Origin of the sequence: Mesorhizobium sp. M8A.F.Ca.ET.208.01.1.1 (assembly GCF_004791315.1) — a bacterium.
GTDB lineage: Bacteria > Pseudomonadota > Alphaproteobacteria > Rhizobiales > Rhizobiaceae > Mesorhizobium.
Map to the genome: position 1 here is coordinate 1 of NZ_SRUT01000013.1, position 57,671 is coordinate 57,671.

40 protein-coding genes and 10 pseudogenes (1 of these 50 running past the window's edge) are annotated in these 57,671 nt (G+C 58.0%); 23 read left to right on the forward strand and 27 right to left on the reverse strand.

What is annotated here, in order from left to right:
- The 3 genes from ehuD to EN851_RS31790 form a co-directional block, all read left to right on the forward strand.
- A partial coding sequence (gene ehuD, locus EN851_RS31780; protein WP_348630744.1) for an ectoine/hydroxyectoine ABC transporter permease subunit EhuD occupies positions 1-745 on the forward strand: 745 nt, incomplete at its 5' end.
- A 1-nt stretch (position 746) separates the two neighbouring features.
- Positions 747-1,559, forward strand: a complete 813-nt coding sequence (gene ehuA / locus EN851_RS31785) for an ectoine/hydroxyectoine ABC transporter ATP-binding protein EhuA (protein ID WP_135930787.1) — start codon at positions 747-749, stop codon at positions 1,557-1,559.
- Positions 1,560-2,035: 476 nt separating this feature from the next.
- A complete protein-coding gene (locus tag EN851_RS31790) occupies positions 2,036-2,446 on the forward strand; it encodes a transposase (RefSeq protein WP_281041108.1) in 411 nt (136 codons plus the stop codon).
- Positions 2,447-2,941: 495 nt separating this feature from the next.
- On the opposite strand, the gene EN851_RS31795 is transcribed toward EN851_RS31790, so the two are convergent.
- The 4 genes from EN851_RS31795 to EN851_RS31810 form a co-directional block, all read right to left on the reverse strand.
- Complete coding sequence (locus EN851_RS31795; protein WP_135930788.1) at positions 2,942-4,120, reverse strand: M24 family metallopeptidase; 1,179 nt, start codon at positions 4,118-4,120, stop codon at positions 2,942-2,944.
- Positions 4,121-4,261: 141 nt separating this feature from the next.
- Entirely contained in the window at positions 4,262-5,440 is a 1,179-nt protein-coding gene (locus EN851_RS31800) for a GlxA family transcriptional regulator (RefSeq protein ID WP_348630745.1), read from the reverse strand.
- Positions 5,441-5,583: 143 nt separating this feature from the next.
- Positions 5,584-6,981 (reverse strand): aspartate aminotransferase family protein, encoded by a 1,398-nt coding sequence (locus EN851_RS31805; protein ID WP_127316356.1) that lies wholly within the window; start codon positions 6,979-6,981, stop codon positions 5,584-5,586.
- 12 nt (positions 6,982-6,993) lie between these two features.
- Positions 6,994-8,472, reverse strand: coding sequence for an NAD-dependent succinate-semialdehyde dehydrogenase (locus EN851_RS31810; protein ID WP_127316355.1), 1,479 nt, complete (start codon positions 8,470-8,472; stop codon positions 6,994-6,996).
- A gap of 661 nt (positions 8,473-9,133) precedes the next feature.
- Here EN851_RS31810 and EN851_RS31815 point away from each other — a divergent pair.
- The 6 genes from EN851_RS31815 to EN851_RS31840 all read left to right on the forward strand — a co-directional run bounded on the left by EN851_RS31815 (position 9,134) and on the right by EN851_RS31840 (position 19,463).
- On the forward strand, positions 9,134-10,096 hold the full coding sequence (locus EN851_RS31815) for a CoA ester lyase (RefSeq protein WP_135930789.1): 963 nt from the start codon (positions 9,134-9,136) through the stop codon (positions 10,094-10,096).
- An 18-nt stretch (positions 10,097-10,114) separates the two neighbouring features.
- Positions 10,115-11,299: a malate--CoA ligase subunit beta gene (locus EN851_RS31820; RefSeq protein WP_128285655.1), complete on the forward strand. Its 1,185-nt coding sequence runs from the start codon at positions 10,115-10,117 to the stop codon at positions 11,297-11,299.
- An 11-nt stretch (positions 11,300-11,310) separates the two neighbouring features.
- Complete coding sequence (gene sucD / locus EN851_RS31825; RefSeq protein WP_135930790.1) at positions 11,311-12,210, forward strand: succinate--CoA ligase subunit alpha; 900 nt, start codon at positions 11,311-11,313, stop codon at positions 12,208-12,210.
- 746 nt (positions 12,211-12,956) lie between these two features.
- Positions 12,957-14,138 (forward strand): Xaa-Pro peptidase family protein, encoded by a 1,182-nt coding sequence (locus tag EN851_RS31830; protein ID WP_135930791.1) that lies wholly within the window; start codon positions 12,957-12,959, stop codon positions 14,136-14,138.
- Between the two features lie 1,186 nt (positions 14,139-15,324).
- On the forward strand, positions 15,325-17,799 hold the full coding sequence (locus EN851_RS31835) for an FAD-dependent oxidoreductase (protein WP_135930792.1): 2,475 nt from the start codon (positions 15,325-15,327) through the stop codon (positions 17,797-17,799).
- 206 nt (positions 17,800-18,005) lie between these two features.
- Positions 18,006-19,463 (forward strand): aspartate ammonia-lyase, encoded by a 1,458-nt coding sequence (locus EN851_RS31840; protein ID WP_135930793.1) that lies wholly within the window; start codon positions 18,006-18,008, stop codon positions 19,461-19,463.
- Positions 19,464-19,682: 219 nt separating this feature from the next.
- Here the strand turns inward: EN851_RS31840 and EN851_RS31845 are convergent.
- Positions 19,683-20,419, reverse strand: a pseudogene (locus EN851_RS31845) (amidophosphoribosyltransferase); the annotation flags it as partial.
- Between the two features lie 212 nt (positions 20,420-20,631).
- Here EN851_RS31845 and EN851_RS37420 point away from each other — a divergent pair.
- From EN851_RS37420 to EN851_RS31860, 3 genes and pseudogenes are all read left to right on the forward strand, one after another.
- Positions 20,632-20,742 (forward strand): hypothetical protein, encoded by a 111-nt coding sequence (locus tag EN851_RS37420; protein ID WP_245520859.1) that lies wholly within the window; start codon positions 20,632-20,634, stop codon positions 20,740-20,742.
- Between the two features lie 213 nt (positions 20,743-20,955).
- A pseudogene (locus tag EN851_RS31855) lies at positions 20,956-21,398 on the forward strand (trehalose-6-phosphate synthase); the annotation flags it as partial.
- A gap of 149 nt (positions 21,399-21,547) precedes the next feature.
- A pseudogene (locus EN851_RS31860) lies at positions 21,548-21,751 on the forward strand (hypothetical protein); the annotation flags it as partial.
- A gap of 435 nt (positions 21,752-22,186) precedes the next feature.
- Here EN851_RS31860 and EN851_RS31865 read toward each other — a convergent pair.
- The 13 genes and pseudogenes from EN851_RS31865 to EN851_RS31920 all read right to left on the reverse strand — a co-directional run.
- A pseudogene (locus EN851_RS31865) lies at positions 22,187-23,232 on the reverse strand (tyrosine-type recombinase/integrase).
- Positions 23,229-23,765, reverse strand: a complete 537-nt coding sequence (locus EN851_RS37425; protein ID WP_245520850.1) for a tyrosine-type recombinase/integrase — start codon at positions 23,763-23,765, stop codon at positions 23,229-23,231. Before EN851_RS37425 ends, EN851_RS31865 begins: the two are co-directional and overlap by 4 nt.
- Positions 23,765-24,067, reverse strand: coding sequence for a hypothetical protein (locus tag EN851_RS37430; RefSeq protein WP_245520851.1), 303 nt, complete (start codon positions 24,065-24,067; stop codon positions 23,765-23,767). Before EN851_RS37430 ends, EN851_RS37425 begins: the two co-directional genes overlap by 1 nt.
- A gap of 250 nt (positions 24,068-24,317) precedes the next feature.
- Positions 24,318-24,491 carry a transposase gene (locus EN851_RS31875; protein WP_135930794.1) on the reverse strand — a complete coding sequence of 58 codons (174 nt, stop codon included), beginning with the start codon at positions 24,489-24,491 and terminating at the stop codon, positions 24,318-24,320.
- A 264-nt stretch (positions 24,492-24,755) separates the two neighbouring features.
- Positions 24,756-25,224, reverse strand: a pseudogene (locus tag EN851_RS31880) ((2Fe-2S)-binding protein).
- Positions 25,225-25,528: 304 nt separating this feature from the next.
- Positions 25,529-26,791 (reverse strand): acetyl-CoA carboxylase biotin carboxylase subunit family protein, encoded by a 1,263-nt coding sequence (locus EN851_RS31885; protein WP_135930795.1) that lies wholly within the window; start codon positions 26,789-26,791, stop codon positions 25,529-25,531.
- Positions 26,792-27,404: 613 nt separating this feature from the next.
- The gene (locus EN851_RS31890; protein WP_135930796.1) at positions 27,405-28,631 is read right to left on the reverse strand and encodes an acetyl-CoA carboxylase biotin carboxylase subunit family protein; all 1,227 of its coding nucleotides are present in this window, start codon (positions 28,629-28,631) and stop codon (positions 27,405-27,407) included.
- Positions 28,632-28,694: 63 nt separating this feature from the next.
- Entirely contained in the window at positions 28,695-29,750 is a 1,056-nt protein-coding gene (locus tag EN851_RS31895) for a cysteine synthase family protein (RefSeq protein WP_135930797.1), read from the reverse strand.
- Complete coding sequence (locus EN851_RS31900) at positions 29,737-31,107, reverse strand: hypothetical protein (protein ID WP_135930798.1); 1,371 nt, start codon at positions 31,105-31,107, stop codon at positions 29,737-29,739. Before EN851_RS31900 ends, EN851_RS31895 begins: the two co-directional genes overlap by 14 nt.
- A 10-nt stretch (positions 31,108-31,117) precedes the next feature.
- Complete coding sequence (locus tag EN851_RS31905; RefSeq protein ID WP_135930799.1) at positions 31,118-31,576, reverse strand: ParB N-terminal domain-containing protein; 459 nt, start codon at positions 31,574-31,576, stop codon at positions 31,118-31,120.
- A 689-nt stretch (positions 31,577-32,265) separates the two neighbouring features.
- The gene (gene speB / locus EN851_RS31910; RefSeq protein ID WP_135930800.1) at positions 32,266-33,339 is read right to left on the reverse strand and encodes an agmatinase; all 1,074 of its coding nucleotides are present in this window, start codon (positions 33,337-33,339) and stop codon (positions 32,266-32,268) included.
- Positions 33,314-33,976, reverse strand: a complete 663-nt coding sequence (locus tag EN851_RS31915; protein ID WP_135930801.1) for a hypothetical protein — start codon at positions 33,974-33,976, stop codon at positions 33,314-33,316. The genes speB and EN851_RS31915 overlap by 26 nt, the downstream gene beginning before the upstream one ends.
- A 363-nt stretch (positions 33,977-34,339) precedes the next feature.
- Positions 34,340-35,217, reverse strand: a pseudogene (locus EN851_RS31920) (ATP-binding cassette domain-containing protein); the annotation flags it as partial.
- A gap of 247 nt (positions 35,218-35,464) precedes the next feature.
- Here EN851_RS31920 and EN851_RS31925 point away from each other — a divergent pair.
- Entirely contained in the window at positions 35,465-35,770 is a 306-nt protein-coding gene (locus EN851_RS31925; RefSeq protein ID WP_135930802.1) for a hypothetical protein, read from the forward strand.
- A gap of 534 nt (positions 35,771-36,304) precedes the next feature.
- Positions 36,305-36,472, forward strand: a complete 168-nt coding sequence (locus EN851_RS36555; protein WP_189521986.1) for a hypothetical protein — start codon at positions 36,305-36,307, stop codon at positions 36,470-36,472.
- Between the two features lie 241 nt (positions 36,473-36,713).
- Here the strand turns inward: EN851_RS36555 and EN851_RS31930 are convergent.
- Positions 36,714-37,701 (reverse strand): annotated as a pseudogene (locus EN851_RS31930) (IS110 family transposase).
- A gap of 197 nt (positions 37,702-37,898) precedes the next feature.
- Here EN851_RS31930 and EN851_RS31935 point away from each other — a divergent pair.
- The 5 genes and pseudogenes from EN851_RS31935 to EN851_RS37435 all read left to right on the forward strand — a co-directional run.
- Positions 37,899-38,107 (forward strand): annotated as a pseudogene (locus EN851_RS31935) (IS110 family transposase); the annotation flags it as partial.
- Between the two features lie 231 nt (positions 38,108-38,338).
- On the forward strand, positions 38,339-39,547 hold the full coding sequence (locus tag EN851_RS31940; RefSeq protein WP_245520860.1) for a site-specific integrase: 1,209 nt from the start codon (positions 38,339-38,341) through the stop codon (positions 39,545-39,547).
- Positions 39,544-40,911, forward strand: a complete 1,368-nt coding sequence (locus tag EN851_RS31945) for a tyrosine-type recombinase/integrase (protein WP_135930803.1) — start codon at positions 39,544-39,546, stop codon at positions 40,909-40,911. The genes EN851_RS31940 and EN851_RS31945 overlap by 4 nt, the downstream gene beginning before the upstream one ends.
- On the forward strand, positions 40,908-41,819 hold the full coding sequence (locus EN851_RS31950) for a tyrosine-type recombinase/integrase (RefSeq protein WP_210234945.1): 912 nt from the start codon (positions 40,908-40,910) through the stop codon (positions 41,817-41,819). The genes EN851_RS31945 and EN851_RS31950 overlap by 4 nt, the downstream gene beginning before the upstream one ends.
- Positions 41,816-42,537, forward strand: a pseudogene (locus EN851_RS37435) (IS110 family transposase); the annotation flags it as partial. The gene EN851_RS31950 and the pseudogene EN851_RS37435, both read left to right, overlap by 4 nt.
- Positions 42,538-42,807: 270 nt before the next feature.
- On the opposite strand, the gene EN851_RS36815 reads toward EN851_RS37435, so the two are convergent.
- Positions 42,808-43,164 carry a transposase gene (locus EN851_RS36815; protein WP_210234946.1) on the reverse strand — a complete coding sequence of 119 codons (357 nt, stop codon included), beginning with the start codon at positions 43,162-43,164 and terminating at the stop codon, positions 42,808-42,810.
- 646 nt (positions 43,165-43,810) lie between these two features.
- Here EN851_RS36815 and EN851_RS31970 point away from each other — a divergent pair.
- Positions 43,811-44,386 (forward strand): GNAT family protein, encoded by a 576-nt coding sequence (locus tag EN851_RS31970; RefSeq protein WP_135930806.1) that lies wholly within the window; start codon positions 43,811-43,813, stop codon positions 44,384-44,386.
- Positions 44,387-44,752: 366 nt separating this feature from the next.
- Here the strand turns inward: EN851_RS31970 and EN851_RS31975 are convergent.
- The 7 genes and pseudogenes from EN851_RS31975 to EN851_RS32005 form a co-directional block, all read right to left on the reverse strand.
- Positions 44,753-46,109 (reverse strand): annotated as a pseudogene (locus EN851_RS31975) (IS5 family transposase).
- Positions 46,110-46,460: 351 nt separating this feature from the next.
- Positions 46,461-47,387, reverse strand: a complete 927-nt coding sequence (locus EN851_RS31980) for a LysR family transcriptional regulator (protein WP_135930807.1) — start codon at positions 47,385-47,387, stop codon at positions 46,461-46,463.
- A gap of 159 nt (positions 47,388-47,546) precedes the next feature.
- Entirely contained in the window at positions 47,547-48,947 is a 1,401-nt protein-coding gene (locus EN851_RS31985; protein WP_189521978.1) for an FAD/NAD(P)-binding oxidoreductase, read from the reverse strand.
- Complete coding sequence (locus EN851_RS31990) at positions 48,934-49,233, reverse strand: (2Fe-2S)-binding protein (RefSeq protein WP_135930809.1); 300 nt, start codon at positions 49,231-49,233, stop codon at positions 48,934-48,936. The genes EN851_RS31985 and EN851_RS31990 overlap by 14 nt, the downstream gene beginning before the upstream one ends.
- Positions 49,230-50,399, reverse strand: a complete 1,170-nt coding sequence (locus tag EN851_RS31995; protein WP_135930810.1) for an FAD-dependent oxidoreductase — start codon at positions 50,397-50,399, stop codon at positions 49,230-49,232. Before EN851_RS31995 ends, EN851_RS31990 begins: the two co-directional genes overlap by 4 nt.
- Positions 50,347-52,104 (reverse strand): hydantoinase B/oxoprolinase family protein, encoded by a 1,758-nt coding sequence (locus EN851_RS32000; RefSeq protein ID WP_135930811.1) that lies wholly within the window; start codon positions 52,102-52,104, stop codon positions 50,347-50,349. The genes EN851_RS31995 and EN851_RS32000 overlap by 53 nt, the downstream gene beginning before the upstream one ends.
- A gap of 4 nt (positions 52,105-52,108) precedes the next feature.
- On the reverse strand, positions 52,109-54,157 hold the full coding sequence (locus EN851_RS32005; protein WP_135930812.1) for a hydantoinase/oxoprolinase family protein: 2,049 nt from the start codon (positions 54,155-54,157) through the stop codon (positions 52,109-52,111).
- Positions 54,158-54,409: 252 nt separating this feature from the next.
- Here EN851_RS32005 and EN851_RS32010 point away from each other — a divergent pair, with 252 nt between their 5' ends.
- The 3 genes in view from EN851_RS32010 to EN851_RS32020 are tightly spaced (at most 47 nt apart) and all read left to right on the forward strand, a layout consistent with a single transcriptional unit that may run on beyond the window.
- Positions 54,410-55,417 (forward strand): sugar ABC transporter substrate-binding protein, encoded by a 1,008-nt coding sequence (locus EN851_RS32010; protein ID WP_135930813.1) that lies wholly within the window; start codon positions 54,410-54,412, stop codon positions 55,415-55,417.
- Positions 55,418-55,426: 9 nt separating this feature from the next.
- Positions 55,427-56,938, forward strand: a complete 1,512-nt coding sequence (locus tag EN851_RS32015; protein ID WP_135930814.1) for a sugar ABC transporter ATP-binding protein — start codon at positions 55,427-55,429, stop codon at positions 56,936-56,938.
- 47 nt (positions 56,939-56,985) lie between these two features.
- A protein-coding gene (locus EN851_RS32020) for an ABC transporter permease (RefSeq protein WP_189521979.1) crosses the window boundary here: on the forward strand, positions 56,986-57,671 show its 5' portion. 253 nt of this gene lie beyond the right edge of the window; 686 of the gene's 939 nt are visible here — the first part of the coding sequence; it begins with the start codon at positions 56,986-56,988; its stop codon lies off the right edge, out of view.

Sequence of the window (57,671 nt, forward strand, 5' to 3'; positions counted from 1 at the left end):
ACATCCTTGCCAGGTTCCTCATAACCCCGATGATGCGCTGGGCGGAACGCTTGGTTGCCCGGAGGCTTGGAAGGGCATGACATTCAACTGGCGCTGGGACTTTACGTGGGAGATCCTGCCACAGTTGTTGTGGGCTACCCTCAACACGTTGATTGCGGCCGGGATCGGGTATTCAATTGCTCTGGTCGGTGGCCTGCTGCTCGCTCTTGCACAACGCACAAAGTGGCCCGCACTGACAATTGTCGCCAGGGAGCTGATTGAATTCATCCGGTCCACGCCCTTGGTCCTGCAGATTTTCTTTGTTTTCTACGTCGGACCCCAGTTCGGGATTTTCCTGTCGCCCTGGATATCCGGCATTTTTGCGATCGGTCTGCACTATTCGGCCTATCTCTCAGAGGTTTACCGCGCAGGGCTCAATTCCGTGGCTCCCGGGCAATGGGAGGTGTGCCGTGCGCTGAACATGTCCCCCCGCGTCACATATGTACGCATCATCATCCCGCAGGCGCTTGCGCCTGCGGTGCCAGGCCTCGGCAACTACCTAGTGGGCATCCTCAAGGACACGCCCATGCTGTCGGTAATTGGTGTCATGGAGCTAATGCACACGGCCAACGCGTTAGGGTCCGAGAACTACAGGTATCTGGAACCTTTTACATTGGTTGGCCTGATTTTCCTCTTGATCTCGCTTCCGACGGCCGGACTCGTCAGGATGTTCGAACGACGGCTGCGGCTGAGACTAGGACTGTAAAATGAGCAATACCGACTATCCCCTTGAACTGCCGGAGCATGACCGCCCCATGGTCCGGTTCATGAACGTCAGCAAGAGCTACGGAAGGCTCAACGTCATCAGCCACCTCGATTTTGACGTGGCCGAAGGAGAGATGGTTACCATTATAGGACCCTCAGGGTCCGGGAAGACCACGGTGTTGCGAGCCCTTATGACACTCGAAACTATCAATGGCGGCGTGATATACGTCGACGGCAAGCCGCTGACACACATGCCCCGCGATGGGGTCCTTGTGCCGGCAGACGAGCGATACCAGCGGAAGATTCGCTCCTCGATCGGGATGTGTTTCCAGCACTTCAACCTGTTTCCGCATATGACCGCGATCCAGAACTGCATGGAAGGCCCAGTCCAGGTACTGGGGCTTTCGAGGAAAGAGGCGCTTGAGCGATCCGAAGAGCTCCTGAAAATGGTGGGTATGATCGACAAGCGCGACCAGCATCCTTCCCGTCTATCAGGGGGACAACAACAGCGCGTCGCCATAGCCCGCGCGTTGGCGATGCGGCCCAAGGTGATGCTTTTCGACGAAGTCACTTCCGCCCTCGACCCCGAAGTCATCGGCGAGGTGACACATGTCATTCGAAAGCTAGTCGCCGAGCACAATCTAACCATGATCATGGTCACCCATCAGATGGGCTTTGCTCGCGACATCTCTGACCGCGTGTGCTTCTTTTATGGCGGCTCGATAGAGGAGCAGGCGCCCCCGCAGACATTGTTTACCAGCCCACAGCGCGACCGCACCAAGCAGTTCCTTTCTGCCGTCAAGGAAGCGGTTTGAAAGGTCCGCATTGAGTCTTCGTCCCCAATTCCATGTGACCCGCTGAGGGACTACGGCCATGGAGCGTTCCGTTTAAGCCCGTCCCGACCGGTCAGCGACCTAGAGGCTTTGATGGATCGAGGCGCCGTTCCTCTCGTGGCCCGAAGTCTTGCTGGGCGATGGCCAGTCAGTCAAGCAACTGGCGCTTTGCGCGACATCCGTCGCGAAAGGACCGCTGCTGTCCAACTCCGCCCATTTTCTTGCTGGGCAAAAATTGTTCTCATGAAGGCCAGCATGCCTCCACTTCAGAGCTTGCTACGGCGGAGACGCCTTAAGGGTCTGACGTTCTAAGTGCATCCGATAGCCAGACCATCTTGTCGTAAGATGAATCCGATCGGCAAACTGAATTTGACATAGAACCTCAGAGCAGTGAACGTACCGGGGTTCAGTTCTTGCCTAGGTTCGCATTATCAAGACTAACCAGGACTGAAGCTTGAATGACAGCACCCCTCTCCAAGAGCCTGCGCGAGCGCATCGTATTTGCGATTGAAGCTGGCGAGAGCTGCCGGTCGGTCGCGGCTCGTTTTGGGATTGCAGTTTCTTCCGCCGTTAAATGGTCGCAGCGCTACCGAATGAGCGGTTCTATCGAGCCTCGCAAGATGGGTGGCCACCGAAAGCGCGTTCTGGAACCTCACCGGGATTTCATCCAGGAGCGAATTGACAAGGCGCCGCATTTGACACTGCATCAGTTGAAAGCAGAGCTTGAGGCACACGGTGTGAAAGTCTCACATGACACTGTTTGGCAATTCCTGCGCCGTGAGGGGCTAAGCTTCCAAAGGTGGACAGGCTCCGCGCCAATTTCGCGTGGCGACGCCAAAGCCGAGCCCGAGCAGACGCCGCATACTTGAGGGGTTATGCCGGGACCCGGTGCAGAGTCATTCTTGTCGGTGATGGGTGAGCTTGATAGCGCTTCAGGCTCTTTCATGCTGTATCGCTCGACGGAACACCGCTGTCGTCGTGGCGCTCCCATGAAGAACCCGGCACATAGCGCATCCCGGATTCGGAGGACAAGCCGCATCAAAACCTGGATCAAACGTCTAGCGTCGGTTGCCAGAACCTGGGCGTCGCCCTTCCCACGTTGATCGAACCCGCCGCTACGCCAGTCGTTCGCGCGCGGGCACGCTGCAAGAACCTGAACGTACGCCAAAGGCCGGTACCGGCAGCCGCGACGGCTTCGACGGCAATACCGAAGCGGGCCTCTGCCTCATGCCGCTGAACCGGCTTCTTCGAACACTGATTTCGAAGGCCGGCGCATCGCTCTTTTTGCTCGACGGTTGCCGAATTGCGATGGAGTTGGCGCCGTTCGATCATCGGCGTTCCAGCGCGGGATCCATCATTGCCGTTCAGTGTTTGACATAGATCTCTCGCGGGAAGCTGGTCAGAGTCTCGCAGCCGTCAGCGGTGACGAGGATGGTTTCGCTCACTTCGATCCCCCAGCCGTCCATCCACATGCCGAGGATCGAATGAAGGACATTGCCTGGCTTCAGGATTGTCTTATCCCCTTGGCGCAGGCTAATCGTGTGCTCGCCCCAGTCTGGCGGATAGGCCGCGCCGATCGAATAGCCAATGCGGGATTCCTTCTTCAGGCCGTAGCTCTGGATGACCTTGCGCCAGCTCGCCTCGATGTCCTCCGCCAAGACGCCAGGCCTGATGGTCGAAAGCACGGCCTCCATGCCTTCGAGCACGGCCTTGCCGGTGTCGCCGACCTTGGCTGGCATGGCGCCCAGCTGAAGCGTCCGCGCCAGACCGGCGGCATAGCGACGAACAACGCCGGCCAGCTCGAGCGCGACGGTTTCGTTGTGGCCAAAGCGACGATCGCTCCACATGATATGCGGCGCCGATGCATTTTCGCCCCCCAGTATTGTCGGTGGCAGGGCGGTGATGTCGCCGGCGAAATCCGGCGATCCAGCTACCTGAGCGGCTTGGATTTTGGCGATGGCGTCGCACTCGCGAACGCCTGGCGCTATCACCTCATATGCCGCGGTGACCGCCGCCTCGGCAAGACGCGAGGCTTTGCGTAGGTAGCCGATCTCGGCTTCCGATTTGACGCTGCGGATCCAGTTCACCATCAGGTCGGCGTCGTGGAACACTGCGTTTGGCAGGCCCGCTGTCAGGCGCGCATGCGCCTTTGGCGAATAGTAGTAGGCCTCAAGCTCGATGCCGATATTGCCGCGCCCCCAGTCCTTCCTGTCGATCCAGGCGGCAATCCAGTCCATCGGATGACGGTCGGTGCGCTGGACATGATCTTCGGGAAAACCGACGACGTTCTCCGGCTTCATCCAGGCCGTCAGCAACCCGCCGGCGGCATCCATGGCGCGACCGATCCAGACCGGCTCCTCGTCGGCGAGCGGGACCAGGACCATCTGCGGCGTGTAAAACGACCAGCCGTCATAGCCGGTGATGTAATGCTGGTTGGCGACGTCGTTGACGATGAGAAGATCGAGGTTGCGGCGCGCCATTTCCGCGCGAATAGCGGAAAGCCTGCTGCGGTATTCGTCGGGGTGGAATGGCAATGGTATCATGTTGAGAAAATCCTCTTCTATCGCGCCCGGGTCGACCCAGAGCGAGCCCGGTTTTCGAACCTGACAATCGACACGAGCTCATCGACGTGAGCCCATCACCAACACCAGCGCCATAACCGATCTTCACAGAACAACGCTCTGCTAGTGGCAGTTAGGCACTCGTTCGTAACTTAGCCTCCGGTCGATTTTTCTGATTCTATTTTCTTCCGGCGCGCTCGACCGCGTTTTTTTTCGTTGGTGAACTGGCAGTCGTGATTGATGCGGCGCGCACCCGTAGGCGTCTCGGTACGCTTTTGAGAAGTGCGATGCGGAGATGAAGCCGCAAGCCATCGCTATCTCGACGACCGGCAGGCGGGAACTGATGAGCAGCAGATGCGCCCGTTCCAGGCGAAGATCCAAGTAATAACGGCTTGGAGAACATCCCAGTTCTCTCCTAAACAGCCGCTCGATTTGACGTCGGGAAAGACCGGCTGATCCCACAAGTTCGTCCAATAGCAGTGGCTCCGTAAGGTTTGCCTCCATCTCCTCAATTATCTTGATGACCGCCCGATGATTTAGTTGCACTCGTGAATGGAGTGGCAAACGTTGGCGGTCACCCGCTGAACGGGTCCTGCACGCGATAGCTTTTTCACAAATACGATTGACCACTATCGTCCCATGGTGACCGTCAATCAAATCTAGGAACATGTCGAAGGGAGCGTCTCCCCCGGCGCAGGTGTACAGGTCTCCATCCCGCTCAAAGGCGGTTTGAGTGGCTGACACACCCAGAAAGCGCTCAGAGAATATAGGAAATTGTTCCCAGTGAACCGCGCAACGCCGCCCTTCTGCAACACCGGCACGAGCAAGCGCAATCGTTCCGCTACTTATGCCTACGAGACAACTGCGGTGGTTTCTGCACTCTCGTAACCAGGCTTCAAGCTGTTTGTGCGCGCTAGGAGCACTACGGCCGCCGACGACGACGACGGTCGGTGCTGAGATTGATCGACGAGTTCTTTCACGTTCGAACGACAACGACGATGCAGCGCATACCAACAACCCGCAACTTGAGACCACAGGCCCCCCGTCGTCCGAAACGACCTGCCAGCTATACACGTCCCGCCCCAACACTTCGTTGGCGAGCCTTAGCGCCTCTACTGCCGACGAGAACGCCTGGAGCGAAAAGGCAGGGAGGAGGTAAAAGCAAAAATTTCGGCAGGTCGACTGCGAGTCTAGCATCCCGGGAGTTCCTTTTCTGCTAGCCTGATCTCTCGTTCGTGAAACGGCCATGTGCAAAACTGCGCGACCGGCTTTGGCATTTGGATTGGCGCTGAGCCACCACATTCGGGTGCCGAGGATTCTCCCGCTAAGTGTCCATTGATCTTCGCTAGCGTCGCCACCGGTGAACCGCTCAGGAGGCTGAACCTGCCTAAGGCAGACATCAGGGCGTCTGGCGCCGCAGGTTCGGCTGTCGCCCGCCTCAGACGCTAAGCTCCCTCTCTCGTGAGCTCATCCATAACGAAGCGCACTGCACTCTCAGCGATGCCAATGATCTCTTCCACTTCAGACTTGGTTGTCACCAAAGGCGGAGCGAAGCCGAGGATGTCACCATGCGGCATGGCGCGGACGATCAGGCCGCGGTCGCGTGCTGCCTTCGAAATGCGTGCACCGACCTTCAGCGACGGATCGAAACGTTTCTTCTTGCCGCGATCGGCAACGAATTCGATTGCAGCCATTAGACCGACGCCGCGCACTTCGCCGACGATCGGCAACTGCGCGAACTTCTCCTGCAACTGCGCCTGGAAGAACGCGCCGACGTCACGGGCATTGCCGGGAAGGTCTTCTTTCTCGACGATGTCGAGGACCGCGTTGGCCGCGGCAGCCCCGATCGGATGGCCTGAATATGTATATCCGTGCGAGAATGCCCCGACCTTGTCTGCCCCGTCCTCCAGGACCTTGTAGACTTTTTCACCGACAATTGCCGCGGAAAGCGGGAAATAGGCCGAAGTCAGACCTTTTGCGATCGTGATGAGGTCTGGCTCCATGCCGTAGTGCTGCGAGCCGAACATGGAGCCAGTACGGCCAAAGCCGGTTATAACTTCATCAGCAATGAGCAGCACGTCGTGCTTCCTGAGCACGGCCTGGATTGCTTGCCAGTACCCTTCCGGCGGAGGCGTGATGCCGCCGGTGCCGAGCACCGGCTCGCCGATGAAGCCCCCCACGTTGTCTGGCCCCAGCCGCTCGATCAGCTGATCAAGTTCCTCGCCGCGCCGCGCTGAAAATTCCAGTTCGGTCTCGCCCGGGGTTGCACCCCAGTAATGATGCGGAACACCGGTGTGAACAATCTGCGGAAGCGGCAGGTCCATGTGGTCGTGATAAAAGCTCATACCGGTCATCGAGCCGGACACGACGCTGCAGCCGTGATAGCCGCGTTCACGCGAGATGATCTTCTTCTTGGTCGGCTTACCGCGGAGATTATTATAATACCAGACGAGCTTGGCCTGCGTCTCGTTGGCGTCCGAGCCGGACATGCCGTAGAACACCTTGCTCATCTTGCCCGGCGCCATCTTCACGAGGCGATCGGAAAGGATTGCGAGCTCGTCGGTCGTGTGGGCGGCGTAGGAATGATAGTAGGCCAGACGGAAAGCCTGGCGGGAAATCGCTTCGGCGACCTCGGTGCGGCCGTAACCGACATTGACGCAATAAAGGCCGGCGAATCCGTCGATCAGCTGGTTGCCATGCGCATCTTGAATGCGGATGCCTTTGCCTGTCTCAACGATGGTCGGCTCGCCGAGCTTGCCGGTGGCAAAATCCTTGAGCTGTGTGAAAGGATGCAGGACAGCATTTCTATCCTTCTCGCTGATGTCCTTGATGTTGATACTCATGCGTCTGTCCCTTCAGTTTGCCGTATTACCGATGCACACGTATTTGGCTTCCAGATATTCGGCGAGACCATGCCTTGAGCCCTCGCGGCCGAGCCCGGATTGTTTCCATCCGCCAAAGGGTATGGGAGCGCCGGTGAATTTCGGGGTGTTAACGGCGACCATGCCGTATTCCAACTGATCGGTTAGCCGCATGGCGCGATTCAGATCTCTTGTGTAAACGTAAGCCGCAAGGCCCATTTCCGAGTTGTTGGCTCGTGCAAGCACTTCCGCCTCCTCATCGAACGGAAGGACTGCCGCCACCGGCCCAAAGGTCTCTTCCTTCGCCACCAGCATGTCGTCCGTGACATCGGCGAGAACAGTCGGGGTAACGAAGTTGCCCCCGAGAAGACTATCCTGTCCGCCAACAACGATGCGAGCCCCGGAACAAAGAGCTTCGGACACCTGCCGTCTGCACTTTTCGGCGACGGATGGTCTGGTCATTGGGCCAATATCGACGCCGGGTTCGAATCCGTGTCCGACTTTCAGTTTACCGGTGGCCTTCGCGAATTCTTCCACGAAGCGCTCATAGTTGCCTCGTTGAACATAGATCCTATTGGCTGCCAGGCAGTCCTGACCGGATGTGGCAAATTTGGCTGCTATGCATCCAGCTACGGCTGTCTCCATGGGGGCATCATCGAAAATTATAAAAGGAGCATTGCCGCCCAGCTCAAGCGAAGCCTTCTTCACGGTTTTTGCCGACTGCTCGAGCAGGATCCGACCGACCTCCGTCGAGCCCGTGAAGGAGAATGCCCGCACATCTCTATGATCCAATAGCCGTTTTGCGAGTGGGGCAGCCTCTCCCGTGATCACCTGAAACACGCCAGCCGGGATTCCTGCCTCCTCGGCAAGGCGGGCAAGCGCCAGAGCGGACAAGGGCGTTTCCGGGGCTGGCTTCACAATCATCGTGCAGCCCGCAGCCAAGGCGGCTCCTGCTTTCCTGGTGATCATCGCCGACGGAAAGTTCCAAGGCGTGATAGCGACCGTCACTCCGACCGGCTGCATCTGCACGGAGAGCCGGCTGCCCGCAAGATGGCTCGGAATGGTCTCGCCATATGCTCGCTCACCCTCTGCCGCAAACCAGTCAAGAAAGCTGGCGGCATATAAAATTTCACCGTGCGCCTCGGTTAATGGTTTGCCTTGTTCAGCGGTCATGATGGTGGAAAGGTCTTCCGCATTCTCGCGAATACCGGCGGCCCATCTCCGCAGACATGCGCCCCGTTCCCAAGGAAGAACATTGCGCCAATGTTCAAACGCAGTCCTCGCGAAGCTGACCGCGTCATCTACATCAGACACCTCACAGGCAGCCACGTGAGCCAAGTCCTGGCCAGTAGCCGGGTCAACCACCAAGATCGTCTCAGCCTTGGAGAGCCAAGCTCCATTCACATAGGCGCACTTTTGAAGGAGGTCCTGCCTTTTGAGCTCCTTTAACGCGGCAGTTGCTGTACCTTTCATTACTAACCTCACAATCGACCGTTCATTTCCGGCAAAATAGCCCGTGCAACTGCGGCGATTTGCAGCGCGATCGAGGCCCACCAAGGCGTTCTCCTGCGAATAACGGCATGCGACTGATGTTTCTCGCCGTTTGATCTCTGTCGGCTTATGGGCAAGGTTCAGCAAGGAAAGATGACATTGTCACCTGTGGCCATCCACGATCACACTCAGCCTCGAGGGGTGGCGAACGGTAAGTTGCAGTCGGCCACGCTAAGCGGACTTATTGCGGGGCTGACACTTCGGCTTCGCAGTATACGTCAGGATTGTAATGGACTTCGAAAGGTGGGGAAGTGTGATTGTAAGACCGGTGACCTGGTGGGGAGATCTTGTGCTTAGATCGCCACTGCGGTTTGTGCAAACAGATTGGGGCAAATCCCAAAAATCACACTAAATCGAAAATCTTCTTGCCGAAGATATTTCTGCTGCGCTCCCAATGGGTGGCAACCGCTTCCCAGGCGACGAAAGAACCAGGGAAGAGGATTTGCTGCGCGAGCGGCCGCAAATATGCAGATCTTGTGCGGCATCACCGGCTGGGCAGCACAACCCCAGCGTCCAAGGCGTGCTAGCCTGTGAAGAACACAAAAGGACTTGAAAAGCAACAGCCCGATGCTGGGAGCCCACGATGAGCCACACGATCAACCACCTGAAGAAACTGAGGCTGCAGCGCAGCGAGTTGACCGTTCCCGGCTCCAGTCCGGAGATGATCGACAAGGCGGCGAACAGCGCCGCCGACTTCGTATTCCTCGACATCGAGGATGCGGTCGCCCCGCCTGACAAGGAACGCGCCCGCAAAAACATCATCCAGGCGCTCAACGACATCGACTGGCGCGCCAAGGGCAAGACCGTCTCGGTGCGCATCAACGGCCTCGATACCCATTACATGTATCGCGACGTGGTCGACGTCATGGAACAGGCCGGCGACCGCCTGGACACCATCCTGGTGCCGAAGGTGGGCGTTCCAGCGGATCTCTACATGGTCGAGGCCATGGTCAACCAGATCGAGATGGCTAAAGGTTTCAAGACCCGTGTCGGTCTAGAAGCGCTGATCGAGACCGCGCTCGGCATGGCCAATGTCGAGGCGATCGCCGCCACGCCGGGCCGGCTGGAAGCCATGCATTTCGGCGTTGCCGACTATGCCGCCAGCAACAAGGCGCGCACCGTCAACATCGGCGGCCTCAACCCCGATTATCCCGGTGACCAGTGGCATTTCGCTTTGTCGCGCATGACGGTCGCCTGCCGCGCCTACGGCCTGCGCGCCATTGACGGACCGTTCGGCGATTTCTCCGATCCCGAAGGCTACAAGGGAGCCGCAAGGCGCGCCGCAGCACTTGGCATCGAAGGCAAATGGGCGATCCATCCCTCGCAGATCGCGCTCGCCAACGACGTCTTCTCGCCACCGGAAAAAGAGGTCACCCGCGCCAGGCGCATCCTCGAAGTGCTGAAAGAGGCCGAGGCGCAGGGCAAGGGAGCGGCAGCCCTCGACGGCAAGATGATCGACGCCGCGTCGGAGCGCATGGCCAGGAACGTATTGGCGGTTAACGAGGCGATCGAGCGCGCCGGCCAGGCGCATATGGCGGCGCAGTAAAAATACCGGGAGGACATGATGGACATCCACGAATACCAGGCCAAGGAACTGCTTGCCCGTCATGGCGTGCATGTGCCGCGCGGCGGGCTGGCCTACAGTCCGGAGCAGGCAACATACCGTGCCAGCGAGATCGGCGGCGGCAAATGGGTGGTCAAGGCGCAGATTCATTCCGGTGCGCGCGGCAAGGCCGGCGGCATCCGCATATGCTCGTCCGACCAGGAAGTGTCCGATGCGGCCGAGGCGATGCTGGGCAGGAAGCTGGTGACGCATCAGACGGGGCCGCGCGGCAAGTTGGTGTCGCGGCTCTATGTCGAAGAGACCGTCGACATTGGCCAGGAAATCTATCTCGCCTTTGTTCTCGACCGTAAAGCCGAGCGGGTGATGATCGTCGCGTCTGCGTCCGGCGGCATGGAGATCGAAGAGATCGCCGAAAAGCAGCCAGATTCAATCATTCGCGCGACGGTCGACCCTGGCGCGGGAATGCAGCACTATCAGGCGCGCGAGATCGCCTTCGGGCTTGGTCTCGAAAACAACCTAATTGGCAAGGCGACTGAAACCCTGCTTGGTTGCTACCGCGTGTTTCGCGACTACGACGCCTCGATGCTAGAGATCAATCCGCTGGTCGTCACGCGTGACGGTAATCTGATGGCACTGGACGCCAAGATGTCGTTCGATGAGAACGCGCTGTTTCGTCGTCCCCAAATTTCCGAACTGCGCGACAAGTCGCAGGAGGATCCGCGCGAAACCTTTGCCAGCGACCGTGGCCTGTCCTATGTCGGCCTCGACGGCAATATCGGCTGCATCATCAATGGCGCCGGTCTCGCCATGGCGACAATGGACATGATCAAGATCGCCGGCGGCGAACCGGCCAACTTCCTCGACATCGGCGGCGGCGCCTCGCCCGAGCGGGTGGCGAAATCGTTCCGCGCCGTCCTTGGGGACAAGAATGTCAAGACCATCCTGGTCAACATCTTCGCCGGCATCAACCGCTGCGACTGGGTCGCCGAGGGCGTTGTCAAGGCAATCCGCGAAGTCGGCGTCAACGTGCCGTTGGTGGTGCGGTTGGCAGGCACCAAGGTCGAGGAAGGGCGCCGCATCCTGGCCGATTCCGGCGAGTCGGTGATCGTCGCCGAAACGCTTGCCGAAGCCGCCGAAAAGGCCGTCGCCGCCTGGCGCGCGGCCACAATGAAAAAAACAGGCTGAGGGGACGAAAGATGGCAATTCTGCTCAACCGGGACACTCGCGCAATCGTGCAGGGATTTACCGGCAAGATCGGCAGTTTTCACGCTGAAGACATGAAGCGTTACGGCACTAATGTGGTCGGCGGCGTTACACCCGGCAAGGGCGGCCAGACACATCTTGGCCTGCCGGTGTTCAACACCGTCAAGGGCGCGGTGCGCGAAACCGGAGCCGATGCGAGCATCGTCTTCGTGCCGCCGCCCTTCGCAGCCGACTCGATCATGGAGGCGGCGGACGCCGGCATCAAGTTCTGCGTCTGCATCACCGACGGCATTCCTTCTCAGGACATGATGCGGGTGAAGCGATACATGCGGCGCTACCGCTTCGAGGATCGCATGCGGCTGATCGGGCCGAACTGCGCCGGCATCATCACGCCCGGCCAGGCGCTGATGGGCATCATGCCCGGCAGCATCTATCTTCCCGGCCGCGTCGGCATCGTCGGCCGCTCCGGAACGCTGGGCTACGAGGCGGCCTCGCAGATGAAGGCGCTGGGCATCGGCGTGTCGACCAGCGTCGGCATCGGCGGCGACCCGATCAACGGCTCGTCCTTCAAGGACATCCTGGAACTGTTCGAGCAGGACGACGATACCGACGCCGTGGTGATGATCGGCGAGATCGGCGGCCCACAGGAAGCCGAAGCCGCGCTCTGGGCGCGCGACAATATGCGGAAGCCCTTGATCGCCTACATTGCCGGTCTCTCCGCGCCGAAGGGCCGCCGCATGGGCCATGCCGGCGCAATCATCTCCGCCTTCGGCGAGTCTGCTCAAGAGAAGGTCGAGATCTTGAAGGAAGCCGGCGTCACTATCGTGCCGACGCCAGCTTCCTTCGGCGAGATCGTTGCCGGCGTGATGGCGGATCGGACGAAGGCAGCATAGCGCAACATACCGGTCAATTTGAGGACCGCGTAAAAGGAGCCGCTTCGTCGCTTTGTGTCCAAGACGACGAAGCTTGCAAAGTAGCGCGACTTTCGGCGGCGCTTCGGACAAATGATGTCGCGGCCCGCGTCTTGCGAAAGCCAAGTTGCGGGGCGCCCTTAGCAGATTGAACAGTGGATAAATGAAACCACGTAGTTGTGGGTCGGCACGTCACCGCTACCTGTCATGCCAAGCGGGCTCTGGCATGGAGTGGCGTAGTAGCTCGGTCTTGGGCTGCTAAAATCGGGGATTGTCTCCGCCGCCAACGCCCCGCAGCGGGCATGCGCAACACCGCTTTGCCTAGACGGTTTCACGACGCCCTTCGGGCAGGATATTTGCACGGCCGTGGGCCGTCCCAGGTGGTCCATCTGATCTGAATGACGCCAGCCTGCCTGTACTGCAGCGTTCTCCAGAAGAGCCCCGCCCTCGGCGTGGCTTCCGTGGATCAAGCGGCGGGTCACGGTTCCACCGTTGTCCGGCTATTTGGCTTCAATAAAAGGCCGCAGCCCACCCCGGAGATGCGCCGAGCCCTTTCACAAGGGGAGGTGAAGCTGCGCATGGAGCGCCAATAACGCAGGTTTTCTGCGATTGGACGAAGAGGTCCGCGCGAAGCAGGCCTCTGAAGCATGCTAGGTTGGGAACCAGCACGGATTGGGCATGAATGCTTGGTCCGGTCAGCCAACCTAGGTGCAGAGGACGACTTACAAATGGACTTTGAGAAACCCTTTCAGCCGGCGGAGTATCGACGCCGTATCCAAGACGTGAAGAGACGGATGGAGGAAGCAGGAGTCGACCTGCTAATCTGCCAAGACCCCGCAAATATGTGCTGGCTGACCGGCTATGACGCCTGGTCCTTCTATACGCCACAAGTGGTTCTATTGCACCTAAAATCGGACACGCCGATTTGGATAGGGCGGCTGGTCGACGTGAACGGCGCTCGTGCCACGACGGACTTGCCTGCTGACAACATTATCAATTTTTCCGACGACCGACTTCATCATGTGGAGCTGCATCCCTACGACGAAGTTAGCGAAATCATAAAATCCCGCGGTTGGGGATCTGATCGCATAGGGGTTGAGCTCGATGCGCATTTTTATACAGCGCGTGCGCATCAGCACCTTGTCAACGGCCTTCCAAATGCAAAGTTCTCTGACAGCCGCGGCCTCGTTAATTGGGCCCGACTCGTCAAATCCGACGCCGAACTTGTCTACATGAGGGAAGCGGGTCGGATTGTCAGCCACACCATGCGCCAGGCGATCAATAATCTGAAGCCAGGAGTTCCTGAATACGAAATCGTCGCTCAGATTTATGCTGATCAGACAAGAGGCGTTGATGGGAAGTACGGTGATTATACAAGCCTCTGTCCATTGATACAGGTTGACGAGAAGACGAACGCTCCACACCTCACATGGTCGGACAAGCCCCTGCCCAAGTCGGGGCTGGTTCTCCTGGAGATTGGAGCGGCCAGGCGCCATTATCACGCGCCTCTGACGCGTACGGTCTACATGGGAAAGCCACCTAAGGAGGCCCAACACCTCGCCAATGCCATCATCGAAGGTGGCGACGCTGTTCTAGAAATGGCAAAGCCGGGTGTAATCGTCGACGAACTGAACACCGTTTGGCTGAGCGTTCTGAACCGCCACGGGTACGTCAAAAAAGGCCGTTCCGGCTACTCAATCGGCATGAATTTTCCGCCAGACTGGGGCGAGCGTACTGTGAGCATTCGCGCCGGCGAAAAGACCGTGCTCCAGGCTGGCATGTGCTTCCATTTCCAATCAGGAGTGAGGCCTCCTGCCTTCGGAGCCGCAATCTCGGAGTCGTTTGTTGTTACCGAAAAGGGTGGCGAGCGGCTAGCCGACGTCGCACGAGAGTTGATAGTCGTAGACTAGCTGAAAGCTTTTAGGCAGCCGGATTGGGAAGGTGGCCGAAGTGCTTCGCTTCCCAATCCGTTAACTTTTCATCTTACCCCGAATAGCGCTGAGTCTACCTGTCGGGCAACTATCAGTATTCCGGCCACTCATAGCCCATTCAATGCCACAGATCTTTCGCAATCGACGCGAGATCGTGCCCACGGAAGGGTGTAGCTGTGGACTTGGTCGCCGCGCGCTCTGGCATGCAGCCGGCGTATCAGCCCACAGCCGGCAGGCCCATAAGCGGATCATGGCTCATCTGGCCTAACAAGCTCCTTCATCGCCATGAGCAGGAGCAGCGCACCTGCAAGGCGGACTATGGCATCTCCTTGGAGAAGAAGCCGCCGACCATTGTCTTCCGCTTGATCTAGCCGGTGAGCCGATCGTTGGTACTATGCAGCTTCGCGCGGCAGCCGTGATGGCGCTGAGGACTTCACCGGATCTGGTCAGCAGCGGCCGCTATTGGTCGTTCCCGCCAACCTCCCGCACGACCGCGGTCAGCGTCTTTAAGAGGGAAGTAGGAGCCCTCCGCAGCTTGGGATGCGCAAGCTCGAGGGTGCCGACGCGCGTCTCACAGTCGCGCTCGGGACAGCCGTGGCACTGGGCAAGCGCGGGTTCTTTTCGCCGGGGGGCGGACGGTGAGGGCGGCGTTCGCCTTCAGCTTCCTCGGCCGCTCGGCGGCAAAGGCGACCACGTCGCGCAGAATATGGGGGTTGGGGTCTTCTCTCCGGGCATGCCCAGGTTCATCATTTTGTTGGGTGTCGATGGTTTCCTCAAGCAGTTTGTGTCGGCAACCTGCTCGCTTGTCACAGCGCTATCGAGGGCGGTCATGGGCCGCTATTTGAGAGATGGCGAAGTTTACCATCTGGGCGCTCGGACACACTTTGCAAGTGTTCGCAATCGGACCAACCTTGACTTCATCAGCGCCGCCCTTTCTCTGCGCGCAATAATTCAGCGCCCAACCGAAGAATACGCAGAACGACGCCGCTTTTGCGGCCCAATTAGCGCGATCTACGCGAGCCTCGCCCCTTAGTCTGCTGGAAAGTGACTGACGCATGATCATAAGGCCGGAAGCGCGGAAGCGGCCAGCATAAGCTCAAGATGGCCGAACTCGTCGAAACACCTTGCCGCTGCCAGTTCCGAGTGAAACCGAACAAGGATACATATGATTACGAATCCGCCTTTCCGTCCTCGTGAAACACCGACTCGCCACCACGAGATCCTCATAGTTGGTGGAGGGATCGCGGGAGCAAGTGTTGCTTTTCACCTTGCAAGGAACGGTAAGAAGGACGTCGCACTCTTGGAGCGCAACAGTCTTACGTCCGGTACAACTTGGCACGCTGCGGGTTTGATCATGCAGACGCGTGGGACACACGCATTGACGGAGATCGCAAAATACAATGCTGAACTTTACTCCGCGCTGGAGGCCGAGACTGGCCAAGCCACCGGATTCAAGCGAAATGGCACACTTGGGGTAGCCAGAACCAAGGAACGCCTCTACGAAACTGCACGCAACGCCTCGATCGCCAAAAGTTTTGGCCTTGAGGCCAACATGATCTCGCCGAGCGAGGCGAAAAAGCTCTATCCAGCGCTCAATGCGTCAATCATCGAAGGCGCAGTCTTTATCCCTGGGGACGGCCAAACCAATCCTGTCGACACATGCATGGCGTTAGCTCTTGGCGCCAAAAAGAACGGGGTAAAAATCGTCGAAAACGCGGAAGTCACCGACCTCTGGCGCACAGCAGACGGGCACTACCAAGTTCGGACTAACGACGGAGTTGTTGAAGCTGAAATTCTCGTGCTTGCGTGTGGGCTTTGGACCAGAGAACTTGCGTCGAAGTTAGGTGCACGAATTCCGATATACGCGGCAGAGCACTTTTATGTAGTGACCGAAGCCATGGATTTTGTGACGCCCACCTTGCCAGTGCTACGCGACACCGATGGGCATGTGTATCTGAAGGAAGATACAGGAAAGCTCTTGGTTGGGGCCTTCGAGCCTTGGGGAAAACCTTTACCGATGGGGAAGCTTCCGAAGGAAACGGCGTACATCGAGCTTCCTGAAGACTGGGATCACTTTGAGCTACCGATGACCAAAGCGATAGAGATTGTTCCTGATCTTGCGAACTGCGGCATTGCAAAGTTTTTCAATGGTCCTGAAAGTTTCACCCCTGACCTTCTGTTCATGATTGGTGAAGTTCCTGGATCGAAAAATCTTTTCGTTTCGACAGGTTATAATTCAGAGGGCATTGAATACGGCGCGGGAGCCGGACGAGCTCTGGCAGAGTGGATCATTGCCGGTGAGCCTCAGATGGATATCAGCTTCGTGGATGTCGCCCGGTTCCATCCCTTCCAGATCAATAAACGATATTTGCACGATCGCACAGCCGAAGTGTTGGGTCTTCACTATAAGATGCACTGGCCGGCTTACCAGCCTGAGACATCCCGAGGTGTCCGCAAAAGCGCTCTTCACGACCGGTGGGCGAGGCTTGGAGCTAGCTTTGGCGAAGGAATGGGATGGGAGCGTCCCATGTGGTTTGCGGGGGAGGGGGAATCAATTAAAAACGTCTACTCCTACGACGAGCCGAACTGGTTCAAATACACGAGTCAGGAGTGCAAGGCTGCCCGCAACAATGCGATCTTGTTGGACCAAAGCTCTTTCGGTAAACACTTGGTTCAGGGTCGCGATGCCTGCCATTTCCTTCAGTGGCTTTGCGCCGGCAACGTGGATGTACCTGTGGGAAAGCTGGTATACACCCACATGCTCAATGAAAAGGGCGGGATAGAGACAGACATCACTGTAAACCGATTGTCGCAGACAGAGTTCCTAATCATCTCGTCAGCGACCGTCCATCCCCGGGATAAGACCTGGATAACAAAACACATTACTGACGAATGGAATGTCACGGTCACCGACCTCACGTCTGGGTACGCGGTCCTGTCATTGCAAGGCCCGCGATCGCGCGAGATCCTATCGCAGGTAACCGACACAGATCTGGCGAATTCGGCGTTCCCATTCGCTACCAGCCAGGAAATCGATATCGGATATGCTCGTGTGATAGCCAACAGGCTGACTTATGTCGGCGAACTTGGCTGGGAGCTTCATATTCCAACCGAGATGGCACAGCACGTGTTTGATGTTGTTTGGGAGGCCGGCCAGGCGTACGGCCTCAAGGCTGCAGGGTACCACGCGCTTGAACATCTGCGGTCCGAGCGCGCCTACCGAGAATACCAGCTCGATCTAACGCCAGTCGATACGCTGCTTGAGGCGGGGTTGGGGTTTACGGTGGACTGGAATAAAGAAGGCGGATTTATAGGAAAAGAGGCGTTGACGTCCCAAAAAAATGCCGGACCGCTTAAAAAACGGCTGGTATCATTCAAGCTTCGCGATCCGAAGCCTGTCCTCTTTCATGAAGAACTTATCCGCTGTGACGGGAGGATTGTCGGATATATTTCGTCCGGTGTGAAGAGCTTTACGATCGGAACGTCAATCGGAATGGGATATGTAAACCACCCCGCTGGTGTAACGAAGGACTTGATTGAAAACAGTCGATGGGAAATCGAGATCGCCGGCAAACTCTACGAATGCGACGCGTCGCTCCGGGCGTTTTTCGATCCAAACGGCGATCGGGCTAAGCAATAGATCGTGCGCGCCACCATGGAGGCGGAGCGAGCTGGTTCACTTCTGTCCCCCGGACGATCCGCTCCGCAACTACTTCGAAGCCCGGAGGCCCATTTTCCTTGTGGCCCTTTGGACCGCTCGCCCGCAGCCCCCTATGACGAGGCTTCGATGAGCTCCGAGTTGAAGGCTCAACTGAGATGCACCTCCGAGCCAATTGTGCCAGCGCAATGACTGAGGTAATCGTGGTGACGAAGGCTCCACAAATAGAGCGCATCGAGAAAGATCCGCTTGGCCCTGTAAGCATCCCTGCCGATGCCTATTATGGCCCGCAGACGGCCCGGGGCATCGCTAACTTCCCGATTTCAGGTATCCGGATCAGTCATTTTCCGAACTTCATCAGGTCGCTTGCCTACGTGAAAATGGCAGCGGCACGCGCCAACGCGGCGCTCGGCGATCTGGACAAGCAAAAGGCCGATGTCATCTGCCAAGTCTGTGCAGAAATCGCGGCAGGTAGGCATCTTGGCGAGTTCCCGCTCGATGTGTTTCAGGGCGGCGCCGGCACTTCGACCAACATGAACGTCAACGAGGTCATCGCCAACCGCGGCTTGGAGATCATGGGACTGCCACGCGGACAATATGACCAACTGCATCCCAATAACGACGTCAACTTCGCTCAATCAACAAACGATATTTATCCGACAGCGATCCGTCTTGCGATCCTTCTTTCACGCGGGGCATTGCAGCGAGCTTTGGGGCAACTCGCGAGTGAGCTGGAGGGCAAGGCGGAAACTTTTTCGGACGTGATCAAACTGGGCCGCACGCAGTTGCAAGACGCAGTTCCGATGACGCTTGGCCAGGAGTTTCAGGCTTTCGCGACGACGCTGCGGGAAGATGTGGCCCGTCTCGGTGAGATTGGCGCTTTCTTCCATGAAATCAATCTCGGTGGCACGGCGATTGGCACCGGCATCAATACGAACCCCAGATATCAGGCGGCAGCTGTCGCCGAGTTGCGCGCGATTTCCGGCCTGCCCGTCGTCCCGGCCGGAAATCTGATCGAAGCCTGCTGGGATACCGGTGCCTTCGTGCTCTTCTCGGGAATGCTGAAGCGGACGGCCACGAAACTCTCGAAGATATGCAACGATCTGCGGCTGCTTTCCAGCGGCCCGCGTGGCGGCTTGAACGAAATCAATTTGCCAGCGCTTCAGCCTGGCTCCTCGATCATGCCCGGAAAGGTCAATCCTGTAGTGCCGGAGGTGGTCAATCAGGTCGCCTTCCAGATCATCGGTTATGATCTCACGATCACACTCGCCTCCGAAGCGGGACAGCTGCAGCTGAACGTCATGGAGCCGGTGATCGCCTACAACATACTGCACTCGCTTGAGCTTCTGACCAATGCCGTCGATGTTCTGCGCACCAAGTGCGTCGCGGGCATTACTGCCAATGCCGAGACTTGCCGCAGACATCTCGAAGCCAGCACCGCCGGGGCAACAGCTCTGACGCCCGCGATCGGGTATGATCGGGCGGCGGAGCTTGCAAAGCTAGTCTTGTCCTCCGGTAAAACGATCCACGAAGTTCTTGCCGAGCAACCGGACCTTTCGGAGGAGCTCATCGCACAGGCCGCCGATCCGCACCTTTTGACCCGCCCCACCGGCTTCACAACCGCGGGCCGAAGATTGATCGACTGATCTGCGCAGCGGCGCTGTGCTCGGACACCGACGCTGCGTCTGTCGGCGAGCCGTGTTCGAACATCCACGGACCAGGATCGCTGAGAGGTGGTGCGGTCTTCGGGCTAAAGGTGGATCTAAGGACTCTTCCGCAGTAAGCCCGCAGAAGGGTTCCGGCCGAGTTCAACGTTACCAAGCGTTCATACCGACCACGAAGCCGCTCCAACTGGCTAGACAGATTCACCGTCCGCCTGCGGCGAAAGCCGACAGAGCCCGGACGTTGTCAGCGCTTTTTGGTCGAGCAGGCGGGTCGGATACTCGGCAGTGAAGCAGGCGTCGCAGAATTGAGGCTGTTTGTTCTCGCGGGCCCGTTTCGCCGAGGGCTCGATAAAGCCCATCGATCGAGAGGAAGCCGACACGGATGAATTTGGCCATTTCCTCGATCGACATGCGCGACGCTAAAAGTTTCGCCGTCTCGGGCGTGTCGACGCCGTAGAAGCATGAGGAGCGTGTCGACGGCGAAGCGACGCGCATATGCACTTCCTTGGCGCCGGCATCGCGCAGCAACTGCACGATCTTCTGGCTGGTTGTGCCTCGCACTACGGAATCGTAGACCAGCACGATGCGCTTATCCTCGATCGTCCGGCGGTTGGCATTGTGCTTCAGCTTACGTCCATGTGGCAGATGGAATCGGTCGGCTGGACGAAGGTGCGGCCGACATAGTGGTTGCGGATGATGCCGAGCTCGGAGGGCAGGCCGGTGGCTTGGGCGAACCCGATCGCTGCCGGCGTGCCGCCGTCAGGCACAGGCACTACGATATCGGCATCGACCGGGATTCTCGATGGCGAGCTCGGCGCCAATCTTCTTTCGCACTTCATAGACGTTGCGGCCCTCGACCGACGAATCCGGACGGAGAAATAGACATACTCGAATGCAGAACCGCGGTTTCTGCGTTTCGACGGGAACAGGCTCTCCATGCGGATTCCGACGTGAAGCCGGCCGCCATTCCGATCAAAGGCCGGCCACCATTCCGATTTGAAGTCGGCCACCATTCCAATCAAAAGTCGGCCAGTTTTCGGGATTGAACATTAGCTCCTAGGTCAGCAACTTTGGCGTCAAATGCCCCGCGATGAACGGGGAGATTTTGATGCCGGCAAAGAGAAGGCTGACCATGAGACAGTTACGACAAATGCTGCGGCTTGCCGGAAGCGGGATGAGCTCCCGCGAGATTGCCGTCGTGTTGGGAATAGCGCGCAGTACGGTGCAGGATAATCGCAGCGCGCAGCCGCGGTTGGATTGACCTGGCCCTTGCCGGGCGAACTGACCGACGATGCGCTCGAGAACAAACTCTTCACTCGCAACGGCGTCAAGCAGGGCACGCGACGACACGGAACCGAACTGGGCCGATCTTGGGGTCGAGCTCAAGAAGCCCGGCGTCACCTTGCTCATCCTGTGGGAGGAGTAGTATCGGCGGATACGGCTACGGTCGCTTCTGATCGACTATTCCGGCAAGGGGCGCGTTGATGGCGAACTCGGAACGATCGACTGGATGCCCGTGCACTACATCAACCGCTCCATTGGACGCAGGAACTCGCCGGTCTGTGCCGCATGGCACGCATCGGCCTTGTCACGTCGCTCCGCGACGGCATGAACCTTGTAGCTAAGGAATATGTTGCCGCACAGGATCCGCAGAATCCAGGTGTTCTCGTGCTGTCGCGTTTTGCCGCCGCCGCCAGAGAGCTGCGCGGAGCGGTCTTCGTCAATCCATACGATCCGGAGGCGATGGCGATTATCGAAGAAGCCCTGGATATGCACTTGGATGAGCGAATCGAACGTTGGCGTGCGATGATCGGCCAGCTCCGCGAACACGACGTTTATCGTTGGCGCGACGACTTTCTCGCTTGCCTGGATCAGCCGAGGTGTGCCGCCGTTCCTGGACTTGGCCTCACAGCGTGAGGCAGACTGCGATCAAGTGAATCAGGCAGCATTCCGGCCTCGCTGAGGGATGTCGAATGCTGACGCTGGAACGGCCACACAGCTACTGAGACAAGAGGAGAGTCCCGTTGGATGAGATTGCTTGTAGTCGCGAAACTTCAAAAAGGCGGATGCTGCCACTAGCGATTGTCGATCCGCCTGTGCAACTGGCGCCCTACGAGGTCGCGCTGATTTAGCATGAGCGTTGCCATCGCGACACGGAGCATCGCTGGCTACGCCACGAGATCGCCGCCGCCGCCGCGGGAACAGAGCTGACGCAAACATCACAACTGGGAAGGCAAATGACAAATGCTTCGCTTAGGAGAGAAGCGTGATCCAATCCAAAATCTGGCGCTATCGGCCGCGTCAAGTTTTCCACAGGCCTCTTGGCATTCGTAAGGTTCCTGCACCCATTCTGGTAGCGTGTCTTGACTGGGATCCCTTAGCATCCAAGTCCCTGGCGCAAATCGCGAGCTCTCTGCCGCAGACCGACGTCCTTCATAACCGTTTGTTGCGGGCAGGGCGTTCCGCACAGATCGTCATCGTCGATTGTCGCATCTGTGAACCGACTCGCCATAAGGATGGACGTGCGAAGCTCTCGCCCGAAGCCGTGAAAGGACTCCGGTTCTGGAAGAGAGCCTCGATCCACAGGCGGTTTTCTCCAACGGATACTCCGATTACCTGTTGCGGTCGCTGTCGGAGCAGGAGTTCTGGACAGACTTACCGCCTGCATCGCTCAGCTTGCGCAGTGTTCAATCCCGCCATTCTTCTCAGCCGATCCGCTCGTTCCAGAACTCACTCGGTCTGCTGGCGCAGCGGGTTGCAGCAGATCTGGACTTCAGCATGGCCAGCAGCTTGTCGGGAGCACGGAAGCGACCCGGCTTGAGCGACGGCGGCGCCATCGCGGCAAGTGCCTCGAGCTTCTCGGTCGGATCGGCCCGCAGATAGATCTCCGTGCTTTGCAGGCTGGCGTGACCGAGCCAAAGCGCACTTTGCGCACATCGCGGGTCGCCTGGAGCGTGTGCATGGCGCAGGTGTGGCGCAAGACATGCGGAGTGACGCGCTTGTCGGCGATGGACGGTTGCTTCAGCGCCGCGGTGGCCACGTGCTTGGCGAGGACATATTCGAATCCGGAGCGGGTCATCGCTCGTCCTGCGGCATTGAGGAAGAGCTCGGCATCGCCACTCGCCGGGCGGACCGCTAGCCAGGCCTTCAGCGCCGTCGTGGTTTCCTTCCACAAGGGCAGCACACGCTCGCGGCGTCCTTTGCCCATCACGTGGAGGCTGGCAACCGTCTGGCGGTCGATTTGGTCGATGCGGAGGCTGACGAGTTCGGAGACGCGCAACCCCGCGGCGAAGGCTAGATGCAGCATCGCTCGATCGCGGATGCCGGGCACCCGATGGGGGTCCGGCGCATCGAGCAGAGCCTGCATCTCGACGCGGGTGAGATGGCTGACGAGCGCCTCGTCGACCTTCTTCATTGGGATCGCCCGGACCCGGCGCGCCTGATCCAGACAGGACGGGAGCCGGTACTCGAGGAAGCGGAAGAGGGCTTTGATGGCGGCCAGACGGGCGTTGCGGGTGCGCGCCGAGTTGCCGTGTTCCTCCTCGATGTGCTCCAGGAAGGTCAGGAGGAGCGGTGGATCGAGCTGTTCGATCTCGATGCCGGACGGGGTGGTCCCCAGTCGGGCAGCCGCGAAGCACAGCAGCAGTTGAAAGCTGTAGGCGTAGGCCTCGCAAGTGTGCCGGCTCGCCCGCCGCTCGCGCGGCAGATGCTCTCGTAGGAAGGTGGCGAGATGAGGAGCCAGCGCGGTCATGTGCCGGCTCCTTGATGCAAGGCCTCGCCGGCCGCCGCGATCTGCCCCATCAGGATCGGCGTTGCCTGCAGATACCAGTACGTGTCGGTGACGTGGGCGTTGCCGAGGTAGGTGCTGAGCGCGACGACATGGCGGCCGACAGCATCGTGATCATGCCGGCATTGCTCAAGAGAGCGCACAGCGAAGGTGTGCCGCAGATCGTGAATGCGGGGTCCCGGTTGACCGGGTTCCCCTCTCAGGCCGGCCGATCGTGCAAGGCGGAGGAAGACGGCGATTACGGTATTATAGGATGGCGGCGTGCCTGTATTGGAGACGAACAATGCGCTATCCAAGGTTCCGACCCGTCGGCGCCCCGACAAATACCGGTCCAAGGCGTCCCACGTCGTGGGGTGGAGTGGCAGCATGCGGCTCTTTTGGAACTTGGTTTGCCGGATGATCAGGCCTCGGCGGCTACGTAATCGAGTTGAAGAGCGAGGGGCTTCGGAAATGCGCATTCCGGTGACGGCAAGCAAGCCGAAGAGGGTCTCGTACATCAGCGGTCTGATCGAGGCAGATGGCTTGAGGCAGGTCGCCGCACGCTCAGCGCGGCGATCTCGTCCGCCGTGTAGATGTGAGGAATCCGCCGCTCGAACAGGCCGCGGCCGCCCAGGGCGTCGGCGGCCGGGATCTCATGGCGCCGATCCTCGGCAGCGACTGCCTGCGCAAAACGGCGGACAGTCAGCAGCCGATTACGCCGTTGCTTTGGGGAGGGTGCGAGCGTCGCCCATTCGAGCACGCGAGCAACTTGAACGTACTCATCGCCATGAGCCTCGGCGAAAGCGGTGAAGCTCTTCAACCAATAGCGTTCTTACAGGACGCACCGAGCCGTCCCTGCCGGGACGTGGCTGAGATCATTCCGCGAAGCGGGAAGCAACTGCTTCGTTAAGCAGATTGCGCAACGAACATAGGAAGATCTCACCTGCGAAACTGATCCTGCGGCGATCTTTGCATCGACCGCGTAGACGACCCTGTACCCGGCATACGAACGAACGAGCATGGACAGAAAGGACGACTGCCTTGCACTCACCCCCTTGACGGCCGAGCGATTAGACGACCCGCTCCGCCGTCCGCTCGCCTTTCTCTGCCCCGATGGCCTCCGTCATCTCGGCTCCCAAAGCCTCCTGCACGACAGCCTGCAAAACTCTGCGGAAGCCGTCCTCATCCGACAACAGCAACGCTTTCAACTCGCCTCTGCTCAGTCTAACTTCTCGCTTGGTCATGGCACTCCCCTTCCACGGGAATCGGTGATCGCAACCTCACCAGCGTGCCATGGCCGCCACTCACCTCAGAGCATGGCCGTTCCCTCTCCAAAGCTTTTTGCAGAACCTTCAGGACACTATCCAGCCCGAGGGGCCGGTCAACTTTAGAAAGCTGCGGCGCGGCAGCGCTTGAGCAACGGTGGATCGACGCCGTTCCAGCATGTGCTGCAGCGCACCTGGCAGATCCCTGTAATCTAAGGTGTTGGGTAACACGTGGCGCCTCCTTCATACGAGTGTACTGGCGGCGTCGGCTATTGCGGCGCGGATGTGGGCACAGGTTCCACAACGACAGATGTTCCCGGCCATGGCGGAGTCGATCTCTTCGGAGGTCGGCAGCGCGCCAAGAAACAGCGAGGCGAGAAGGCCGTCGCGCTCATGATCTGGCCGCTCTGACAATAGCCGCACTGCGCCACGTCGTGCTTCATCCATGCAGCGTGGACGGCCGCGCCGACGCGGTCAGCGCCCTCGGTCGTTTTTTCGATCGTGGTGATCTTGCGGCTTTCAACGGCGGAGATGTGCTGAATGAGCGGATGGCCTCGCCATCTACGTGCATCGTACAAGCGCCACAGAGGGCTGCGCCGCAGCCGAACTTCGTACCACTCATTACGAGCGTGTTACGCAAGACCCAAAGGATTGGGGTTTCGGGGTCAACGCCAACCTCGTGCTCTTGACCGTTGATATTCAGTGAGATCATGGCTGTGCTCCTGGGCTGCTCCAGCTGAATATGCTGCCGCGGGCCTCTGAGGACAGAGCGGTGCCTGCGACGAGTTCAACCTCGCAGCCACCGCCCAGAACATCCGGAACTCGCCAACCTTATTCAGATGCCAGAAGCTAGACCGGCATAATGGTCAACCGGCGTTTATTCACAGCGACGGCAAAATTCGCGCTCTGCGAGGCTCGCGGCACGTCTCTGTCATGCTCAACTGCACCGATGCCCGGCAACTATCAGTTCTTGTCTGGCCTGCGCCGGGTAGGAGAGTAGCAGCCGCAGATTGTTCCTATTCGCCAAGGGTCGCAAATGGTGTGATCGACCAATCGATCAAATCGACGGCACGCTGAAGTATCGCCTCGGTCTGAGCAACGCTGGGGGAAGCTGCGACGACGTGTCCGATACAGTCTCGCCAGTCGCCTTTCCTGACGATCGGCGTCTTGAGTGCAACATAGAACTTGGCCTCGGCGACACCTGGTATATCAGCCGCCCGACTGTCACCGCTGATCCAATCGAGGGCGCCATCGCGATCAGCAACTAGATACCGCGCGCCTGCAATGTAAGAATGCCTTCTACGCAAATCGCATTCGTGGCCGATGGCAAGCTTGATGTGCTCGGTGATGAGATCGACACCATAAGCCGCCTGAACCAGTTGGGGAGTGGGCGTGCCATGAAGCCGCGGATTGACTTCAATCACGACTGGGCCACGCGTCGTCCACCGGAATTCAATGCCCGTTGGCCCCCAGCCAAGGTCGAGAGCTCGCAAACAGCTCAGCGAAACATCGGCGATACGCTCATGCTCGTCATCAGTCAGCGGGGCCGGAATGGTGGAGCCACGATAGACGAAATGCGGTGGAGGGCCGAAGTCACCAGTGCCAATTCCAATGATTTGATCTCCCATTATGTCGGCCCAATAACACGGGCCTTGTGCGAATTCCTCTACCAGTATCCTCGGCGAGGACTGCCATTTGCGCTGCGTTGGCGAAGGCAGCCGGATGTGCTTTCCGCCCAATAGATAGGCCGTATGTTCGGCTAGCTCATCGACATTGCGGCACAATCGGACACCGCTGCTGCCGCCGCCAACGGTTGGCTTGAGAATCACCGGCAGGCCGATCTCCGCGGCAGCGCTTTCAACCTCCGTCGCATTCACTGCCACGCGATAAGCAGGCATTTGAACGCCGGCCCCCGCAAGGAGTTCACGTTGAGTGAATTTATCGCAGCATCGTTCAATGGATGTGGGGGTCGGTCCCGGCAGGTCGAAATGCCGGCAGAGCTTGCCGACTGTCGCATAAACCTCCTCTTCCTGGCTCGTGATGCCAGCAATGCCATAGGTCTCACACAGTTGGGAACATTCGCGGATCAGCGCATCGAGATCTTCTGTATCGACACGGACGGTCTCAGTCCTTTCCCCCGCAAAATAGTCGTACTGAGTGGACGCTGGATCGGCCGACATGATAATCGGACGAAGGCCAAGACGCTGGGCCGCTTGGACGTATAGCAGACCACAGCCCCATGGACCGCCTTCAACTAGGACGAGTGCTCTTCTTGCCATTTGGCGTTATCTCCGTTGCGTGCTTTGCGGCGGTCTGAGCGCAAACAGGCGTCGGCTTTTATTCGCGCCTGAACTCAGACTTGCGATGGAAGGTACCATTGTCAGCGATTTGCAGTTGCAAAGGTTCTGTAAACTTAGTTGAAGGATCTATTGCAACGTTCTGGTTGCCGGCTGTGTGGCACGGAGTGTCTCGATGAATTTCTTGGCGCGATGTTTAAGGGACGCCAGTTCGCCCAGCGTGCCTGACATTGCGCTTTGCGCGAAAGCTGCGCATAGGGTCGGAAGGTGTGGCCCAGGTCTGGACCCAAATGAGGCCGAAATTACCCCGTGCGGCACGTGATTGTCGTCATCGCAGCCATCAAGCACGAGCACATCAAGGCCACGCAGTCTCAGTCCAAGGGAAATGGGAAATCCTCACCAGACCGCCACCGGCAACAATCATGTCGAAATTTTTTCTGAGTGAGTTCATAGAAAGTTCCGTCAGCCGCCTTGATTGCGTCAAAGGCTGGCTGCTCGCTTTTTTCGAGAATCTTCAAAAGGCCTACGAGTCCTGACCGAAGCTCCTCGCCCACCCATCAATCGAAATGAGGAGGTGTGCCCGCAGGCATTACTTCTATTCGTCACAAGTCGGAAATGATGTGATCGACCAATCGATTAAGTCGACAGCACGCTGAAGTATCGCCTCGGTCTGAGCAACGCTTGGGGAAGCAGCTATAACATGTCCGATCCAGTCTCGGTCATCGCCTTTCCTGACGATAGGCGTCTTGGGTTCAACATACAGTTTGACTTCGGCGACACCTGGTACAGCAGCTGCTTGACTGCCGCCGTCGATCCACTCAAGGGTGCCATCGCGATCAGGAACTAGGGATCGGGCGGCCGCAGTGTGCGAATGCCTTCTGCGCAAATTCCATTCATTGCCGATGACAAGCTTGATGTGCTCGGTGACGAGATCGACACCATAGGCCAGATGAACCAATTGAGGATCGGGCGTGCCAGCAAGACGCGGATTGACTTCAATGACGACCGGACCACGCATTGTCCACCGGAGTTCAATGTTCGTTGGCCCCCAGCCAAGGCCGAGAGCTCGCAAACAACGCAGCGAAACATCGACGATACGCTCATGCTCATCATCGGTTAGCGGGGCTGGAAAGGTGAACCCACGATAGACGAAATGCGGTAGGGGGTCGAAGTCAGCGGCGGCAATCCCAATGACCTCTTTTCCCATTGTATGGGCGGTATATTGAGGGCCCTGTGCAAATTCTTCGACCAGTATCCTCGGCAGAGACCGCCATATGTGCTTCCCGCTCAACAGATAGGCCGTGTGTTCGGCTAGCTCATCGACGTTGCGGCACAATCGGACACCGCTACTGCCTCTGCCTACGGTTGGTTTGAGAATCACCGGCAGGCCGATCTCCGCGGCAGCGCTTTCAACCTCCGTCGCATTCACTGCCACGCGATAAGCAGGCATCGGAATGCCGGCCCCCGCGAGGAGTTCACGTTGAGTGAATTTATCGCAGCATCGTTCAATGGATGCGGGGGGCGGTCCCGGCAGATTGAAATGCCGGCAGAGCTTGCCAGCTGTCGCGTAGAACGGTTCCCAAGGGCTCGTAATGCCGGCAATGTCATAGGTCGCACGCAGCCGGCAACATTCGCGGATCAGCGCGTCCAGATTGTCTGTGTCGAGACGGATTGACTCAGTCCTTTCCGCCGCGAGATACTCGTACTGAGTTGGATCAGCCGACACGGTAATTGGATGAAGGCCAAGACGCTGGGCCGCCTGGACGAACAACAGACCATTACCCGTTGAATCGCCTTCAATCAGGATGAGTGCTCTTTTCATTGGTTAATACCCCAAGGGTGCGTGCAATGTGGCGGTTTTTCGAGGACATCAGCATCAGCTTGTTCAGCCGTGCCCTGGCCTTAGACTCTTGGTAGGCGTACCATTGTCCTCAGCGGGCGGCTGCGGCACAGCCGGTGCACTCGCGAAAAGTCCGGCAAATTCCGCCTCAACGTCAATTAAGTGAAAATCGTTAGTCGACAGCCAGTCCTGATTGAAGATTGTGTCCAGGTACTTTGTGCCGCTGTCGCAGGCTAGGGTCACGATGCGCGATCCAACCGGCGCTTCACGGGCTATGCTGAGCGCCTCGTAGATCGCCCCGCCAGTCGAGCCGCCGACAAGCAATCCGTGCTGCCGCGCCAGGTAGTGGCAAATCGAAAAGGCATTGTCATCGCTTACTTTCCGACCCCAATCTATCGTGTCGTAATCGATCACCATGCCCACATTGGCCCCCTCGGGCGTACCAGTGCCCGATTGACGGTAGCACTGGCCCAGACCGCCAAAAATGATACTTCCGACAGGTTCCACACCAATCACTTGGACTTCGGGTATATGCAGCCGCAGTTGACGCGCTGTCCCGCAAAGTGATCCACCAGTACCGATGGCCGACACGAAATGCGTAATTGTCGGTCCGAGATCCCGCAGCAATTCAGCCGCCAGTCCCATGTAACCAGCGGCGTTGGCGGGGTTGTTGTGCTGCTCGGTCCAGTTAGAGCCATCTTCGATGGCAGTTCGCCGGGCCTCCTCGTCACGCTGGTCGGTGGCTAGGGCGCCATCGCCGCTACCAACGACGCGGACGTTGCTGCCGAATGCACGAACAGTAAGGATTTTATCTAAACTTGCATGGGAGTCCATCAGGGCGGTAAACTCGAGTCTGCGGACGGCGGAGATCATGGCCAACGCGCTAGCCGTGTTCCCTGAGGAGGATTCGACAATTCTGACCGCGGCTTCATCTAGCGTGATAGGCAGGCTGTCGACCATGCTCAAGGCCATGCGGTCCTTCATCGAGCCAGTAGGATTAAACATTTCTAACTTGATATACAGGCCGACCTCACCGCACCGCAAAGGGATGTGCAGCATCGGAGTGCGTCCAATAGTTTCAAGAATGCTATTGACGATCATTGGGGGAAATCCCCTCTTTGCTAGGGGTTTCGTCGGCTAAGATCTTCCACCCGCACGGTCGCCGAACCGCGGCTATCTTTTTGGGTAAGGGAATTTGGTGGAACGAACTCTCATTCGAATCCATTTGATAACCGGCGGTATTGGCAAAGACCACAAGATCACCCGCGGCGATGCCGCCCTCGATTGCCAGGCCGCGCCAGCGGATGACATCGGATTCAAGACAGCTGCGCCCGACCAGAAAATAGCTTGCATCGTGTCGCGGCACCTCGCGTTTTTCTCGCCACACGACCAACGGAGATGGCACGAAATCAGCGCCAAACCAGGTTTCGGAGAGTGAAAACGACATACCATCAAGCACTACCCCGAATCGACGGTGTCCAAGGTCCTTGACGTCGATCACATCGAAGGCGCTTATCCCACACTGGTCTAGAAGCGAGCGACCAGGCTGCAGCAGGATCGGCAGCCGGTGACGGTGGAGGAAGTCGCGGTCTCCCGGGTCGGCTAGAGCGGTCTGGATCACTGCAGCCGCGTGTTGGGCTCCAGCAAGCTCCGGAACGTAAGGATAGTTGCCGGGTTTTGCTACGTTGCCCCAGTGGACGCCACGACCGTATGCAACCGGATCGAACCTCTGAAGGTAGCGCATGGGATATCCACCACCGATGTCGATTCCGCCGGGCGTCAGGCATTTGGCACAGACACGTCGTAGGAAGGCGATGCAGAAGCGCAATTGTTCTGCGCGCGTCTGGACCTGGTAGTCGTTGATATGAAATGACATGCCAACCCGATCTACCTTGGTCTTTTCAAGCAGCGTTAGACACGCCACCAGCTGATCCTCGGTCATTCCAAAGCGGGAGCGGGGCTCAGTTATGGGACGAGCCCGAAGGAACAGACGACCAATACCTCCCACGCCCTCCGCCAGCGCGAGAACGCGTTTGAGTTCTTCGATGCAGTCGATATGGATGGCCACTCTATGGCGTATGCAAAGATTGATTTCGTAATCCGACTTCGCCGGCCCTGTTATCGACATGCGCTCCGCTGGTACTAGGTTCATGAAGGCCGAAGCCATCTCCTGGGCAGAAGAAACGTCGGCGCCGGCGCCAACCAGTGCGAATGCGCGCAGGAGCGAAGCAGACTTACAGGCCTTCAACGCGAACTGGACCTGACAGTCGCCATAGACGGTCCGCAACTCGTTCAGCCATTGGAGGTAGTTTTTGGTGGCTTGGTCTGGATACACCACATGCAGCGGCGACCCGAAACCATCGACCCAAGCGGCCAGTTCGGATCGGCTGTTGAGTAAATCGACCGCCCAATCACTGAGTAGCGGCGCCGGTTCGTCAGAAAAGTATTTCTGGAACATTGACCGTCCCTCATCTCAGTTCGTCAAGATCGATTGAGCAACATGGTAGAGCAATCCGTAACTTGTGGTTTGTCGTCTTGAAGCCCATCAGGTCGCCAGATAGGCCGGCCTGGATGATACTTTCCACGTCAACGGGCCCGGGCTTGGACCAGTAGGTCACATGCAAGTTTGGATCATCGTAGGAAAGCATTACGCAGGGAACAGACGAGAGACCGAGCTCCCCGGCACAGAAAAGGCGATGATGACCGTCCATGATCACGGAATGGCGATGTTCGACAAAGATCGGCCGGGCCCACCGCCCCTTTTCGGTGATCATCTTCGCTAGCGTCCGAGCACGTTCAATGTTGATTTCCTCGGATGGTCGGAGCTGGCTGACGGGCAGCTTGACGACGGTGTAGTTTGAGATGAGTTGCGCGGACGGCAAGGCTTTTCTCCTCAGTCCGTGGTACGTTTGCGGATAAACAAGCATGTGCCGTGCCAAAGGAAAAAATCGTTTCTAAACAACATGACCGCTTTAAGACTATATGCCGCATAACCAACAAGTCTGTCTGAAAGTCGCCACACTAGTGTGGAGCGGGGTTGAGCGGAGGGGTCGGCATCGCTGATTTTATGGAGTGAAAAGGACGCCGGAGTAGGCCTATGATGCATGTAAAGTGTTCACCTCAGTTGAGAGACGCTGGCGGCAGTCGCGCGATGGGAAGGGGCGTCGGGTACAGCATTCTTTGAGGCGGTACGACGGCGTTGGAGGTCACGTGATCGGCGGGTATTTACGTCAGCCAGCTCTTCCGATGCGCATTGGTCCCATTAAAGGCGGGCGCTGCCTTGCGTGATTGAAGGGGTTCTTTGGAATCTCCGACCTAAGGTCGAAGAGGTTTGGAGTACCAACCAGCGATCGGCGCTGGCGGCATGAGGACAAGATCCTGATCGCCGAGGAAAGCTTCGAACCCGGTGCTGTTGTTTACGACGTGGCGCGATTGCAAGCCTCTTGTTCAGTTGGACGACAAGCCGGGGGGCTGTTGAGGGTGTTCTAGCAGAGGGCCAGCGCCGCCAGCGGTGGTCTACTGCGCGCTCTCGCGATCGCCAGGAGCATCCCGAGTCGTCATTCTCCCTTTTGAAACCGGTCACCCCGGCCCGTTCCGTTGTCATCGTTGTTGTTGATCATATGGCTCCCTGGCCCGGCTTGTGAGCCATGGACGGACTGAAAACCATCAGGCTCAGTATCTCGAAAAGCACCTGAGCGCCGGCCTGAGCAGTATTGGTCGTGGCATCATATTGCGGAGCGACTTCGACGACATCGCCGCCGACAAGGTCGATGCCCTTGAGGCCGCGGAGGAACTCCAGCACTTCCCGGGTGGAGAGCCCACCCACTTCAGGCGTGCCCGTTCCGGGGGCAAAGGCGGGATCCAGGCTGTCAATGTCGAAAGAGAGATAAGTGGGGCCGTCGCCGACGACCTGCAGCGCCTTTTCGATGATCGCGGGAATGCCAATAGAGGGGATGTCCTCGCCATGGATCACCGTCATTCCGGATTTGTAGGAAAATTCCCAAAAATATTCCGCCGCACCACGGATACCGATCTGGATAGTTCGCGTCGGATCGAGCACACCGTCGAGCACCGCATTGCGAAAAGGGCCACCGTGATGGAACCTGGTCTGGCCGAAAGCACCGCCGGTGTCGCAATGAGCGTCGATGTGAATAAGTCCGACTGGACGTTCTCTGCCGACCGCCTTGAGGATCGGATGGGTGATAGAATGGTCGCCACCTACCGTGAGTGGTATCACGCCGGCCGCGACGATGTTGTCGAGATAGGCCTCAATGTCGACGTGGCACTGCTCGAGCCGATAGCGGCTGGAAAAGGGGACGTCGCCAATGTCTGCGACGCGCAGATCAAACACCGGCGCGCAGTCGAGTATGTGATTGTAGGGGCCGATACGCTCGATAGCGCGTAACGTGCGCGGCCCGAAGCTGGCGCCAGAGCGGTTGGTGACGCCCAGATCCATCGGCACGCCGACGATCGCCACCTGGATGTCACCAAAATCGGGGTTGGATGGGTCGATCGGGCGGTAGGGCGCGTCAAGGAAGGTCGGGATGCCGGCATAGGGCGCGTCGCCGGAACCAGAAAACGCAAAAATCTTATTGGCCATACGGCGGAATTTCGGATCGAACGGCTCACCGCTATCGCCTTCTCCATATTTGTTGCGAAGAGCCCTAAGACGTTCGTTGTCCCATGCCATTTTGCCTACTATCTCCGTGGTTGGCGCGGCCTCTGAGCCGTGGGCCGGCTCTAGGTCGAGCTCCCATTTGATGCCGATTTGAACTCACTGCGCCGAATAAGACCCGGATATCGATGCCTTGAGCTGCGAGGTCATCCGCGATGCGGCCGCGCAGGCGAGTGAGATCGTCCACGGGAACCTTCTCGAGACGCCTGATTTCATCGCCGGTCAGCGGCGGGTCAGTCTCACTGAACGAGCGATCGCCCCAATGATCGAGCGCCCAGTTCAGTAGCCGGGCGATCTGACTATCCAAAGGGCCGGAATTCTCGATGCCCGGCACATTGGCGAGAAACAGTCGCCCATCAGGATGCAGTGTTGAGAATATATAGGCGGCCATCGACATTGTGGTTGGCCGCCATATCGCGAGATAGACTTTCTGGGGCCCGCGGGGATCGCTTAGATCCGTAACTTCCTCCTGCTCCAGTTGTTGTGCGTGTGCTGCCAAAGTAGCGGTGACGGTTGCGGTGAGAATAACAAAAAGGCCCGCCGCAGTGAAAATGGGCGCAGGGCTTTCGATCACCGGAAAGCCTTCAACGTTCTGCCTAAATACTCTTAGCAGTCCGAAATCTCCTCGTTCGATCTCCACAACGATCCGCATCCAAAGCAGCGTTCACCACATGCGAGTGATCGTGGCGTGGAAGCTGCGGCGGGAGCCGTGGCCAGAAATCAATCCGCAAGGCAGAACGATGCCGCCGTGTTCAAGTTAAGGTGAACGATCTCACCCGCGACATGAAGTCGGTCGTCAGCTTCTGCCGCCTCGCAGCGAGGGAGCTCCAAAAACCGTGCCCATGGCGCAGAAAGAGCCCTAAAAAAAGGCTCTGCATATTTTCAATGACTTGACGAGAGTGCAGCGAGTGCAGCAAGGAGCTAGGCCGAACAGCCTCGGTGTCGCGGATTCGACAAACTCGACAGTAGATGTCGGTTGCCCCTCGTTCCCAAGACGGCGGACAGGACTCCGCCGCTACAAAGTGGAAGCCGCCCTCATTCGACAGCGTTCCGCATTGGCCTCAGACCAGCCCTTCGTCAGCTCCAGCGGCTGTAGCTCGAATAGGCGGTAAATGCCGCAGTCGAGACGGACTAACGCCGCATGGTTACCTTCCTCGATGATGCGGCCGCGCTCGAAGACGAGCAGCCTGTCGAGCGCGCGTACCGTTGAGAGCCGGTGCGCAATGACCAGCGTGGTCTTGGCCATCAGCCGTTCCATCGTCTTCTGGATCAGCACCTCCGATTCCGAATCGAGGCTTGAGGTCGCCTCATCGAGGATCAGGATGGGTGCATTCGCGAGGGAGGCGCGTGCGATCGCACCCGTTGGCGTTCCCTGGTGGAAAGTTTCACCTCGCGTTCGACCACCAGCGTCCCATAGCGCTTCGGCAGGCGTGCGATGAACTCATGTGCGCTGGCGAGCTGTGCCGCTTCCTCGATCTCGACTTGGCTCGCACCTGGCCTCCTGTAGGCGATGTTCTCGGCAAACGACCTATGAAACAGGATCGGTTCCTGATGCACAATCGCGATCTGGGAACGAACGACGCCTGGGTCACTTTGGAGATATCCTGGCCGTCTATCAGGATCCTGCCGCCGTTCAGGTCGTAGAGCCTCTGGATGAGCTTCACGAAGGTGATCTTGCCGGACCCGGAGGAGCCAACCAATCCAACCCGCTCACCGGCCTTAATCGACACCGAGAAATCGCTGTAGAGTCACAATCGATGGCTGGAGTAATCGAAATGGACGTTCTCGAAATCAATACGGCCTTTCGTATTCCGGATCGCTTGGCCCCAGCCACTCGGCAATGCCGAGCGACTGGCTCTGCATATCGACCAGTTCCTCCATGTCATTGACCGAGTGACAACCGAACGCTGGATCGCACATGCATCCCGACAATCTGGGGTTCTTCCGCATATTTGGTGCAGGGACTACTTTTTCGGACGTTCCTTTTCCGGTTGGGTCAAGCGGCTGCCAGCCGTCGGCTCCGGAGGAGTGGATACGCGGCGCGCCCATACATTTGACGTTTGATCGTCTTGAGGCGGTTGATCTGGCTTCGACCGGTTTCGTACTCCAGGGCTGGGTGATTGCCGCCCCGACAGCCTAAATGTCACGACCGATGCCTGCTGCAAGGGAGGTCAGCTCACTGCCCGTGGTCGGCGATCCATTACTCGAGGCCGGCATCATCGTCGCCGCGTATCACTGCAGCAAAACAGCGGGCGAGTTCGCCCGCGATCGAAAGCTCCGGCGCATTTTCATGGAGATGGTGGTGAAGGAGCCGCTCGGTCTGCTCATCGAGAGACGTCGGGTCTTCGCTGGGGGCTATGCACAATTCCGGCGCGATGGCGGCGCGAAGCGGTCGATGACCGCTCCTTACGGGCGGCGGTCCGGCCTTCAAAGCCACGGTGCTTAGTTTCGGTCCACAGCTGCAGCCTGTTGTGCTGGCCTTCGTCCGAGCCCTTTTCGAGATAGTCTCGAAAACGACCCATGAGGACGGAGCGCGAGGGCGGCCGCCGGTGCTCGGGCTCTCCGCTCGCTGGGAGCCAGCGTTTGACCGTTCTGATGTTCAAGCCAGTCCGGGGCTCGATCTGTCGCGGCGAGGGACCTGTCTCCCGCAACGTAAGGATTTCAGCATAGAACTCGCTGCGTTGGTTGCGCCTCGACTGGCGCAGGCAATCAAGTTTCGGGGAAGTTTCGGTAGTGTGCTGAGAGTTCTGCAAATTCTGAGAGAGGGCGGTCATGGCAGGCTCACATGGGAAAGCCTCGGTCAAGGGGGTTAGCTTTTCATCTCAATCTCCTTTCGGTTGACGGGATCCAGGTTGGGCCCGACTGCATGACTCTGCTCTTAGCCGAGCAAGATCCACCTCACATTCGCGCGCCGCTCTTTCACGGCTGCACCAATATCCCGCTTACGCCGGGCTGGGCCCAGGAGACGAGACCATTCTGAGTGAGCGGCGTTTTAGGCTGCCTGCGCCTCGTCAGGACGTTGGCCGTAGAGACCAACGAAAACTGGATGGAGGCCAACCGCTACATCTACATGGACGACCTGCGCGAGCGCAAGAAAATCGCCCTGCCAAGCCGCACGACCAGTTCCATGGCCACCCCATTTTGCTGATGGGGTAGGTCTAATCGCGGTGGGGACGTCAAGTATCTTTGCGCTCGGAGATGCGTTGGCCGGGTACACGGTTGTCTTCGCGGTCGACATCGGTCGCCGCATGATGGAGATTCGCGGGACGAGCCTTAAATGTGGACAACGCACTTTGCTGAGTCAGCGGTGCAACCCCATCAGCGGAATGGCTCGGCTCACGTCCCGGCAGGGACGCCTCAGGCGTTCAGGTTCTGAACGCTATCCGGATTTACGTTGTGGCTCCTGCATTCGGATTAAAGAGCTCGCCGGTTTTAAGCATCGAATGCATAATCACCGCCAGTTTGCGCGCCACAGCAACGGCAGCTCTTTTGAGCCGATCCCCTCTCGAAGCTGGAGACCCCATGTCCGCAGGGTGCTCTCGGTTGAGCTACGCGTCAGAATAACCGACGCCGCTTCGTAGAGAAGCCCTCGCAAATGGCGGTCGCCGCGTCGGGATATATGGCCGTCATAATCGACTTCTCCGGATTGGTAGCGGCGCGTCGCCAGGCCTATCAACAGATCGCGACGTCTGAAGTTGTCCGGATCTTCAATGGCAGTGGCGAACGAGGTTGCGGTGATGGCGCCGACGCCGGGGGTCGACATGAGTATGCGGCATGCCTGGCTCTGACGTGCATCTGCGACGAGCTGGCGCCCAAGCTCGGCGGCACGATGAGAGCAAATTCCTCGTCATCGATGAGAAGGCGCCGAACGTTCTTCTCGAACGTGGTTCCCTTACCTGCAGGAACGAGCAGGCCGAACGTCTTCATGAGTCCACGAACCTGGTTGGAAAGTTCGGTGGTGATCCGGACCAGCCGGGTGCGTGCCGCCACGAGCGTGCGGGTCAGCATGCTGACAAATCCTTTCACCCGCACCTCACGGAAGAACCCAGCCTCTGCAAGATGCGCCAAACCGTCGGCGTCGTTCGCGTCGGTCTTATTCGGCGCGATATCGAGCGCAGCCTTGGCATGGCGAGTATCGATGCAGATCGCTGGCAGCCATTCCGCACGTAGCGCGTGATAGAACCAGACGGAAAGGCGCCAGTCTCGAACACCACGCGCCTGGCGGCTGGCGCCCCCTTACGGATAAGCTCGGCAATGATCTTCGGATCAGAGCGCGCACTTCCCGCGCCGGACGCGCTTGCCTTCACGTCGGATCGATACCGCCGTCTCTTTCATCGACACGTCAAGACCGATATATCTTCCATGGCTGTTCTCCATCAGATGCTTGGGCCCGGCGTCAGGTCGTGAGCCCGTATTTCCATCTTGTCGGGAACAGCCACCTTCCAAGGATATGATTGGTTCTCTCGGCGACTCGCTCCCGCGACTACCCCATGTGGATGCCAGCCTTCTCCGACGGCATCGCAATGTGCCAAGTTTGTGGTGTTAGCGCCACGCAAAGGAGAGGAAGGCAATCCATGGAAACGGTCACCACCATCGGGGTCGACCTTGCAATGAACGTCTTTCAGCTGCACGGGGCGGCAGCTGATGGATCGGTTGTGTTCCGCAAGAAGCTGTCGCGCCTGCAGTTTGCAAGTTCATGGCGAGTCAACCGGCATGTGTCGTGGCGATGGAAGCGTGCGGCAGCTCCCACTACTGGGCCCGTCAGAAGGCTCGGCTTGGCCATTAGCCAAGACTGATTGCCCCCGCCTATGTCAAACCGTTCGTCAAGTTATGCTCACCTACCCATAACTTGACTAATCACGAGGTCCCCGTAATGCGGAGGAACGTAGGTTAGACGGTCGCAGGCTGCGCCTTTCGCCATTTTCGGATCGGCTTGCTTTGCACTATTTCGTGCCGAACCTCTGCGGGTCCATCGACCAACAGAGGAGCCGCCAATGTCAATAGCCGTCACGAACTGATCGCCGCACTCAAATCCTCGCTTATCGGTCAGCGGTACAGCCCTGTTGTGGTGGGGAACTACTGCGCCTACGCGTCTGAATTTCTCGATTATCTGGTACAGCGGAGCATCGCGGTCGCGGACGTGATCGATGCGCACGTAGAACAATATCTGCGGCACGCGATCGTAATGTTCCGGAAACAGCGCGGGCGAGTTCCCAGCGCGCGCTGGCACGAGGTTCCACGCTCCGGAATTCACGCGCTGTTGCGGCTTGCTCACGGTCAATGGCCACCAGCTATCAAGCCTACCTGCATGGCCGACGTGGTCCGATTTGCAATCTGCGACGAATACGAAAACTGGCTGCGTGAGGAACGCGGGTTGGCTTGCTCCAGCGTCGCCGCGTTAATGTGGGAAGCCCGGAACTTCCTTGCCTGGCAGATCGATCGCGGCATCGACGGCTTGACGGACCTGAGCATCAGTGACGTTGACCGTTATATGGATGTGCGCGCGCCGAAACTGACGCGCTGCTCGCTGAAGGCTGTAGCAGAGCGGCTTCGCTTGCTGCTGCGTTATCTCCACACCATAGGGCGCGTCACGACGGACCTGTCAGGGCACGTCATAGCGCCGATGCTTTATGCATATGAAGGAGTACCTTCGGTCCTGGACCGCGGCCAGATCGTCGCTGTGCTGGAGAGCGCCAAGAAGGACAGGACATCGGCAGGATTGCGGGACCATGCGATCCTGCAACTCCTTGCAACTTATGGACTACGGTCTGGAGAGATCCGCCATCGACGAATTGAGGACATCGACTGGCGAACGGAAGCCATCCACGTTCGTCACAACAAGACGCGAGCTAGCACATTCCTGCCCCTGATGGAGCCGGTCGGCGAAGCGGTGCTTGCTTATCTGCGTTCCGGGCGGCCCATGACGGACGCCAGGGAAATCTTCATCCGCACGCGCGCGCCCTATCGCAAGCTCGACAAGCTGTACAGCGTGGTTCGGCGGCGGCTCCGTGACGCTGGCGTCGTACCGCCAGGGAAGTGTGGCCCACATATCTTCCGTCATGCGCGCGCGGTTGAGATGCTGCGGGTCGCGGTGCCTCAAAAGGTCATCGGCGATCTGCTGGGACACCGTTCGACTGGATCGACGGTTCCCTACCTCAAGCTCGCCACCGAGGACCTCAGGGCCATCGCGCTTGACGTTCCGGGAATAGAGGTGCCGGCATGACCGCCTGCTGGCCCGATCCCGACCGCGCGATCATTGGCCGCTATGTCGCGAGCCTTGATCTGCGCAGCACGAAAAGCCGGACCTGCTATCGGCAGGTCTTGCATGGCTTCCAGGATGTCGCCGAACGTCACGAGGTACTCGGTCAAGAGATGCTGCTGGCCTGGCTACGAGAATCAGCCATTCGCCGGGCGCCATCCACGCTCTTGCACCGCACCCGCATCATTGACCGGTTCCTCGAACGCCTGGTGGAAATCGGCGCGATCGAACACTATTCCATCGTCGCTCTGCGCGATGAGTGCAATATCAAGCAGTGCATGCCGATCTGGCGGGCATTGGCGTCGCGGGATCCGGAACAGGCTCTTGCCGAATTGCGTCAGGCCAGGCCGTTCGGCAGCGTGCTGGGCGAAATGATGGCCGAGCATGTCGCGATGATGCGGCGCAGAGGATACAAATACACTTCGCAGCCCCTGTTGCTCTTGCGGTTCGACCGGTTCCTGCAGACGTATCCGGGACCGGAAGCCGAACCGCTGAGCGCCATGATCGATCGATGGGCGGCAACGAATCTCACGCGTCACCGCGCGGAGGAATGCGAAAAACTCAAGCGCGTCTTTGCGAAAATCCTTCGTCACCGCGACCCGTCGATGCCTGTGCGGCGACCGGACCCGAGACCGAGGAAGGAGGCCGCCAAGCAATGGCGAAAGCCCCATATCTACTCGCCTGCCGACGTACGACGGATGCCCGACGTCACACGTACCTATCCGTCGCCACGGGCACCGCTTCGACCGCTGAGCATGTACACGATGCTGCTGCTGGCTTATTGCGCAGGCTTGCGGCGCGGCGAGCTTGCCCGTCTCGATCTTGGTGACGTTGATCTGCAGGACGGTACGATAACCATCCGGCAGACCAAGTTCTTCAAGACCCGGATCCTGCCGCTTCCCGACAGCGTTGTAGTCGAGCTTCGGGCGTACATCGATGTGCGGCGGCGTGCCGGTGGATCGCAGGACGCGCGCTCCGGCCTGTTCTGGCACGAGCGAGGCGACGGCCACTACACGCCGGAAATGATCACTTGGTTGCTTACTGACGTCATACGCCGCGCTGGGTTGAAGCCATTGCGAGGAAAAACAGAGCCTCGCGTTCATGACCTGCGCCACTCGATGGTTGTGAACAGGATCCTCGAATGGTACCGGACGGGCATCAACCCGCAGGATCGCCTGCCGTTCCTCGCGACCTATCTCGGTCATAGGGATATCAACTCTACCCTGGTCTACATCACCGTCACGCAGGACCTGCTGCATTACGCAAATGAGCGGTTCCGGGCGGTTGGCGCACCATGCCTCAATCTGGGGCAGGAGGCGCGGCCATGAGCAAGGTTGATCGGTTCCCGGACCTGATGCGCGCGTTCTTCTACGAATGGCTGGTCGAGCAGCGCAACGCGTCCATCCATACGGTTCGGTCATACCGCGATACCTGGCGGTTGTTGCTTCGGTTCGTCGCCCAGCGCACTGGGAAGAAGGTGGCTATGATCACGCTGACCGATCTGGCCGCCCGCGAGGTCGCCGCGTTCCTCAGCCACGCCGAACATGAACGCGGCGGTACGATCGGCACGCGCAACTGCCGGCTTGCCGCGATCCGCAGCTTCTTCCACTTCGTGGCCACCAAGAATCCCGGATCGATCGCGCAATGCGTGGAAATCCTCAACATACCAATCAAGCGTGCTCCGGTGTCGGAACCGAGCTATCTGGATCCGGCGGAAGTGACGGCGATCCTCGGTCAGCCAGACCGTTCGACCGTTGAGGGCATGCGGGATCATGCGCTGCGATCGTTCCTCTACAACAGCGGCGCACGAATACAGGAAGCGCTCGACCTGTGCCCCGAAGCAATCCGGTTCGAAAGCCCGAACTGCGTGCGCCTGACCGGCAAGGGCCGGAAGGAACGTATCTGCCCGCTCTGGCCGGAAACCGTGATGTTGCTGAAGAAACTGCTTGAACGGCAGCCACGGGCGCCAGACCAGCGGCTGTTCGTCAACCGATATGGTGAGCCGCTCAGCGCTTCGGGGGTCCGGTTCAAGCTCGCCGCCTACGTGAAGGCGGCCGCCGAAACCACGCCAACGCTGCGAGCCAAGCATGTAACGCCACATGCCTTCCGGCACGCCACCGCCGTGCACCTCATCTCGGCGTTCACGATCATCCGTAGCTGGCTCGGCCATGTGAGCCTAGACACGACCAACCACTATGCCAGGGCCAATCTGGAAACGAAGCGGAAACGTGATTAGTCAAGCGGCAGAAGAACGACGTCGCAGATGTGGAGGCGATCGTCGAAGCAGCGCAACGACCGACAATGCGCTTTGTCGAACCGAAGACCAAGGAGCAGCAGTCCCGGGCTAACGTGTTTCGCACCAGAGAGCAGTTGGTGAATCAGAGAACCGAATTGGTGAACGCGCTGCGCGCGCACCTCTATGAGTTCGGTTATGTTGCTCCGCAAGGCATCGGCCACCTGCGACGGCTGGCAGAAATCGTTGAGGACGAGAGCGCAGACCTGCCGGATCTGGTCCGCGACATCTGCAGCGCTCTCCTTGACGAGATCGACTAGTTGAGCAGCCGGCTCGCGGCATTGAAGAAGACGATCGACACGCTGTCCAAGCAAGCTGCAACATCTCGGCGCTTGCAAACCATGCCCGGTGTCGGCCCTATCGCTGCCCTTGCCATTGAAACCTTTACGCCACCAATGGAAGTCTTCAAGTTTGGTCGCGATTTCGCCGCCTGGCTCGGGCTGGTCCCTCGGCAGAAGTCGAGCGGCGGCAAGCAACGACTAGGGAAGGTATCGAAGATGGGCCAGCGCGATATTCGGCGGTTGCTCATCATAGGCGCCATGGCCGTGGTTCGATGGGCATCTCGGAGGCGCGCGCCCGACGGTTCCTGGCTTGCCCGCTTGATGTTGAAGAAACCGCGGTGGCAATCACGCTGGCCAACAAGATGGCGCGTGGCATCTGAGCCATGCTGACGAAACAGGAGGACTACCGGGATCCGGCGACGGTGCCTGCGTGATATGCAACAACGCACCTGAGACCGGCACGTCGGGAATGTGAGGAAGGCATGAACTGCAGGGCAATGATCGATCAGATCGGGGTCAGGAAAACCAGAGTCAAGTTGAGAGCCCACGCAAGCTCGCTTTGCTGATTTGGACATGATCCGCGCATCACCATACCGGCCCGCGGCATATGGAACGGCCGCAATCAAGGCCTGACACATGACCGCACTCGATCATATGTCCAATGCTTCAGGTTCTTCCTTGCAAAACGGCTGGCATCCACACAAGAACTTGACGCACACAACCGAAGTTTCTACCGCTTGTTCCGGCTTGGCATCGTCTTTTCCGGCCAACTCGGATGTTATGGCTTTCCAGCGGCGCTGACCGCCTTGCGATGGCATCCGACGGGCCTGACGCAACGCTTCGCCCAGGCTCTGGAGAAGATGCCAGTGGTCGGCGACCTGCGTTGCATCGGGCTCACCCCGGCGGGCGCCCTCGGCATAAACGCCGGCACCATCGCGAGCGATGATCTCGATGCCAGGATAGCGTTCCAGCCATGATGCGACCGTGTCGGCATATCGATCCGGCAATAGATCCAGAGCACGCGGTTGCCTTCAGATCGCAGATGATCGTTCCGTAGCGCTGTCCTTTACGCCAAGCCCAGTCGCCGATGCCGACCACACGCGGCGTTTGCGGCGGCTCGAACAGGGCCTTACGGACATCCGCAACAGCGTGTCGCCGCTCACGGGCATAGCAGTCTGTCCTACAGGCGCGAACCCGACTCGCCACCCACCGCAAAGCCGATCGCCGCCTGGCTTTCGCCGAGCCGCACCGTGCGCCGAGCTTCCGGTTAAACCGATCAGGAAGCCTGTCGGTGAAGATCCGTCGCAGGCGTTGTGAATTCGCGCATCGAAACCGTCGTGCGTGGAGCTGGATTTCGACCATCCGCCCTTGCCGGGCGGGCCGGAAGCAGGTTCGCCCTTCTCCAGCCAGCTGTCTCCGGCGGTGATCGCCATCACCTGAGCCTTGGAGTTCATCGGCACGGCCTCGAACGTGAAGGTTTGAGGAGCTTGTCAATCAGCGCCATCTGAGAACAAGATTTTTGCAGAGATTTAGTTCAACTTTAACCCAAGAACGCGCATTCAAGGATACCATGGACCCACGTTCGTTGTAGGCGCCGCTCAATTATGTAGGCGCCGCTCAATTATATGTGCGTCTCAGAAAAGGGCTCTTTTCATGTACATTCTAGAAACGCCGCGCCTGATCCTAAGGCCACCGTTGCATAGTGACGAGCTTCTACTACATGGACTTAATAGCGATCCGTTCGTGGTAAACGCCGTCAGGGATGGAGTCTATCCGACGAGAGACCAGTCGAAAGGTGAACTGCTTGAGCTAATCAATCATTGGGAGCACAATGGTTTCGGCTTATGGATGCTGTTCATCAAAGATGAAGGTCAAGCCGGAAAATTCGCCGGCTATTGTGGATTGATGCGTAGCGGCAAGTATCTGCCCGAAGACCCGGATAACGTGGAAATCGTAACAGGACTCCACCTTACAGCTTCGGGGAAGGGGATCGCCGTCGAGGCCGGCAGGGCAGCTGTCCAATTTGCTTTCGAACGTTTAAAGCTTGGGAAAGTGACTGGGTTCATTCTCCCAACGAACACGCGTTCGCTTCGCAAAAATATGAAGATCGGGTTTTTCTATGTCGGTGACAGAATTTACAATAATATGACGATGAGATATTTCGAGGTGTCTCCTACCACATTTGTAAAATCCCATAACGGATCGGCTTTTGATTGCAAAGACACATAATCGAATAGATCAGCGATTGGCGGATCCGATGGAGCATATCTGGTCTTCGACTGAAGCCACCATCCGCCCTTTCTTTGCAAGTTCACGCATCAGACCGCGGTAGCTTCATAAACAGCCGACCGTGAGTGACTGACTGTCGGTAGGCCTCGTAGGTCGCATCCCTGTTTGGAATACGCGTCGCGTAGCCCATCTTGGCCAGCGTTCATACGGGAGCGCGACAACAGGCCGGACATGTGCACGCAAGCGATACGATCAAAATAGTCGGCTGTGAAGAACGTCGATTTCGCTGACGGCGGTTGCGATTAGGGCCGGAAAGACGGGGCTGGCAAATGGGCGTCCGCCGGTTGGATCGTCCAGAGGCGGTGATTAGGCTGTTCGTGGCTGGATCGGCGGCGCTGCGGCGGTGGCGAGCAGCGCCAGGAAGAAGGCACACAAAAGCCTCAGCCAGTTGAGCAGGAGGCTGAAGTTGTAGCCGACGGCGGCAAGCACAGCGTTGTTGGCATCGCCCTCGGAGAAGGGCAGGAAGTTGCGGCCCATACGGTGGTCGTTCTTGAGATGGCCGATGACGGGTTCGACGGCGGCCCGGCGTCGCAGCGCCCGTTTGACGACCTTGGTGAGGCCGCGCTTGTAACCGGCGACATGGATCTTGAACATCTTGCCCTTCGGGGCGTTGTGGCCGCGATAGCCGGCATCGGTGACGATCTTGCCGAGGCTGACGCCGATGGTGTCCTCGATTGCCGGGATGATGGTGGCCAGCGTGTGGCCGTCATAAGGATTGCCGGGCAGCGCCTTGACATGGGCGACGAACTGGCCGCCGCGGCTGCGCTGCAGCGGGGTGGCGACGGAGACCTTTGACGCCGAACTCGTAGGGCTTGTGGGCTTTGCCCTTGCCAATGCACTCGACCTCCGGAGCGTGCAGGGAATACACCTTCTTGCCCCGCTCGCGCTGGCGCTGATCCCTGACGCGCCGGGCCAGCGACAGCGGCAGGGCAAAGACCTGCATCAGTTCCGGCCGCCCGACGAGCTTGCGGGTGATGTCGCGGATCACCGCTCCCAGCATGGTGCGCAGGCGCTTGAGCTGCCGGTTGGCCCGTTTGAACTGCTTGGCATGGGCATAGCGCTGATGCTTGATCAGCGCGATCTTGCCGACCCGCGCATAGGATTGGCGCAGGGCAATGCCATGCCTCTTGGCCAGCTTCACCAGCCGCTCACGGGCGCGATGCATCAGCTTGGCGTCGGTCGGGAAGGTGATGGCCTTTTCCTGCACGGTGGTATCGACGATTACCGCGCGGAAGTCCGACGGCTTGGCCGCCCCCAGCCTGGCCGCCGCGGCAAGACTTTCCTGGAGCAGCGCCATCAGCCGCTCTTCCCCCATACGCAGCCGCCAGCGCGTCAGTGAAGTGCGGTCGAAGGGCAAACGGTGCTGGAAGAACTCCTCGCCGCAGAACAGCTGGTAGTAGGGATTCTCCAGCCAGCGTTCGCACAGGCTTTCGTCGGACAGGTTGTGCATCGACTTGAGAATGGCCAGTCCCGCCATTAGCCGTGTCGGCAAAGGCGGCCGGCCGGGATCGTCGTCATAGACCTCGCCGAGCCGCTCTTCCAGGAAGCGCCAGTCGATCGTCTTGGCCAGCTTCACCAGCGCATGATCCATATTGAGGATGTGGTCGAGCCGGGATCGCAACAGGTCCGTCTGGCCGCTCTCGCGCCGTTCCTTCGGTCGCATCGCTCGCTTCCCTCGCTGCTTCGTCATCGCCTCGAATCACGCAGAACAAGCGCATCCAATTTGCCGGAAATCGCAGCCTCTAGCCACGAAATTCGGCAATCTGAAACCCGAAATCAGGGGAAATTGTTAAACGGAATCAAAGCATTCCGAGTTCTTCACGGACGACAAAATACCGCTCGACATCTTGCAAGGAGGGAGCCGTTTACACATGCCGGGACGTAGATCGGTTCATTTCGCTGATGCGCAGGTGAACGTGACCACGTAACACCCGCGTCCATTACACTGGAAGATCCCCTCCCGTGAACTCATCATGCGGCGATCAGGTATTCGCGCAAGACAAAGGCATCTATTCTAGGAGCCAGGTCTTTCATGAGGCTCAAACTCCGCCGGATATATCGACCGCTTTACGGTGTCATTCAGGATCTTGATGAATTTATCCACGGCGCGTGATCGAATTGCGTGTTCAGACAGCACAATCGCAAACCCGAACTTGACATCCGGTTTAAATTCAACAGCCACGACACTAGTCTCTCGGAACAAGGATGCGGCAAGCGGGTCGACCAGACCGACACCCAGTCCCATTTCAACCATTTTGCAAATCGTATAACCGGAGGTCGTCTCGATTAGGTTGTCGATCTTTACGTTTGATTCATTTCCGGCCAGAATCAACGCCTTGCCGATTGTAAGGTCTTCCGAGATTCCGATATTCGTCTCGTTCTTCAGGTCTTCGAGCGAGATTCTACTCAGACCGCTATTGGGATGTCCCGCCGGCAGAACACACTTGCAGAAAGGTTCATACACACGTTCGAGAATGACACCCGGATAGTCAACTGGAAATGCCGCAATGCCGACATCGACTTGCCGACTCGAAACCAAATCCAGAATCCTAAGTGAGCTGCGTACTTCAAGTCTTATCTTCAGGTTCGGGTAAGCTGCGTTCATCCTCACGATGGATCTCGGTACCACTTCAAGGGAGGCAGCGGGAAATGACGCAATGCGGAGCCTGTCATGCTTGAGATTGGCAATGTCTTTTGCTGCGCCTTCAAGATATTGAATGCCCGAATAGGTCCGCTGCACATATTTGAAAAACGCCTCACCTTCGGGAGTAGGTACGATCCTTCCCGGAATTCGGTCGAACAGATCGAATCCAACCGAACGTTCGAGATCCTTGATCAGGCGGCTTATACCAGGCTGGGAAACGTTCAGGAAATGAGCTGCGTCACTCACGCTCCCAGCAAGCATGACAGCGCGATATGCCTCAATTTGATTAAATTTCATCGACCGTTGCCGAGCGAAAGCCGACCAATTTCGGTGTAATACCACGAGATCGGCGCAGGATGAAGGCGGTGCACGCCCGAAAGCCTCGACTTCTTCATGGAATCCCTTGTTTCGACGACCGGATCACAGCTTTGGAGAGCCTACAATTCAAACGCTCCGTCAGGAAAACTCAATATCCGCCGCGAGGCTACTCGTTTCGACGCCGGCGAGGACTGCCAATGGGAAAGGCCGTATCGGAGAACGTATGGTATAGTATCCAACCTGGTCCGGCGACTTTCCTGTAGCGCGCGCGAACAATTCGGTGACTGTGAGCCCGCAATTGCGTCCCTGACAAGGGCCCATCCCACATCGAGTGAAAAATTTGGCCTGGTTCGGCCCTGCACAGCCAGCGGCTGCCAAACCGGTGATCTCGCCGGCGGCAATTTCCTCGCATCGGCATACCACGGTATTTTCCCGCGTCGGCATTCGGAACTGTATGGGCGGTCGATATAGCGCATCCAGAAATTTGCGTATTTCAGTAAGTTGGCGGAATTTTCGCTGGATGGATTTCCTGGTCTTCGGATCAATAATCCGCTTGTTGTTTTCTGCCATGTGAAGTGCCGCCAAACGCGCGGAATATTCCGCTGCCTTTGCTCCCATGATGCATGCATTGTCGCCGACCGCGAATATGCCAGGCACGCTCGTCTGCCAATTGCCATCGATCACAGGGTGAAAGCAGAGCTGTGAATCGTCCCATCTGATCTCACAGCCCAAATGTCTGTATAGCTGTATGTCGGGTACGATACCTTGATGGAGAAGAATGCAATCGGCTTCGATAGTTCCGGACTCGCGGGGAGTAGAATATTCGACAGCTTCCGCACGGTTGTCACCAAGAATTTTGATGTCTTGCACCTGGAGTGTCCGGCGGATGCCATGGGCAGACATAGTTTGGATCATCCGAATACCGTGGAAGAGCTGGCTAAGGCTCGTGAGCCCAAATGCGACATGGCGAATAGCACGCCAGTAGTTGCCGCGGGGCGTAGTGTCGAGCACAGCTCGGACGTCGGCCCCAGCCTTAGCCAATTGGCCCGCGACGAGATACAAAAGTGGGCCGCAGCCCGCCAGTACGATCCGTCCGGCAGGAATGGCCGAGCCAGATTTCATTGCTATTTGGGCAGCTCCAGCGGTCATGACGCCTGGCAAGGTCCACCCGGGAATCGGAAAAGGTCGCTCAAGCGCGCCCGTAGCAAGCATTATCGCTTCAGCTTCAACCGCTACCACTTCGCCTCTATGCACGAAGTATACTATCTTCTCCGCCGAGATATGCCAGACCACCGCTTCGGCCCTGATATCAAGGCTTATGTGCTTGGCGTTTCTCAGTAAATTTTCGCCATTCAAATAACTTTTCCCCAAGATCGACCGCATCTTGTCAGTCAGGTTCTCGAGATTGCGGTAAATCTGTCCGCCGGGCCGTTTCCCGTCGTCTAGGATAACAACAGATAGGCCTAGTTCGTGCGCCTGTAATCCGCCGGCCAATCCGGCAGGACCTGCGCCGATGATTACCAGATCACATTTTTTCACGGCTATTGTCCTGCGTTTCGATGACCATGCCATCACGAACTTCGGCTCTACAGGCCAGAACGTCAGCCACCCCGTTGACAATGATCCGGCATTCAAAACAGGCGCCCATCATGCAATAGGGTTGACGCGGTTTTCCCGACACCGGGTTGACATTGAAATGGTCGAGGCCGTTTTCCAGCAGCGCCAGTGCAAGCGTTTGGCCAACCCTGGCGGTTGCCGGCACGCCGTTGATCTGGATGTTTGTCCGCTCGGCGGCCTCTTCCTCAAAAATCGGGCGGAAACTCATGACCTCTTCCTTGAAAAGTCCGGAAATCGAGCCTCCAGGTTTCCTTCTTCAATTGCCGACGCTAGGTCTTGCGCATGCACGGGGGCGAGTGTCACCCCGCTGTGGACATTCACGGCATAGGCATTGGGATAGGAGTTCGAACGCAGGTAGAGCGGTATTCCATCCTCTGTGAACGTTCGCAGCCCGCCCCAGGCGCGCAAAAGCTGCGCATCGGCCAGATTGGGAAAACATGCTATGGCTTTCCTTGCAATGGCTGACATGACCTCCGGCGTGGTCCCGTTATCGAGTCCCACCTCTTCGCGAGAATCGCCGATAATGAAGGCGCCTTCACTCATCTGCCTGATTGTGTGGGTTGGATAACGTAGCGACTTCGGCAATTTGTTCGTAGCCAGAACCTGCCCCCTGACGGGTCGTATATCCATTGGGACGTCGACCATCGGTGCCAGCTGGTTGTTGCCAAGTCCTGCGGCCAGCACCAATTTGGCGCAGCTATATGTCGACTTCCCGGCTGTTACCTGGAAGTCGGACCCTGCTGGCCGGATCTCTGTGACAGCGCTGGATGGACGGTATTCGCCACCAATTGCGCCAAATGCCGAATGTAGTGCCCGGAAGAACTTCAGGGGGTTCACCGCGCCGTCCAGACGGCCGTAACAGCCACCGACCACCGAATTTCCAAGACCGGGAATGTGCTTGTCCAGTTCAACCCGCTCCATCATCTCATACGCGGCAGCCACGGGAAGATCATTGTCGAATTGTTTCCTCATCAATTCCACGCGATCTTTCCATTCCCCTTCCGACATGCAGAGATAAAAGGCCCCTTCGCGCTCCAGGCCGACGTCTATTCCGCTCAATTCTTTCAACTGCGAACTAAAGGCCGGCCATATCTTTGCCGCTTTGCGCGAAAGCTGCGCATAGGGTCGGAAGGTGTGGCCCTTGGTCTGGACCCAAATGAGGCCGAAATTACCCCGTGCGGCACGATTGTCGTCATCGCACCCGTCGAGCACGAGCACATCAAGGCCCCGCAGTCTCAGCCCAAGGGAAATGGAAATTCCCACCAGACCGCCACCGGCAACAATCACATCGAAGTTCTTTGACGGTGACCTCATAGATGGTTCATTCAGCCGCGTTGGTTGCGTCAAACGCTGGCTGCTCACTTTTTTCGACAATCTGCTCTATCCGTGATGGGCCGTAAGCTTTTTTCGCGAATGCGAGCGATGTCTTGCTGTTTTCGATATCGTCGATAACCTGTTTATCGCTTCTTTCACTGACAGGACCATATCCGCCGCCGCCCGGCGTTTCGATTCTTATACTGTCACCGGAATTAAGGACGAAGTTCGTAGTCTTGGAATCGAGTTCGCGTTCTTCGGCCGAACCGGAATTGAATAGTATTTTCGCACAACGCCCATCCTGGCCATCGCGCAGCCCGGGAGGCGGATATATATGGCCATCCGAGCGGACCGAGAAGATGACGTCGTCTTCTGTGGCGGCAATCTGCCGCGCGATGCCGAGACCACCTCGGTACTTGCCCGCGCCACAGCTGTCCTCCACCAGCGCATATTCATCAACGAGGAGATTGTATTCGTGCTCGAGGGCCTCCACGGGCAAATTGGAAGTATTGGTGACGTGAACCTGCACGCCGTCCATGCCATCGACTTCCGCTGTCCCTCCAGATCCTCCGCCAATAGTTTCCATGTAGACATAATCGTCGCCATTGCTTCGTTTTCCGGCAAAGCAGATACCGGGCACAATGTCCTGGCCCGACGCGATACCGCGTTCCTGCGGTAGCATTTGCGCAAGCGCTCCAATGACCGCGCGCGCGACCTTGTTCGCAGTGATCGATCGCGCGCCGACCGCTGCGGGGTGTGCGGGACTGACGATCGACCGCCCGGGGGTCTGAATCCCGATGCAGTCGAAAATGCCATGATTGGGCATCAACCCCGGATCGATCATCATTTTGACGCAATACACCACCGTCGCCTGCAGGGCATTGAACGGTATATTCATTGCACCCGCGGCTTGCGGACCGGTGCCTGAAAAGTCGAATAGTAGTTTGCCGCCGGATACGGATATCCGCACGGCGATCCTTACCGGTTCGTCGCCAATCCCATCGTCGTCGAGAAATGCCTCATAGCCGGCCTCTTTCGACGTGAACGTTGCGAGCTGATTGAGGAGGCGCTGCCGCGTATAGGCAATCATATCCGCTATTGCTGCCGTAAGGCGATCATCTCCGATATGATCGAGAAGTTCCTGAGCCATGACGATCCCGCGATCATTTGTTGCGAGTTGCACCCCCAGATCGAGCTCGCGTTCCTTGGGATCACGTGTATTCAGGGTGACGAGACGAACGATGTCATTCTGAACCTTGCCTCTGTGCCGCAGCCGGACAATCGGGATACGAATTCCTTCTGCAAATATTGTTTCGGCGGTACCCGAAATGGATCCCGGAACCACGCCGCCGACATCCGAATGGTGGGCGATATTTGCAAGAAAGAACGACAGTTTGCCATTGTAGAAGACCGGCGAGACCACAGTGATGTCGGGGAGGTGGGTGCCCCCGGCAACATAGGGATCGTTACACATGAAGGCGTCGCCTTCGCTGATTTCCTCCGGCGAAAACTCCTTCAGCAAATGGGAAACCGCGCCGACTGTGGAGCCCAAGTGCAGAGGAGTGTGGACTGTCTGGGCGAGAACCCGGCCAGTAGCGTCGAACAATCCTACAGAACAGTCGCGCCGTTCCTTTACATTCGTGGAAAAGGATGAACGCACGAGGATATGCAACATTCCCTCGACAATCGTCATCAAGCGGTTGTTGTAAACTTCCATCGAAATCGGATCGGAGACCGGTGCGCTGCCGCTATCTTTCTTCGTCATCTGCTTATTGCCCGCTCTTCGTCAGTTCGATGATAAGGTTCCCCTGAGCGTCCACAAAGGCGACCTGGTTGGGAAAGATCACGCAGGTCGAACTCATGTCCTCGACAATCGCGGGACCAGTGATCCGCGTCGAAACCGGAATCCTATCGCGTGCGTAAACGACCGCATCTACCCATTTGACATCCGGGTCGACGAAGAATTCGCGCCGCCCGATGATGGCCACTTCAAGCTCGCCGTTCGGCTGCTGGCAGTGGGCCGTTCCCGAAGATGGCGCCGATCCGCGGACCCGAAAGTTTACGATCTCGATTTGACGGTCAGGGAGCGAATAGCCGTATTCCTTGCGGTGCGCATGTTCGAATTCCCGCATAAAGGTTTCGGCATCTGGCAGCGGATTCGGGAGTGGAATTTGCACCTCGTGGTTCTGTCCAAAGTACCGTGCCTCCAGTACATTCTCATATTGCCGTTGGTATTGGGGCACATCCTCGCTAGCCAGCCAGCGCTCGGCTTCACCCCGGAAAACTTCCATTTCCGACGTGATGCTCGACCAGCATTCGCGAATGAAGGGGCGGATCTTGCTCTGAACGAAATCGAGGCTGACATCGGAAACAAGGATACCACGCGCGCACATCGTTCCGGGCTCCCTCGGCGCCACAACCCTCGACAGTCCGCATTCGATCGCCGTCTCAACACCATGCAATGGCCCAGCGCCACCGTAGGCTATGAATGCATATTTGCGCGGATCGATGCCGCGTTGCGTTGTCACCAAGCGGATGGCGCGAGCCATGTTCGAGACGGCAATCCGTATAATACCATAGGCTGCCTGTTCCACACTCATTCCCAACGGAATGGCAATCTTTTCCTCGACGACCCTGCGCGCGCCATCGAGGTCGATGGGCATTGTCCCGTTCAATATCGCGACAGGGTTAAGACGACCCAGGACAACATTAGCGTCGGTTAACGTGGGTTCGACGCCGCCTCGCATATACGCGACCGGCCCTGGCACGGCGCCAGCGCTCCGTGGTCCCACATGCAAGGCACCGGCACTATCGATATAAGCAATTGAGCCGCCGCCGGCGCCAATCACGTGGATATCGACCATCGGCGTCTTAATAGGATATGACGCCACTTCGCGACTTGTAGTAAAATGCGGCGTTCCGTCACTGATAAGCGATACGTCCGTGCTCGTGCCGCCAACGTCAAAAGTGATCGCATTTTTATACCCTGCCTGCGCTGCGATGACGGCAGAACCAATTACCCCGGCGGCTGGACCCGACAGACAGGTTCGAACGGGGTATCGGCGAACCGTATCTATCGACATCAGCCCGCCATTTGAATGGATTGTGTAGGGGTTTGCCGATATGCCCAACTTCGTCAGCCTCTCGACCAACCGAGCAAGGTAGTTCTCGAATTTCGGTCCTAAATACGCATTGGCTGTCGTTGTTGAAAATCGTTCATACTCACGAAATTCAGGCAAAACGTCGCTTGATCGGCTAACGAACGCACGCGGCATCAATTCCCGCACGATGCTTTCTGAGCGCAGTTCGTGTTCCGGGTACAAGTAGCTGTGCAGGAAACAGATAGCCACGGCTTCCACGCCCTCGCGGGCCAGGTATTCCACCCCGCGTCGGAGTTCGGCCTCGTCGAGTTCCACCAGCACGTTTCCGCGAGCATCGACACGTTCGGAGACTTCGATCCGGTACTGTCGCCTTGCCAGGGGTATCGGTTTGATTACGCGGTAGTTATATACGTCTGGACGCATCTGTCGGCCGATTTCCAGGATGTCACGAAATCCTTTAGTCGTTATCAGGCCAGTCTTCGCGCCGCGAAGCTCGATGACCATGTTCGTGCCGACGGTTGTTCCGTGACCGACGAATTCGATTTCCTCGGATTTCAGATCATATTTGGCCAGCGCGCTGGCCAGACCGGTTTCAATAGCTTCTGACGGATCGTGCGGTGTTGAGGGCTCCTTGAAGTACACGACCTCTCCCGATTTCGTGTCTATCAATACGAAATCGGTGAAGGTTCCTCCGACATCTATTCCCACACGTATCATTCCGGCTTCCTCAATCGCATATGGGACAACACGTCGCTTCGTGTCCGATCAGTTCGATCTGGCTCATTGCCACGAGACTGAGTAGCCGCATCGCATGGGAGCTGCTCAGTGTTCTATCCGGTGTGCAAGAAACCAGACTTGAGGCGACATGGCTCATACCAATTCCAACATAGCCGCCGAAACTTTGATATTAGCGGGCATTCGGGGCCCTGCTATCTTTAGGGCGCCCTTTGTGACGGGAGGAGAAGTCGAGTGAATCTGACCTATAAGATAGCAGCCTTGGCAGGTGTCGCAGCGGTCTTATCCGGGCCGGCATATGCTGCCGATCCCATCCGCATTGCGTTGTTCGGCTTCGCTGCTGACAACGCCTTCACACTGGCTAGCCTAGAGGGTCTAAAGGAGGCGGCGAAAGAAGCTGGCGACGTTGAAATTGAATTGTTCGACGGTGCTTTTGATGCAGACAGGCAGTTCAACCAAATCCAGGACGCGGTCTCTTCTGGACGATTCAACGGGATGCTGATCCTGCCGATGGGCTATTCTTCGGCGGTCCCTGCCGCCGAGGAGGCAATCAAAGCAGGCATCAAGTTCGGTTCGCTCGAATATCCGCTAGGACCCGATCCAACGACAACCGACAAGTTCCAGGTCAAGGGAATGACGACATTCGTTGGCTATAATGTAGGCAGCATTGGTCTTCGGCTGGCGGAAGCCACTGTGGAAGCCTGTCAGGGCAGGGATCCCTGCAAGGTCGCGCTGCTGGTCGGCAGTCGGTCAGCAGCCCAGGACGTGCCCAAGATCGAGGCATTCAATAAACATATTGCGGAGTATCCGTCGATTAAGCTCGTCTCCATCCAAGACACGCTGTGGGGAAGAGAACTTGGGCTCAAGGTGACGCAGGACATTTTGCAGTCGAATCCGGACCTCGACGTTATCACCTCTTTCGCCGACCAGGCGGCGGCGGGCGCGGAGGTTGCCTTAACAGGTGCAGGTATGAATGTAGGCGGCGAGGGCGTTCAACTTATCGGCCTAGGCGCTACTCAAACAGCGGTAGCGGCCATCCGCCAAGGGCGCTGGTATGGTACCTATGTGGAGTTGCCATACATGGAAGGCTATCTCGGTGGCAAGAACATCATAGCAGCCACGCGTGGTCAAGAATTTGAGCCGATTATCGACCTGGAAACGCGTTCGCCCGTCGGTGCGGCAATCGCCACGAAGACAAATCTCAATGCCCATCCGGACTGGTCATCGAAGTGGGATGGCTAGAGGTATACAATGCAGGTCGTTATCGACAATGTCGGTAAACATTTTGCGGGCGCCATCGCACTTCAGAATATCTCGTTTGAAGTCTGCAGCGGAAGCATTCACGGTCTCGTCGGAGAGAATGGCGCAGGCAAGTCGACGCTGGGAAAGCTGGTCGGCGGGATTCTTCAGGCGAACGATGGACGCGTGATCTACGATGGTGACGACACGCTGGTCTCGTCACCACGTGAAGCGATTGAGCGCGGTATTGCTTTCGTCCAACAGGAACTTGTTCTCTGTCAGGACCTCACCGTCGCAGAAAATATCTGTTTGGGCCGCGAGAACACGACACTTGGATTTCTACGAGACCGGGGAAGCCTTCGGGAATTCAACCAACTACGTTACGAACTTGGCTTCGAGCTCGACGGAAGAGCCAGGGTCGGATCCCTAAGTATCGCTGACCAGCAGCAAGTCGAGATACTCAAGGCTCTTTCTCGAAATGCTCGACTGATCGTGCTGGACGAGCCTACATCTTCACTTACCCCTACCGAAATTGAACATATGCACCAAATCGTCAAGAGGCTGACAAGGGATCGCGGGACGACATTCATATATGTGTCCCACTTCCTCGACCACATACTCTCAAACTGTGATGCTGTAACTGTCCTTCGAAACGGCAAGCACGTTCAAACGGGCCCGGCTATAGATGAAACACACGCGTCACTGGCGGCTGCGATGCTGGGTCGCGAGCTCTCCGAGGTCTTTCCGCCCAAGAAGGCCCCGCCGCCAACTAGCGCGGTCAAGTTGTCTACCAGTGGGCTGACAAGACGGAGCAAATTCGAGAACATCAACATCCAGGTTAAGGCGGGAGAGATAGTCGGAATAGCAGGACTTGTCGGCAGCGGCCGCTCTGAGGTGTTGCGATCTATTTTTGGTGCCGACGAATTTCAAAGTGGCATGGTTGCAATCGACGGCTATCCAGTTGCCCGCCATACGCCGATCACCGCAAGGCGCAATGGCTTGGCCATGGTGCCGGAAAGTCGGCGTGAGCAGGGATTGTTCCTCGATCATTCGATCGCGGAAAACATCTCGCTCATAAATTTTAGTGAGCTTCGCCCATTCGGGATAATAAACCGCGGGAAAGAGGGGGAAGAGATACGTAAGTGGGCCGACCGCCTGAACATCAAATGCGAATCTACGGACGCTTGGGTTTCCTCTCTTTCGGGTGGCAACCAGCAAAAGGTGCTTTTCGCAAAATGGTTGGCCGGCAACCCATCGGTTATGCTGCTTGACGAGCCGACACGCGGTGTGGACATCGGCTCAAAATCCGAAATCTACAATCTGGTCGTCGAACTAGCAGCGCGTGGGATGGCTATCCTGATCGTTTCGTCTGAGATCGAGGAACTGGTTGGCTTGTGCCACCGGATGTACATCATGCGCGAAGGCAGCATCGTTGGCGAAAAATCCGCCGAGGAAATCGAGTTCGGAGCAATCCTTCGCGAATGCCTTGGCGTATACGAAAGCGATCTCCATTCAAACACGTGAGAATAAAACTGTCTGCAACCGCTGAGACTGACAGATTGGAGAGACCAGTGCGGTTCAAGAACTATGAGCTGAGCCTGCTGAAGGATTACGCCATCCTCATCTCCTTGGTACTGGCGATCATTGTCCTAGCGGTTGTGGAACCTGCGTTCCTCACATTCAGGAACTTGCGCAATCTGCTCGACCAGAACGCTGGGATCGGAATCATCGCGTGTGGGATGACGTACGTGATCATCGCTCGCGGTTTTGACCTATCCGTGTCGGCGACGTTCGCAGTTAGCGGAATTACGGCGGCACTTGTTTCCAATGCATCGACGCCGATAGTCGGTTTGATGTCGGGTGTAGTGATTGGCACGGTGATTGGTTTAGCCAACGGAACCCTTATTGCCAGGCTTCAGTTGAATTCGTTCCTGATCACCTTGGCTTCCAGCATCATAATTCGGGGTTGCGGCATCGCCATTTCCGGCGGATACCTGATCAACGTGACGGACCAGTCCTATTCTACGCTTGGGCGAGGTACTGTTTACGGGATAACCAATCCTAGCATTGCTTTCATCCTGTTCGTGCTAATCTCCATGCTTGTGCTTCACCGTACCCAGTATGGCCGATACATATTTGCTGTCGGTGGAAACGAGGAAGCGGCGCTTCTTTCAGGCATCCGAACCAAAATCATCAAGGGATCAACTTTTGCGATTGCGGGATTTGCGGCTGCCCTTGCTGGCATCCTCCTGTCATC

Coding starts and splice junctions, on each gene's coding strand:
- ehuA (WP_135930787.1), top strand. CDS start 747: ATGAGCAATACCGACTATCCCCTTGAACTGCCGGAGCATGACCGCCCC.
- EN851_RS31790 (WP_281041108.1), top strand. CDS start 2,036: ATGACAGCACCCCTCTCCAAGAGCCTGCGCGAGCGCATCGTATTTGCG.
- EN851_RS31795 (WP_135930788.1), bottom strand. CDS start 4,120: ATGATACCATTGCCATTCCACCCCGACGAATACCGCAGCAGGCTTTCC.
- EN851_RS31800 (WP_348630745.1), bottom strand. CDS start 5,440: ATGTGGTGGCTCAGCGCCAATCCAAATGCCAAAGCCGGTCGCGCAGTT.
- EN851_RS31805 (WP_127316356.1), bottom strand. CDS start 6,981: ATGAGTATCAACATCAAGGACATCAGCGAGAAGGATAGAAATGCTGTC.
- EN851_RS31810 (WP_127316355.1), bottom strand. CDS start 8,472: ATGAAAGGTACAGCAACTGCCGCGTTAAAGGAGCTCAAAAGGCAGGAC.
- EN851_RS31815 (WP_135930789.1), top strand. CDS start 9,134: ATGAGCCACACGATCAACCACCTGAAGAAACTGAGGCTGCAGCGCAGC.
- EN851_RS31820 (WP_128285655.1), top strand. CDS start 10,115: ATGGACATCCACGAATACCAGGCCAAGGAACTGCTTGCCCGTCATGGC.
- sucD (WP_135930790.1), top strand. CDS start 11,311: ATGGCAATTCTGCTCAACCGGGACACTCGCGCAATCGTGCAGGGATTT.
- EN851_RS31830 (WP_135930791.1), top strand. CDS start 12,957: ATGGACTTTGAGAAACCCTTTCAGCCGGCGGAGTATCGACGCCGTATC.
- EN851_RS31835 (WP_135930792.1), top strand. CDS start 15,325: ATGATTACGAATCCGCCTTTCCGTCCTCGTGAAACACCGACTCGCCAC.
- EN851_RS31840 (WP_135930793.1), top strand. CDS start 18,006: ATGACTGAGGTAATCGTGGTGACGAAGGCTCCACAAATAGAGCGCATC.
- EN851_RS37420 (WP_245520859.1), top strand. CDS start 20,632: ATGCTGCGGCTTGCCGGAAGCGGGATGAGCTCCCGCGAGATTGCCGTC.
- EN851_RS37425 (WP_245520850.1), bottom strand. CDS start 23,765: ATGTACGAGACCCTCTTCGGCTTGCTTGCCGTCACCGGAATGCGCATT.
- EN851_RS31875 (WP_135930794.1), bottom strand. CDS start 24,491: ATGACCAAGCGAGAAGTTAGACTGAGCAGAGGCGAGTTGAAAGCGTTG.
- EN851_RS31885 (WP_135930795.1), bottom strand. CDS start 26,791: ATGGCAAGAAGAGCACTCGTCCTAGTTGAAGGCGGTCCATGGGGCTGT.
- EN851_RS31890 (WP_135930796.1), bottom strand. CDS start 28,631: ATGAAAAGAGCACTCATCCTGATTGAAGGCGATTCAACGGGTAATGGT.
- EN851_RS31895 (WP_135930797.1), bottom strand. CDS start 29,750: ATGATCGTCAATAGCATTCTTGAAACTATTGGACGCACTCCGATGCTG.
- EN851_RS31900 (WP_135930798.1), bottom strand. CDS start 31,107: ATGTTCCAGAAATACTTTTCTGACGAACCGGCGCCGCTACTCAGTGAT.
- EN851_RS31905 (WP_135930799.1), bottom strand. CDS start 31,576: ATGCTTGTTTATCCGCAAACGTACCACGGACTGAGGAGAAAAGCCTTG.
- speB (WP_135930800.1), bottom strand. CDS start 33,339: ATGGCATGGGACAACGAACGTCTTAGGGCTCTTCGCAACAAATATGGA.
- EN851_RS31915 (WP_135930801.1), bottom strand. CDS start 33,976: ATGCGGATCGTTGTGGAGATCGAACGAGGAGATTTCGGACTGCTAAGA.
- EN851_RS31925 (WP_135930802.1), top strand. CDS start 35,465: ATGTCACGACCGATGCCTGCTGCAAGGGAGGTCAGCTCACTGCCCGTG.
- EN851_RS31945 (WP_135930803.1), top strand. CDS start 39,544: ATGACCGCCTGCTGGCCCGATCCCGACCGCGCGATCATTGGCCGCTAT.
- EN851_RS31950 (WP_210234945.1), top strand. CDS start 40,908: ATGAGCAAGGTTGATCGGTTCCCGGACCTGATGCGCGCGTTCTTCTAC.
- EN851_RS31970 (WP_135930806.1), top strand. CDS start 43,811: ATGTACATTCTAGAAACGCCGCGCCTGATCCTAAGGCCACCGTTGCAT.
- EN851_RS31980 (WP_135930807.1), bottom strand. CDS start 47,387: ATGAAATTTAATCAAATTGAGGCATATCGCGCTGTCATGCTTGCTGGG.
- EN851_RS31990 (WP_135930809.1), bottom strand. CDS start 49,233: ATGAGTTTCCGCCCGATTTTTGAGGAAGAGGCCGCCGAGCGGACAAAC.
- EN851_RS32000 (WP_135930811.1), bottom strand. CDS start 52,104: ATGACGAAGAAAGATAGCGGCAGCGCACCGGTCTCCGATCCGATTTCG.
- EN851_RS32005 (WP_135930812.1), bottom strand. CDS start 54,157: ATGATACGTGTGGGAATAGATGTCGGAGGAACCTTCACCGATTTCGTA.
- EN851_RS32015 (WP_135930814.1), top strand. CDS start 55,427: ATGCAGGTCGTTATCGACAATGTCGGTAAACATTTTGCGGGCGCCATC.